Source organism: Pseudomonas sp. MWU12-2037 (assembly GCF_023242345.1).
GTDB lineage: Bacteria > Pseudomonadota > Gammaproteobacteria > Pseudomonadales > Pseudomonadaceae > Aquipseudomonas > Aquipseudomonas gingeri_D.
Window position 1 is genome coordinate 170,444 of sequence record NZ_JALLIZ010000010.1, and the last position, 57,671, is coordinate 228,114.

At 63.0% G+C, this 57,671-nt stretch carries 41 protein-coding genes (2 of these 41 running past the window's edge); 26 read left to right on the forward strand and 15 right to left on the reverse strand.

What is annotated here, in order from left to right; genetic code table 11:
- Positions 1–494, forward strand: partial view of a class II aldolase/adducin family protein gene (locus M5B42_RS19810; RefSeq protein ID WP_248746785.1) — the 3' portion only. The gene continues 289 nt to the left of window position 1, outside the view; 494 of the gene's 783 nt are visible here — the last part of the coding sequence; its start codon lies beyond the left edge, outside the window; the stop codon is at positions 492–494.
- A gap of 161 nt (positions 495–655) precedes the next feature.
- The gene (locus M5B42_RS19815) at positions 656–1,567 is read left to right on the forward strand and encodes an SDR family oxidoreductase (RefSeq protein WP_100941749.1); all 912 of its coding nucleotides are present in this window, start codon (positions 656–658) and stop codon (positions 1,565–1,567) included.
- Positions 1,568–1,727: 160 nt separating this feature from the next.
- On the opposite strand, the gene M5B42_RS19820 is transcribed toward M5B42_RS19815, so the two are convergent.
- Complete coding sequence (locus M5B42_RS19820; RefSeq protein ID WP_152740033.1) at positions 1,728–2,513, reverse strand: N-acetylmuramoyl-L-alanine amidase; 786 nt, start codon at positions 2,511–2,513, stop codon at positions 1,728–1,730.
- A gap of 539 nt (positions 2,514–3,052) precedes the next feature.
- Between M5B42_RS19820 and M5B42_RS19825 the strand changes: the two genes are divergently transcribed.
- Both M5B42_RS19825 and M5B42_RS19830 read left to right on the forward strand, forming a co-directional pair.
- Entirely contained in the window at positions 3,053–4,846 is a 1,794-nt protein-coding gene (locus M5B42_RS19825) for a DUF1302 domain-containing protein (protein ID WP_152740032.1), read from the forward strand.
- 24 nt (positions 4,847–4,870) lie between these two features.
- Positions 4,871–6,238, forward strand: coding sequence for a DUF1329 domain-containing protein (locus M5B42_RS19830; RefSeq protein WP_103496571.1), 1,368 nt, complete (start codon positions 4,871–4,873; stop codon positions 6,236–6,238).
- Between the two features lie 85 nt (positions 6,239–6,323).
- Here the strand turns inward: M5B42_RS19830 and M5B42_RS19835 are convergent, their stop codons facing one another.
- Positions 6,324–8,114 (reverse strand): glycoside hydrolase family 3 N-terminal domain-containing protein, encoded by a 1,791-nt coding sequence (locus M5B42_RS19835; RefSeq protein ID WP_349292782.1) that lies wholly within the window; start codon positions 8,112–8,114, stop codon positions 6,324–6,326.
- Positions 8,115–8,341: 227 nt separating this feature from the next.
- Here M5B42_RS19835 and M5B42_RS19840 point away from each other — a divergent pair, with 227 nt between their 5' ends.
- Positions 8,342–10,891 carry a LuxR C-terminal-related transcriptional regulator gene (locus M5B42_RS19840; RefSeq protein WP_248746786.1) on the forward strand — a complete coding sequence of 850 codons (2,550 nt, stop codon included), beginning with the start codon at positions 8,342–8,344 and terminating at the stop codon, positions 10,889–10,891.
- Between the two features lie 10 nt (positions 10,892–10,901).
- Here M5B42_RS19840 and M5B42_RS19845 read toward each other — a convergent pair whose 3' ends face one another.
- Positions 10,902–11,696 carry an IclR family transcriptional regulator gene (locus tag M5B42_RS19845; protein WP_248746787.1) on the reverse strand — a complete coding sequence of 265 codons (795 nt, stop codon included), beginning with the start codon at positions 11,694–11,696 and terminating at the stop codon, positions 10,902–10,904.
- 185 nt (positions 11,697–11,881) lie between these two features.
- Between M5B42_RS19845 and hmgA the strand changes: the two genes are divergently transcribed.
- From hmgA to maiA, 3 genes are read left to right on the forward strand one after another with little or no spacing between them, the layout of a single operon-like run.
- Positions 11,882–13,180: a homogentisate 1,2-dioxygenase gene (hmgA, locus tag M5B42_RS19850; protein ID WP_152740030.1), complete on the forward strand. Its 1,299-nt coding sequence runs from the start codon at positions 11,882–11,884 to the stop codon at positions 13,178–13,180.
- A 3-nt stretch (positions 13,181–13,183) separates the two neighbouring features.
- Positions 13,184–14,488, forward strand: coding sequence for a fumarylacetoacetase (fahA, locus tag M5B42_RS19855; RefSeq protein WP_248746788.1), 1,305 nt, complete (start codon positions 13,184–13,186; stop codon positions 14,486–14,488).
- 12 nt (positions 14,489–14,500) lie between these two features.
- Positions 14,501–15,139: a maleylacetoacetate isomerase gene (gene maiA, locus M5B42_RS19860; RefSeq protein WP_248746789.1), complete on the forward strand. Its 639-nt coding sequence runs from the start codon at positions 14,501–14,503 to the stop codon at positions 15,137–15,139.
- Positions 15,140–15,149: 10 nt separating this feature from the next.
- Here maiA and M5B42_RS19865 read toward each other — a convergent pair whose 3' ends face one another.
- Positions 15,150–15,953 (reverse strand): transglutaminase family protein, encoded by an 804-nt coding sequence (locus tag M5B42_RS19865; protein ID WP_103496577.1) that lies wholly within the window; start codon positions 15,951–15,953, stop codon positions 15,150–15,152.
- Positions 15,954–16,131: 178 nt separating this feature from the next.
- Between M5B42_RS19865 and M5B42_RS19870 the strand changes: the two genes are divergently transcribed.
- Positions 16,132–17,151: a Glu/Leu/Phe/Val dehydrogenase dimerization domain-containing protein gene (locus tag M5B42_RS19870; protein ID WP_103496578.1), complete on the forward strand. Its 1,020-nt coding sequence runs from the start codon at positions 16,132–16,134 to the stop codon at positions 17,149–17,151.
- 30 nt (positions 17,152–17,181) lie between these two features.
- Here M5B42_RS19870 and M5B42_RS19875 read toward each other — a convergent pair whose 3' ends face one another.
- Positions 17,182–17,448, reverse strand: a complete 267-nt coding sequence (locus M5B42_RS19875; RefSeq protein ID WP_152740026.1) for a YebG family protein — start codon at positions 17,446–17,448, stop codon at positions 17,182–17,184.
- A 386-nt stretch (positions 17,449–17,834) separates the two neighbouring features.
- Here M5B42_RS19875 and M5B42_RS19880 point away from each other — a divergent pair, with 386 nt between their 5' ends.
- Positions 17,835–18,335, forward strand: coding sequence for a phosphate-starvation-inducible PsiE family protein (locus M5B42_RS19880; RefSeq protein WP_178129886.1), 501 nt, complete (start codon positions 17,835–17,837; stop codon positions 18,333–18,335).
- Between the two features lie 64 nt (positions 18,336–18,399).
- Here the strand turns inward: M5B42_RS19880 and M5B42_RS19885 are convergent, their stop codons facing one another.
- Positions 18,400–18,741 carry a YXWGXW repeat-containing protein gene (locus M5B42_RS19885; protein WP_103496585.1) on the reverse strand — a complete coding sequence of 114 codons (342 nt, stop codon included), beginning with the start codon at positions 18,739–18,741 and terminating at the stop codon, positions 18,400–18,402.
- 264 nt (positions 18,742–19,005) lie between these two features.
- Here M5B42_RS19885 and M5B42_RS19890 point away from each other — a divergent pair, with 264 nt between their 5' ends.
- Together M5B42_RS19890 and M5B42_RS19895 are read left to right on the forward strand one after the other, a co-directional pair.
- The gene (locus M5B42_RS19890) at positions 19,006–20,544 is read left to right on the forward strand and encodes a DUF1800 domain-containing protein (protein WP_103496586.1); all 1,539 of its coding nucleotides are present in this window, start codon (positions 19,006–19,008) and stop codon (positions 20,542–20,544) included.
- Between the two features lie 28 nt (positions 20,545–20,572).
- Entirely contained in the window at positions 20,573–21,772 is a 1,200-nt protein-coding gene (locus tag M5B42_RS19895; RefSeq protein ID WP_103496587.1) for a DUF1501 domain-containing protein, read from the forward strand.
- A gap of 7 nt (positions 21,773–21,779) precedes the next feature.
- Here the strand turns inward: M5B42_RS19895 and M5B42_RS19900 are convergent, their stop codons facing one another.
- Complete coding sequence (locus M5B42_RS19900; RefSeq protein ID WP_248746790.1) at positions 21,780–22,145, reverse strand: DUF3509 domain-containing protein; 366 nt, start codon at positions 22,143–22,145, stop codon at positions 21,780–21,782.
- A 158-nt stretch (positions 22,146–22,303) separates the two neighbouring features.
- Positions 22,304–23,692 carry a PLP-dependent aminotransferase family protein gene (locus M5B42_RS19905; protein WP_248746791.1) on the reverse strand — a complete coding sequence of 463 codons (1,389 nt, stop codon included), beginning with the start codon at positions 23,690–23,692 and terminating at the stop codon, positions 22,304–22,306.
- Positions 23,693–23,838: 146 nt separating this feature from the next.
- Here M5B42_RS19905 and M5B42_RS19910 point away from each other — a divergent pair, with 146 nt between their 5' ends.
- Together M5B42_RS19910 and M5B42_RS19915 are read left to right on the forward strand one after the other, a co-directional pair.
- The gene (locus M5B42_RS19910; RefSeq protein WP_248746792.1) at positions 23,839–25,038 is read left to right on the forward strand and encodes a benzoate/H(+) symporter BenE family transporter; all 1,200 of its coding nucleotides are present in this window, start codon (positions 23,839–23,841) and stop codon (positions 25,036–25,038) included.
- Between the two features lie 299 nt (positions 25,039–25,337).
- A complete protein-coding gene (locus M5B42_RS19915) occupies positions 25,338–25,751 on the forward strand; it encodes an HPF/RaiA family ribosome-associated protein (RefSeq protein WP_103496590.1) in 414 nt (137 codons plus the stop codon).
- A gap of 63 nt (positions 25,752–25,814) precedes the next feature.
- On the opposite strand, the gene M5B42_RS19920 is transcribed toward M5B42_RS19915, so the two are convergent.
- Positions 25,815–26,732 carry an EamA family transporter gene (locus M5B42_RS19920; protein ID WP_248746793.1) on the reverse strand — a complete coding sequence of 306 codons (918 nt, stop codon included), beginning with the start codon at positions 26,730–26,732 and terminating at the stop codon, positions 25,815–25,817.
- An 80-nt stretch (positions 26,733–26,812) separates the two neighbouring features.
- Entirely contained in the window at positions 26,813–27,505 is a 693-nt protein-coding gene (locus M5B42_RS19925; protein ID WP_248746794.1) for a hypothetical protein, read from the reverse strand.
- A 357-nt stretch (positions 27,506–27,862) separates the two neighbouring features.
- On the opposite strand from M5B42_RS19925, the gene M5B42_RS19930 reads away from it, so the two are divergent.
- The 5 genes from M5B42_RS19930 to dacB all read left to right on the forward strand — a co-directional run bounded on the left by M5B42_RS19930 (position 27,863) and on the right by dacB (position 34,762).
- Positions 27,863–28,465 (forward strand): RNA polymerase sigma factor, encoded by a 603-nt coding sequence (locus M5B42_RS19930; RefSeq protein WP_248746795.1) that lies wholly within the window; start codon positions 27,863–27,865, stop codon positions 28,463–28,465.
- Positions 28,462–29,451 carry a FecR family protein gene (locus M5B42_RS19935; protein ID WP_248746796.1) on the forward strand — a complete coding sequence of 330 codons (990 nt, stop codon included), beginning with the start codon at positions 28,462–28,464 and terminating at the stop codon, positions 29,449–29,451. Before M5B42_RS19930 ends, M5B42_RS19935 begins: the two co-directional genes overlap by 4 nt.
- A 114-nt stretch (positions 29,452–29,565) precedes the next feature.
- Positions 29,566–32,016 carry a TonB-dependent receptor gene (locus tag M5B42_RS19940; RefSeq protein ID WP_248746797.1) on the forward strand — a complete coding sequence of 817 codons (2,451 nt, stop codon included), beginning with the start codon at positions 29,566–29,568 and terminating at the stop codon, positions 32,014–32,016.
- Entirely contained in the window at positions 32,016–33,068 is a 1,053-nt protein-coding gene (locus M5B42_RS19945; RefSeq protein WP_248746798.1) for a hypothetical protein, read from the forward strand. Before M5B42_RS19940 ends, M5B42_RS19945 begins: the two co-directional genes overlap by 1 nt.
- Positions 33,069–33,238: 170 nt before the next feature.
- Positions 33,239–34,762 (forward strand): D-alanyl-D-alanine carboxypeptidase/D-alanyl-D-alanine-endopeptidase, encoded by a 1,524-nt coding sequence (gene dacB / locus M5B42_RS19950; RefSeq protein WP_248746799.1) that lies wholly within the window; start codon positions 33,239–33,241, stop codon positions 34,760–34,762.
- A gap of 138 nt (positions 34,763–34,900) precedes the next feature.
- On the opposite strand, the gene M5B42_RS19955 is transcribed toward dacB, so the two are convergent.
- Positions 34,901–35,776 carry an AraC family transcriptional regulator gene (locus tag M5B42_RS19955; RefSeq protein WP_103496594.1) on the reverse strand — a complete coding sequence of 292 codons (876 nt, stop codon included), beginning with the start codon at positions 35,774–35,776 and terminating at the stop codon, positions 34,901–34,903.
- 138 nt (positions 35,777–35,914) lie between these two features.
- On the opposite strand from M5B42_RS19955, the gene M5B42_RS19960 reads away from it, so the two are divergent.
- The 3 genes from M5B42_RS19960 to M5B42_RS19970 all read left to right on the forward strand — a co-directional run bounded on the left by M5B42_RS19960 (position 35,915) and on the right by M5B42_RS19970 (position 49,437).
- Positions 35,915–36,817: a DMT family transporter gene (locus M5B42_RS19960; protein ID WP_248746800.1), complete on the forward strand. Its 903-nt coding sequence runs from the start codon at positions 35,915–35,917 to the stop codon at positions 36,815–36,817.
- Positions 36,818–36,901: 84 nt separating this feature from the next.
- Positions 36,902–43,042, forward strand: a complete 6,141-nt coding sequence (locus M5B42_RS19965) for an NEL-type E3 ubiquitin ligase domain-containing protein (RefSeq protein WP_248746801.1) — start codon at positions 36,902–36,904, stop codon at positions 43,040–43,042.
- Between the two features lie 59 nt (positions 43,043–43,101).
- Positions 43,102–49,437 carry a leucine-rich repeat domain-containing protein gene (locus M5B42_RS19970; protein ID WP_248746802.1) on the forward strand — a complete coding sequence of 2,112 codons (6,336 nt, stop codon included), beginning with the start codon at positions 43,102–43,104 and terminating at the stop codon, positions 49,435–49,437.
- A gap of 17 nt (positions 49,438–49,454) precedes the next feature.
- Here the strand turns inward: M5B42_RS19970 and M5B42_RS19975 are convergent, their stop codons facing one another.
- Both M5B42_RS19975 and M5B42_RS19980 read right to left on the reverse strand, forming a co-directional pair.
- Positions 49,455–50,429, reverse strand: a complete 975-nt coding sequence (locus M5B42_RS19975; protein WP_248746803.1) for a D-glycerate dehydrogenase — start codon at positions 50,427–50,429, stop codon at positions 49,455–49,457.
- 183 nt (positions 50,430–50,612) lie between these two features.
- The gene (locus M5B42_RS19980; RefSeq protein WP_152740008.1) at positions 50,613–51,569 is read right to left on the reverse strand and encodes a LysR family transcriptional regulator; all 957 of its coding nucleotides are present in this window, start codon (positions 51,567–51,569) and stop codon (positions 50,613–50,615) included.
- 328 nt (positions 51,570–51,897) lie between these two features.
- Here M5B42_RS19980 and M5B42_RS19985 point away from each other — a divergent pair, with 328 nt between their 5' ends.
- Genes M5B42_RS19985 through M5B42_RS20000 form a run of 4 tightly spaced genes read left to right on the forward strand, consistent with a single transcriptional unit; the run spans position 51,898 to position 56,655 of the window.
- Entirely contained in the window at positions 51,898–53,409 is a 1,512-nt protein-coding gene (locus M5B42_RS19985) for an efflux transporter outer membrane subunit (RefSeq protein WP_103498500.1), read from the forward strand.
- 10 nt (positions 53,410–53,419) lie between these two features.
- Positions 53,420–55,594 carry an FUSC family protein gene (locus M5B42_RS19990; protein WP_248746804.1) on the forward strand — a complete coding sequence of 725 codons (2,175 nt, stop codon included), beginning with the start codon at positions 53,420–53,422 and terminating at the stop codon, positions 55,592–55,594.
- Positions 55,584–55,784, forward strand: a complete 201-nt coding sequence (locus tag M5B42_RS19995; RefSeq protein WP_040064387.1) for a DUF1656 domain-containing protein — start codon at positions 55,584–55,586, stop codon at positions 55,782–55,784. Before M5B42_RS19990 ends, M5B42_RS19995 begins: the two co-directional genes overlap by 11 nt.
- 10 nt (positions 55,785–55,794) lie before the next feature.
- Entirely contained in the window at positions 55,795–56,655 is an 861-nt protein-coding gene (locus M5B42_RS20000; protein ID WP_248746805.1) for an HlyD family secretion protein, read from the forward strand.
- Positions 56,656–56,710: 55 nt separating this feature from the next.
- Here M5B42_RS20000 and M5B42_RS20005 read toward each other — a convergent pair whose 3' ends face one another.
- Together M5B42_RS20005 and M5B42_RS20010 are read right to left on the reverse strand one after the other, a co-directional pair.
- Positions 56,711–57,403 (reverse strand): RES family NAD+ phosphorylase, encoded by a 693-nt coding sequence (locus tag M5B42_RS20005; protein ID WP_248746806.1) that lies wholly within the window; start codon positions 57,401–57,403, stop codon positions 56,711–56,713.
- Positions 57,397–57,671, reverse strand: the 3' portion of a protein-coding gene (locus tag M5B42_RS20010; protein ID WP_152740003.1) for an antitoxin Xre-like helix-turn-helix domain-containing protein. The gene runs 130 nt beyond the window's last position; only the last 275 of its 405 coding nucleotides appear in the window; its start codon lies beyond the right edge, outside the window — the gene reads right to left on this strand; its stop codon occupies positions 57,397–57,399. The genes M5B42_RS20005 and M5B42_RS20010 overlap by 7 nt, the downstream gene beginning before the upstream one ends.

Below are 57,671 nucleotides of genomic sequence, written 5' to 3' on the forward strand. Positions count from 1 at the left end.
CCATCCACAGCGCTATCCATGAGGTGCGGCACGATGTGACCTGTGTGCTGCACACCCACACCGCCGCCGGTGTCGCGGTTTCGGCACAGCAGCAGGGCGTGTTGCCCATCAGCCAGCAATCGCTGTTCGTGCTGGCGAGCCTGGCCTATCACGCCTACGAAGGGGTGGCCCTCAACCATCAGGAGAAGGCTCGGTTGCAGGCCGACCTCGGCGAAAACAACTTTCTGATGCTGCACAACCACGGCCTGCTCACCTGTGGCTCGACCATCGCCGACACCTTCCTGATGATGTTCACCTTCCAGCGCGCCTGCGATATCCAGGTGTTGGCGCAAAATGGCGCGGCGCCGCTGATCGTCATCGAGCCGCAGATACTCGCCGGAGCCAGGGCCATGGTCGCCGCGGTCACCCGTAGCGCCCAGGGCATGGGCGGGGCGCTGGCCTGGCCGGCGCTGCTGCGCAAGCTGGACAAAGAGGACTCCGGGTTCCGGCTCTGAGGCCGCTGCTCGGCGTGCGTCAACAGGGACAGTCGCGGCCAGGGCCGGACTATCCCTCTGCCTTATCGCGTACCATTCAGCCCTGGCCGACTTTATTGTGACCAAAGGCCGGGTGTCAGACACTCGGCGTCTATTTCCATCGGCCCTGGCTGGAGTCCTGTATGAGTGAGTCTGTGCGCTTCGAAGATAAAGTGGTGATCGTCACTGGCGCCGGCGGCGGCCTGGGACGTGCCCATGCACTGCTGTTCGCCCGCCATGGGGCCAAAGTGGTGGTCAACGACCTCGGCGGCTCGGCCCACGGCGAAGGCGCCAATGCCTCGGCGGCGGACAAGGTGGTGGCGGAGATTCGCGAGGCCGGCGGTACCGCAGTGGCCAACCATGACTCGGTCACCGATGGCGACAAGATCGTGCAGAACGCCCTGGATGCCTTTGGTCGTATCGATGTGGTGGTGAACAACGCCGGCATCCTGCGGGACAAGACCTTCCTGAAAATGGAGGATGCCGACTGGGACCTGGTTTACCGGGTGCATGTCGAAGGTGCCTACAAAGTTACCCACGCTGCCTGGCCGCATATGCGTGAGCAAAACTATGGCCGGGTGATCTTCACCGCATCGACTTCCGGTATCTACGGCAATTTCGGCCAGTCCAACTATGGCATGGCCAAGCTTGGCCTGTATGGCCTGACCCGGACCCTGGCCATCGAGGGGCGCAAGAACAATATCCTGGTCAACGCCATTGCCCCGACGGGTGGCACGCGCATGACCGAAGGCCTTATTCCGCCGCAGGTCTTCGAGCTGCTCAAGCCGGAGCTGATCAGTCCGCTGGTGGTATTCCTCGGCAGTGAGCAGTGCGATGAAACATCCGGCCTGTTCGAAGTCGGTGGCGGCTGGATCGGCAAGACCCGCTGGGAGCGCAGCCTGGGTGCCGGCTTCGATCCGCACAATGGTTTTTCCGTGGAAGACGTGGCGGCCAGCTGGAAGCAGATCTGCGATTTCGACGGTGCCGTGCACCCGAAGGACACGCCTGAAGCCCTGCGGGAAATGATGGCGAATCTGCAGAAATACATGGCCTGAAAACAGGGCTGCCTGACACAACGCAGCACCTGTAGGAGCTGGCTTGCCGGCGATAGCGGCCGCGAGGGCGATACAAGGCTCAAAGTCCTCATCGCCGGCAAGCCGGCTCCTACAGGGGGGGTAATAACCGGACAGGGCCAAGCCCTGCACCGGTTTTGCCTCAGTTGGCCTGTATTGCCCCCGGGAAGTACTTCTCCACCAGTGCCGCGAGGATGGCCGCGGTCTCGGCATCCAGCACCCCATCGTAATTCTCCGCTCGGAAATGCAACTGGAAGGCCCTGACCAGTTGGTTGAATCCCGTTTTCGTGTCGGCTCCCGTCACGTCATACCCGTACTTCTTGAACCTCTCCAAGGTTGTTTTCTGAGGGGGCAGGCCCGCGCGCAGATAGTGCTGCAGGTAGCGGTCGCGGGTGCTTTCGTCAAACCAGGCGCCGATGCCCGACAGGTACAGATCGTGCCAGGGAAAGGCGGCTCCCGGATCACTCTTGCGGCTCCAGGCGATATCCGAATGTCCGACCACCTGGGTGGGCGTGATCTCGGGATAACGGGCGAGGATATTCAGCGACAACCGCTTGAGCGCCTCGATCTGCCGGGGCTCATAGGGCGGAAAATGAAACTGCCCCCCGCTGTCTGAAGCCAGGTTGACGATCTCGATGCCGATCGAAGTGTCGTTGAGCTGCGTTCTGCCGGCCCAGGCACTGGCGCCCGCATGCCAGGCGCGCTTGTCTTCGTCGACCAGATTGAAGATTTCCTGCTCCTTGAAACCGGCCTGGAGATAGCTCGGGTCGGTGACATCGGGCACCAGGTAATGGCTGCTGACCTGGGGGCCGGTGAGGGCCTTGACCGAGGCGGCGAAGTCGATGGCGGTGTAATGCAGCACCAGAAATCGAACCCTGTCGTTGAAACCCCGGGTGCTGCGATAGGTGTTGTAATTGATCGATTTCATAAGCGACTCCTTCCCTATCCCGTGATGTTGTTGAGTGGAACAGGGTGAGTCGTGGTGTTGAGCCGGGATAGCGGCCGGGGTCTTTCCAGGTTGTAAGAAGGGTCCCTGGTTGCTTGTGAAGTTTCAGCGGTCCTGAAAACGTGTCGTGACCTTGAATGACGCGGGCATAAAAAAAGCCACCGCAAACGCAGTGGCCAAGGGAAGACGTTCGATCAAGGAGTAAATCAACGTCAGTAAAGAGTAGATGACGATCATAATAAGGCGTTCGGTTTCGTTGAAACAGCCTGCTTTGCGACAATCACTGTTACCGTTGGAGTAACAGTCGTCTGCGCAAGTCACTACACCCGGAGCCGTTCCGGCGGCCCTCCATCCATATGCGCTATGACGCGTTATCCACAGGTTCGATGGCGCGCTGCAAAGCGCGTCGCAGGCACTTGTTCATCCTTTCGAGGTACAGCACGAATACCTCCTTGGTGCGCTTATCGCTCCCGTTGGTGGTGAGTAGGGTGAAGCCTTCTGTCACACACCGGGGAAGACGCATGACAAAAACAACAATGCGCGCCATCTTCACGCCGCAGGCTCTGGCCATCGCGGTTGCCATGGGCGTCAGTGCGCAGGCGCAGGCGGTTTCGTTCAATATCGGGGAAATCGAAGGCAAATTCGACTCATCCCTGTCGGCCGGCGTGAGCTGGGGCCTGCGCGATGCCGACAAGAGCCTGGTGGGGGTGCCCAACGGCGGTACCGGCCAGGCCTCCACCGGTGATGACGGACGCTTGAACTACAAGAAGGGCGAAGCCTTCTCGAAGATCATCAAGGGCATTCATGACCTGGAATTGAAGTACGGTGACACCGGCGTCTTCGTCCGGGGCAAGTACTGGTACGATTTCGCGACCGCCGACGAAAGCCAGGACTTCAAGGACATCAGCGATCACCATCGCGATGAGGCGGCTCGTTCTTCGGGCGCGCAGATCCTCGACGCCTTCATCTATCACAATTACTCCATCGCCGACCTGCCGGGCACTGTGCGCCTGGGCAAGCAGGTGGTCAGTTGGGGTGAAAGTACCTTTATCGGTAACTCGATCAACAGCATCAACCCCATCGACGTCTCGGCCTTCCGCCGGCCGGGTGCCGAGATCAAGGAAGGCCTGATCCCGGTCAATATGTTCTTCGCTTCCCAGAGCCTGACCGACCAACTGACGGTCGAAGGGTTCTACCAGTTGAACTGGGAAAACACCGTCGTCGACAACTGCGGCACCTTCTTCGGCAACGATGTGGTGCAACACGGTTGCAACAACAACTACACCGTCGGCAGCCCGGCGATCGCGCCGTTGCAACCGGTTGCCGCCTTGTTCGGTCAGGGTTTCCAGGTGACTTCGGAGGGGGTCGTTGTACAGCGCGCCGATGACCGCGACGCCCGTGACGGCGGTCAATGGGGTATGGCCCTGCGCTGGTTGGGTAGCGATACCGAGTACGGCTTGTATTTCATGAATTATCACAGCCGTACGCCGACGGTGGGCACCATCACCGCCAATCAAAGCGCGATTAACAGCCTCCCGGGTATTATTGCCACGGGTAATGCGCTGTCCCCTGGGAACGGGATAAATCTGGCCAGCAGCATGCTGCTCGGTCGCGGCCAGTACTACCTGGAGTATCCGGAAGACATCCGTCTCTATGGTGCGAGCTTCTCTACTACCCTGCCCACCGGCACCGCCTGGAGTGGCGAGATCAGCTACCGGCCCAATGCGCCGGTGCAGCTCAACACCACCGACCTGACCCTGGCCCTGGTCAATCCGCTCAGTAATGGTACCTCTTCGCCGATCCAGACTTCGGCCGGCGCCGACAACTCAGGCTATCGCCGCAAGGAAATCACCCAGATACAAAGCACCCTGACGCAGTTCTTCGACCAGGTCTTGGGCGCCGAGCGCCTGACATTGGTAGGCGAGGCGGGGATGACCTACGTTGGCGGCCTGGAGACCAAGGACAAGGTCCGTTACGGACGTGACTCGGTCTACGGTGCCTACGGCTTCCAGGGTGATACCAGCGGTTTCGTCACCGCCACCTCCTGGGGCTACCGTGCCCGGGCGATCCTCGACTACAGCAACGTGTTCGCCGGGATCAACCTCAAACCGAACCTGTCCTGGTCCCATGACGTCAAGGGTTACGGCCCCAACGGCATCTTCAACCAGGGCGCCAAGGCGGTCAGCATCGGTGTGGACGCCGACTACCGCAACACCTACACCGCGAGCCTCAGCTTCACCGACTTTTTCGGTGGCAACTACAACACCCTGATTGACCGTGACTTCGTGGCGCTCAGCGTCGGCGCGAACTTCTGATCCAGGCTTGAGAAGGACAACTTTATGCGCAAGATGATTTTGCAATGTGGCGCCCTGGCCCTGAGCCTGCTGGCTGCCAACGTCATGGCGGCGGTTTCCCCGGAGGAAGCGGCCAAGCTCGGCACCAGCCTGACCGCCATCGGCGCGGAAAAGGCCGGTAATGCCGACGGCTCGATCCCGGCCTACACCGGCGGTATCCCGAAAAACGCCGGTGCGGTGGACAGTAAAGGTTTCCTGGCCGATCCATTCGCCAATGAAAAACCCTTGTTCATCATCACCGCGGCCACCGCCGAGCAGTACAAGGCCAAGCTTTCCGAAGGCCAGCTCGCTATGTTCAAGCGCTATCCGCAGACCTACAAGATCCCGGTCTATCCGACCCACCGCACGGTGGTCCTGCCGGACGCGGTTCTCGAGGCGGCCAAGCGCAGCGCCTTGAACGTCACGACGATCAATGACGGCAACGGCCTGGCGAACTTCACCGGCAACCGCTACTACGCCTTCCCGATTCCGAAGACCGGCGTGGAAGTGCTGTGGAACCACATCACCCGCTACCACGGTGGCAACCTGCGTCGCACCATCACCCAGGCCACGCCGCAGACCGACGGTTCCTTCACCCCGATCACCTTCGAGGAAGAAGCCGCCGTGCCGTCGGAGATCCCTGACCTGGGGCCGGACAAGGGCGCCAACGTGCTGACCTTCTTCAAGCAGGAAGTCACCGCGCCGGCGCGCCTGGCAGGCAACGTGCTGCTGGTGCACGAAACCCTCGACCAGGTGAAGGAACCGCGTCTGGCCTGGATCTACAACGCCGGCCAGCGCCGTGTACGTCGCGCCCCGCAAGTCGCCTATGACGGTCCGGGTACCGCCGCCGACGGCCTGCGTACTTCGGACAACTTCGACATGTTCTCCGGCGCGCCGGACCGTTACGATTGGAAACTGATCGGCAAGAAGGAGATGTACATCCCCTACAACAGCTACAAGCTCGACTCGCCGACCCTCAAGTACACCGACATCATCAAGGCCGGTCATATCAACCAGGACCTGACCCGCTACGAGCTGCACCGGGTCTGGGAAATCGAGGGCACGGTCAAGCCGAGCGAGCGGCATATCTATGCCAAGCGCCATATGTACCTCGACGAAGACAGCTGGCAGGTCGCGCTGGTGGATCACTACGACGGTCGCGGCCAACTGTGGCGGGTGGCCGAAGGTCATGCGCAGTTCTACTACGACCACCAGGTGCCGGCTTATACCGTTGAAACCCTGTATGACCTGATTGCCGGGCGTTACATCGCCCTGGGCATGAAGAACGAAGAGAAGCACAGCTTCCAGTTCGGCTTTGTCGGCAAGGCGGCGGATTACACGCCGGCGGCGTTGCGGGCGAGCGGGGTTCGCTAAGCCTCACAGGCGCAAAGTACCCGGGGGTCATCGCCGCAGTGCGTTGACCCCTTTTTTTGTTTGGACCTGCTGTCAGAGCGTGGCGTTACCAGCTCAGCCCGAACCCTTTGGGCTGGGCGACCACGCCGGTATGGGTTTGGCTATCGTAGCGCTTCCAGGTATTGACCGGCAGCTTGCCTGCGGGGCGGCGATTGCCGATCAGGACCTCTGCCAGTGACGTCATCGAACGTCCTCGCCAGACGCCGTTTTCATAGCCGTAAAAGGAATAGCTCGCCACGGCGGCGTCGACGAACTCGGCATAGTTGACCACATCGTAAGGCGCCCGCAATGACAGATGAACGCGGGTCTTGCCCTGGCTGGCGGCGTAACGCAGGTAGCTCAGGTAAACGTCATCCTTGTCGGTCACTGGCTTCTTGTTGGCCACACCATTGCTTTCCACTTGCGTGTAACGGGTCGACAGGGTACCCAGGAGGAACACATCGCACTGGTCGATGTTCTGCCTGATCTCGGCCTCGACCAGTGCGCTCTCCTTGGCAGCCACGACGTGTGAGTAACCCTTTTCCGTCATGACCGCTGCAATGCCTTTGGCTTGCTCGCTCCAAGGCGTCAGGATGAAATAGCGTCGAGTCTTGTCCTTCAGTGGCAGGGTTGCCTGTTGATTGACCAGTAGGGTGATGGAGCCGTCAGCGATGGTTTTTTCCGCGGGCTGCGCGGCGGTGTGCGGCTGGACCCTCTTGCGTGGCCGATGACAGATCAGGGCATAACGTTGCTTCAGACGCAAAATACGCTCGACGGAGGCATCGATTTCGGCCTCGCAAAGCTCACCGCTTCTTACCTTGCCGGCAATGGCCCGGATCAGTGGTGCCAGACGATAGGCCTGGTCGGGTGCGGAAATACTGACAGGCATCAGCGCGATATCGACCCCAGCCTTGAATACGCCTGCCAGTGCCTCTTCCCGACTGAAGTGCTCGACAATGGCGCCCATATCCAGTGCGTCGGTGATAGTGACGCCGCGGAACTCCAACTCGCCGCGCAGCAGGTTATGCTGGATCTGTCTGGACAGGGTGGCCGGTACGATGATCTCCTCACCTTTGCGGGTACGGATCAGGCTGCTGTCGAGCGCGGGGTACTGGATATGCGCGGTCATCACCATATCGGGCGCGGCCTGCGAATCAATCGCCTGTTTGTAAGGCGCCAGGTCAATTGCGAAGGCCTGCTCACGGGGGCGATCAACGCGAGGCAGGGACGTGTGCGAGTCCACGCTGGTGCTGCCGTGTCCCGGAAAGTGCTTGTAGGTGGTGATCAGGCCCTCTTGACGCATGCCCGCGACCATTCGTTGCGCCAGATCCGCGACGGTGGCGGCATCGTCACTGAAGGCGCGCACGTTGATCACCGGGTTGGCTGGATGGGCGTTGACGTCGACCACCGGGGCAAAGTTGGTGTTGATGTGCAGTGATTTCATGTCCTGCGCCATCTGCTTGCCTTGTTCGTAGGCCAACTGTCGGTCTGCGCCTCCCTCAATGGCGGCGCTGAGAGCCATATTTCCGGAAAACGAAGCATATTCGCCGCGTGGCAGACGGAAAACGTTGCCGCCTTCATTGTCCGTGGCGATGAAAAGCCTCAGCCCCGTGGATGTTTCCAGCGAGGCATACCATGACGTCAGGCGTGCGATCTGATCCCTGTCCTTGAGGTTGTTGGCAAACAGAATCACCCCGCCAATATGATGGTCCATTATCAGAGTCTTGATCGTGTCATCGGGCTGGGTCATGTCCAGGGTGGCTTTGCCCGCCGGGTCCCAATAGCGGAAATCCAACATGATTTTCTGGCCGATTTTCTCCTCGATTGTCATGCTTTCGAGTGTTTGCCTGATACCCATCTCTATGTTCCTTCATGTCTGAATCCATTGAGATCAAGCTAATACCCCACGGACTTTTACCGAAGTCCTCCTGTTCGTATTTTTGTGTAAGGTCGATCCGGGGTGGTCAGCAAGGCGACCGGCCCGCAGGTTCTTTTATGGGCTCCAATCACTGCCCTGAATACTCATTCGACAAAGCCATCCATGGGGGATAGGGTGGCCGGATAAAATCAAGAAAGGCCGCCGCAATGACCGCCATGACCCCGCGTCTGGACCGTCCCGGGTTCCTGCCTCGTTTATCTTCCCGCCATTTGCCACGTTCGCGGCTAAGCACCCCCTTGATCGAGTCCCAGGCACGGGTCCGCCTGCTCTGCGCGCCCGCCGGCAGCGGCAAGAGCGCCTTGCTCGCCGAATGCCTGCTGCAAGCCCCGCCCAGTTGTGGCGTGTGCTGGCTACCCTTGTCCGGTGCGAATCTCACCCCCGACGCCTTCTGCGCGGCCCTGGCCCAGGCACTTGGGCTGGACGAGTGCCTGGACGAATCGAGTCTGTTGGCGCGACTGGCGCGCTGGACCACCCCTACCTGGGTTTTTCTCGACGACTATTGCCGTTTGCCCAACCCGGCGCTGGATCAACTGCTCGATCGCTTGCTGGCGCTCAGCAGTCCGGTCCTCAACTGGTGGCTGGGCGTGCGGCGGCGGCCCCACTGCAACTGGCCACGGCTGTTGCTCGAAGGTGAACTCTACGAAGTCGAGGGTCCGAGCCTGGCGTTCGAGCGCGGTGAAATCGAGCAGTTGGTCAGCCACCCGTCGATTACCCTGACCCCGCAATGCCTCGACCGGATGGAGCAGTACACCGCCGGTTGGTGCGCCGGGGTGCGGGTCGCGATGCTGGAAGCGCCAGCCTGGATCGCCAATGTCCCCGACGCCGGATCGCGACGTTCGGCGACCTTGCTCGATTACCTGCAACATGAACTGTTCGATGCCCTGGCTCCGGAGCTTGCCGAAGCCTGGCATGTGCTGGTGCATCTGCCGCGCTTCAATGCCGACCTTTGCGAACACCTGTTCGGTGCGGGGGAGGGCGCCCAGTGGATGCGTACCCTGCAGGAACTGGGGTGTTTTATCGAACCCTGGGAAGACTCCTCGGAGTGGCTGCGGGTGTTCGCGCCGCTGGCCCTGCTGCTGCGCGACGAACCCTGGCCGGCCGGGCGTTCCTGGCATCGCCGCGCCTGCCAGTGGTTCAGTGCCCGCGGCGACTGGCAGGCGGCGGTGGAACAGGCCCTGGCCGCCGAAGAGTTCGAGGTGGCGGCCAGCCTGTTGCACAACTTCACCTTCGATTACCTGTTCCAGGAGCAGAACGTGGCGCTGTTGTTGCGCCTGCACGAGCAGCAGCCGGATGACCTGATGTTCGGTACGCCGCATCTGGTGGGCTTGATCACCACGGCGTTGTTGTTCGCCGGACGCTTCGACGAGGCGGCCCACAGCATCGAACAGATGGCCCGATTCTCCCCGCAATCGTCGGCGGCGGCACAGCGGCAACTGGTGGCGCGCTGGCAGGCCCAGCAGGGCTGGTTGCTGCATTTGCAGGGGCAGGCACAACGGGCACGTGGACATTTTCTCGAAGCCTTGCAGGACCTGCCGCCGGTCGCCTGGCCGGCGCGGTTGTTCTGCCTGTCGGGGCTGACCCAGCAAGCGCTGCTTGATGGTGAGTTGGAACAGGCTCATGCCTTGAGCCGCGAAGCCCTGTGCCTGGCACGGGCGCAAGGCTCGCTGTTGTTCGAGGCGCTGCTGGAACTGGACCATGCGCAGTTGCTGGAGCAGCGCGGTGCCCTGCATCGCAGCGAGAGCCTGCTGGACAATATGCATGCCCTGTTGTCGGCCAAGCGTTACCTGGCGGGGCCGTTGCTGGGGCGGATCGCCTTGCGCCAGGGACGGATCGCCCTGCGCCAGGGCCGTGATCAACAAGCCGCCGAGCATTTCCAGGCAGGCCTGGATGAATGCCTGCGCAGCCAGGATAAACAGGCCTTGTACGGTTTTCTCGGGCTGGCCTTGCTGGATGCCAACCACGGCAACTACGCCCAGGCGTTTGTGCGCCTGCGCGATGCCGAACGCTTGATGCAGCAACGGCATATTCCGGATGTGGTGTATCGCGCGGTGCTGCTGATGGTCAGCTGCCATTTCTGGTTGCAGCAGGGGCGGCCGGAGTTGGCGGAAGAGGCGCTGACCCGGGTACTGCGTCACTACAGCGGCGCGGACGGGGTGCAGGCGCCACCGGCGACGCTGGAGTTGATCCCGCGTCTTGAATACCTGTTGGTGTTGGCGCAGGTCTATCTGCACAAGGCCCAGGCGCCGTTGGAGGCGTTGGCGCTATTGCTTGAACAGGCCCAGCGACGGGGCATGCAGGGCATGGAAACCGAACTGCGCCTGGCGCTGGCGGAAGTGGCTTTTCTGCAAGGGCGAGCGGCGCTGGCCAAGAGTCACCTGGAGGAGGGGCTGGCGCTGGTCAGCCGCTGTAATCTGCAACAGGCCTTGCGCGAGTTGCGCTTGCGCCAGCCGGGCATGCTGGCGAGCCTGGGGTTTGAAGAGGCGCTGATCGCCACGGGTGACAATCCCTTGAGCCAGCGTGAGCTGGAGGTGCTCAAGCTGATTGCCCTGGGCAGCTCCAATCTGCAGATCGCCGATCAGCTGTTTATTTCACTGCACACGGTGAAAACCCATGCGCGGCGGATTCACAGCAAGCTGGGGGTGGAGCGTCGGACCCAGGCGGTGGCCAAGGCCAAGGCCCTGGGCTTGATGGGGTAGCACTGGGTACTCAGGTCTTCTGATAACCCATCCGCCAACTGACCGCCTCGCTCGCCGCCAGCAACCGCTTGGCCGCCGGGCCGTCTTCATCGGCGTGGAACAGTGACGTCGGCCCCACCACCGTCAGCACCGCCACCACCTGGCCTAGCGCATTGAACACCGGCGCCGACAAGGCATCGACTCCCGGCATCAGCAAACCATGGACGAAATGCAGCCCGCGCCGGCGGATCTGTTCACAGGTCGCGGTATATACGCTGACATCGGCCATCGGGTGAGGGTGGCCGGCCTTGAGTTCCGCTTCCCGCAACTCGACCGTTTCCCGATCCGGCAGGAACGCGTTGAACACCAGCCCCGTGGACGAACTGAGCAGCGGCAGCACCGAACCCAACTGCGTCACCACCGTCACCGCGCGCACGGCCGGTTCGATATGCACCACGGTCGCCCCGTGATTGCCCCAGACCGCGAGGAAGCAGCTTTCATTCAGGTCGTCGCGCAGCTCCGCCAGCGGCATGGCCGCCACATGCAGCACCTCCATGCTGTTCAGCGCCGCCAGGCCAACCCGCAACGCCTCGCGACCCAGGCCATAGTGGTTGGTTGCCCGGTTCTGTTCGGCGAAGCCGCTGGCGATCAAGGCCTGCAGATAACGGTGGACCTTGCTCGCCGGCATCTGCACATGCTCGGCCAGGCGTGAGAGCGAGGTGCTGGGTGACAGTTCGGCCAGTGCCTTGAGGATATCGGTACCGACCTCCGCCGAGCGGACTTTCTGTTTACCGTTGCTGTCGCTGGTAGGACGCGGCTTTTCCATGGAGGCGATGTAATCCCGGGACGAATGGGCGTCTTTATAGCTTGACGGGCACTGTCAATCAAATTACGTTCTGCATAATCAAGTTACGTTATGCATAATTTCGTTTCCATAAAAATAAACCGACCCGTGCCGCGCTCCTTTTGAATCCGGAGGCAGCCCCAGGTCCACTCCCTCCAGGAGGCTCCATGAACCCCGATTCCACGGTGCTGGCCTATCAGTCCGGCTTCGGTAACGAATTCAGCAGCGAGGCCTTGCCCGGCGCGCTGCCGGTCGGCCAGAACTCCCCACAGAAAGCGCCCTACGGTCTGTATACCGAACTGTTCTCCGGCACGGCCTTCACCATGGCCCGTAGCGAAGCGCGGCGTACCTGGATGTATCGCATCCAGCCGTCGGCCCGGCACCCGGCGTTCGTCAAGCTGGAGCGGCAACTGGCCGGTGGCCCGCTGGGTTCGGTCACCCCCAACCGCCTGCGCTGGAACCCGCTGGAGATCCCGGGCGAGCCCACGGATTTCCTCGACGGCCTGGTGAGCATGGCGGCCAACTCGGCGGCGGAGAAACCGGCCGGTATCAGCATCTACAGCTACCGCGCCAACCGCTCCATGGAGCGGGTGTTCTTCAACGCCGACGGCGAATGGCTGCTGGTTCCAGAACAGGGGCGGCTGCGGCTCGTCACCGAACTCGGTGTGCTGGAAATTGAACCGCTGGAAATCGCCGTCCTGCCCCGTGGCCTGAAATTCCGCGTCGAACTGCTCGACCCGCAAGCCCGTGGTTACCTCGCCGAAAACCATGGCGCGCCGCTACGCCTGCCGGACCTCGGGCCGATCGGCAGCAACGGCCTGGCCAACCCGCGGGACTTCCTCACGCCGGTCGCCCATTACGAAGACCTGCGGCAACCGACCACCCTGGTGCAGAAGTTCCTCGGTGAGCTCTGGGGCTGCGAGCTCGATCATTCGCCCCTCAACGTGGTCGCCTGGCACGGCAACAACGTGCCGTACAAATACGACCTGCGCCGGTTCAACACCATTGGCACGGTCAGCTTCGATCACCCGGACCCGTCGATCTTCACCGTGCTGACTTCGCCCACCAGCGTGCCGGGCATGGCCAACCTCGACTTCGTGATCTTCCCGCCGCGCTGGATGGTGGCCGAGAACACCTTCCGTCCGCCGTGGTTCCATCGCAACCTGATGAACGAATTCATGGGCCTGATCCAGGGCGCCTACGACGCCAAGGCCGAAGGCTTCCTGCCCGGCGGCGCGTCGCTGCACAGCTGCATGAGCGCCCACGGCCCGGACGGTGAAACCTGCACCCGGGCGATTGCCGCCGAGCTGGCGCCGAGCAAGATCGACAACACCATGGCCTTCATGTTCGAGACCAGCCAGGTATTGCGTGCGAGCCGCTTCGCCCTCGATTGCCCGCAGCTGCAAAGCAACTACGATACTTGCTGGGCCACCGTGCCCGTCACTTTCAACCCGAATCGGAGATAACCCATGAGTCAGCCAACCATCCTTCGCAGCTGGGTTGCCTCTGCCAACGGCCATACCGATTTCCCGTTGCAGAACCTGCCGCTGGGGGTGTTCAGTTACCAGGGTTCTACCCCGCGCAGTGGCGTGGCGATCGGCGAGCAGATCTTCGATCTGGAAGCGGCCCTGGAGCTCGGCTTGTTTGACGGTCTGGCCAAGGCAGCTGTCGAAGCGACCCGTGGCGGTCAGTTGAATGCCTTTTTCGAACTCGGCACCGCGGCTCGTGTGGCCTTGCGTGCCCGCCTGCTGGAACTGCTCGGCGAAGGCAGCAGCCTGCGTGGCAAGATCGAAGCCCAGGGCGCGAAGCTGCTGCACCTGGCTGCCGATTGCCAGTTGCACCTGCCGGCCAGGATCGGCGACTACACCGATTTTTATGTGGGCATCGAGCATGCGCAGAATGTCGGCAAGCTGTTCCGCCCCGACAACCCGCTGCTGCCCAACTACAAGTACGTGCCCATCGGTTACCACGGCCGCGCTTCGACCGTGCGACCGTCCGGCGCCGAGGTCCGCCGGCCCAAGGGCCAGACCTTGCCCGCTGGGCAGACTGAGCCGACTTTCGGTCCCTGCGCACGACTGGACTATGAACTGGAGCTGGGCATCTGGATCGGCCAGGGCAATGCCATGGGGGAGTCGATTGCCATTGGTGATGCCGCCGAGCATATCGCCGGTTTCTGCCTGCTCAATGACTGGTCGGCACGGGATATCCAGGCCTGGGAATACCAGCCGCTGGGGCCGTTCCTGTCCAAGAGCTTTATCACCAGCGTCTCGCCCTGGGTGGTGACGGCCGAGGCATTGGCGCCGTTCCGCCAGGCCCAGCCGGCGCGTCCGCAAGGCGATCCGCAGCCGTTGCCGTACCTGTTCGATGCCCGCGATCAGCAGGGCGGCGCCTTTGATATCGAACTGGAAGTGTTGCTGCTGACCGAGGCGATGCGCGAGCAGAACCTGCCGGCCCAGCGCCTGACTCTGAGCAACACCCGGCACATGTACTGGACCGTGGCGCAACTGGTGGCGCACCACAGCGTCAACGGCTGCCAGCTGCAGGCCGGCGACCTGTTCGGCTCGGGCACCTTGTCCGGTCCTGAAGCGGGGCAGTTCGGCAGCCTGCTGGAGATCACCGAAGGGGGTAAAAAAGCGGTGGAGCTACCATCGGGCGAAGTGCGCAAGTTCCTTGAGGACGGCGACGAAATCATCCTGCGGGCGCGGTGCAACCGTGAAGGTTTTGCTTCCATCGGCTTCGGCGAATGCCGCGGCAAGATTGTCTCGGCGCGTTGAGAGGAGAGGACCATGGAGCTTTACACGTATTACCGTTCCACCTCGTCCTACCGCGTGCGGATCGCCCTGGCCCTCAAGGGCCTGGATTACCACGCGCTGCCGATCAACCTGATCGCCCCGGGCGGTGGTGAGCAGCGCCAGGCGGCGTACCTGGCGGTCAACCCCCAGGGCCGGGTGCCGGCCTTGCGCACCGATGCCGGGGATGTGCTGACGCAGTCGCCAGCGATCATCGAGTTTCTCGAGGAGCGTTATCCACAGCCGCCGCTGCTGGCCTCGGACCTGCTGACCCGTGCCCGCGCGCGGGCGGTGGCGGCGGTGATCGGTTGCGATATTCATCCGTTGCACAACTCCGGCACCACCAACCTGCTGCGCCAGTGGGGGCATGACGATGCCCAGGTGCAGGAGTGGATCGGTCATTGGGTCAGCCAGGGGCTGACGGCGGTGGAGCAGTTGATTGGCGACGTGGGTTATTGCTTTGGCAAGGAGCCGGGGCTGGCGGATGTGTACCTGATTCCGCAGCTGTATGCGGCGCAGCGTTTCAAGGTATCGCTGGAGGCTTATCCGCGTATTCGCCGGGTGGCGGCGCTGGCGGAACAGCATCCGGCGTTTATCCAGGCACATCCGGCGAATCAGCCGGATACTCCGTTGTAAGGCATGCCGCCTAATGCACCACCGCATTCGGCGGCAATTGCCCCAGTCGTTCCGTCAGCCGTAGCCGTTGGAGCGGGTCTTCGCTGAGCAGCAGCGCCCGTTCCAGATCATGGCGTTCGGCCCGTGGGCAATCGAGGCGCTGGTACAGGCTGGCGCGGGCCAGGTAGTCGCCAGCATTGGCCTGGCCCAGTTCCAGGACCCGCTCGGCATCCACCAGGGCCCCGAGGAAGTCGTCGTTGGCCTGGTGCAATTGCCGCAGATTGCGCGACAGGCGCTGGAGCATCTGCACCGGCGTGGCGTTATGCATGTGCTCGGCCTTCAGCACCGTGCTCGGGCCGTACTGGCGGACCAGCAGTTCGCGGCAGTCGTTGGGGTAAAGGCGCCGGCCGCCACACGGGTCGAGCAAATGGTCGGCCCCCGGCACCCGCAGCAGGAAATGCCCGGGAAAATTCACCCCCACCAGCGGGATCTCCAACTGCCGGGCCAGTTCCAGGGCGATCAACGCCAGCGCCAGCGGTTGCCCGCGCCTGCGCTGCAGGACCTTGTCGAGCAGTGCCGCGTGAGGTCGCAGCGGGGTGAACTCGTCCTGCTGGAACCCCAGTTCGTTCAGCCGCCGCAACAGCGGCTGGCCCAACTCGCTGACCGGCAGCATCGGCAGGCCGGCGCTGACCCGTTGTTGCAAGTCGCGGAAATCGCGCAATACGGATTCAGGCAGGACCTGCGGGTCATGTTCGGCTGCTATCCACACGGCTGCTTCAAACACGGCGGGCGGTGTACGTTGCAGGCAGGCGAAAAAGGCTTGGCGGGGGTTCATCGAGATCTCCGGCAGAGTCTCTGTTTTAGCCCCGTGATGGGCTTTCGTCCAGTCCGCTTGCAGCGCTCGAGGGTTATGTCGCAAAAACTGCAAACGCCTGGGTCTTATTCCTGCTTGCTTCTGCAAGCTTTCCCACGAAGCCTATACTCGCTACAGGCAGTATCCAGGGGGCCTCTCGATGTTCGCTCTCATGCAAAGCACTCGTCTTGAGTCGCTGCACCTCAGTGTCGATCCGGTAACCGGGTTGAAGGCGGTGATTGCCATCCATAACCGTCGCCTCGGGCCGGCGCTGGGTGGCTGTCGTTACCTGGCCTATCCCGACGATGAAAGTGCCATGGTCGATGCCATTCGCCTGGCCCAGGGCATGAGCTACAAGGCCGCGCTCGCCGGGTTGCCGGTGGGCGGTGGGAAAGCGGTGATCATTCGTCCGCCTCATGTGGAAAGCCGCGCCGCCTTGTTCGAAGCCTTCGGCCGTTGTATCGAGCAGCTCAACGGGCGCTATATCACCGCCATCGACAGTGGGACCTCCACCGCCGACATGGACTGCATTGCCCAATACACCCAGCACGTCACCAGCACCACCAGCGCTGGCGACCCGTCGCCGCACGCGGCCATGGGCGTGTTTGCCGGGATTCGCACCACCGCCATGGCGCGGCTGGGCAGCGACAACCTGGAAGGTTTGCGAGTGGCGGTGCAAGGGTTGGGTAACGTCGGTTATGCCCTGGCCGAGCAGTTGCACGCGGCGGGTGCGGAGTTGCTGGTCAGCGATACCGACCCGGGCAAGGTACAACTGGCCATGGAGCAACTGGGGGCCCATCCGATTGCCTGTGAAGCCTTGCTCAGTACCCCATGCGATATCCTCGCCCCTTGCAGCGTGGGCAATGTGCTCACCAGCCAGAGCGTGGCGCAGCTGCGTTGCGCGGCGGTGGCGGGTTCGGCCAGCACCCAGCTGACCCATATCAGCGTTGCCGATCAGTTGGAAAAACGCGGGATTCTTTATGCGCCCGACTACGTGATCAGCGCTGGCGGATTGATCTATGTCACCCTCAGGCACCGGGGCGAGGAACTGTCGACCATCACCGCCCACTTGTCCCGTATCGGCACGCGCCTGACCGAAGTCTTCGCCCATGCCCAGGCAGAAAAGCGCTCGCCGGCGCGGGTGGCCGACGAACTGGCGGAGCGCCTGCTTTACCGTTGAACGAACCGGTTCCTGCCGTCTGGCGTTGTCTTATTCGACAGGGGCAGGGGGTGAGAGCAATTCGCTCAGCGCATCCGGCTGGCTCTTGAACGCCCGGGCGAACACATCGCGGTTTTTCGCCATGTAGATGCCGGCTTCTTCCACCTGCTGCTCGCTCAGCGAGGGCACGGCTTTTTGCAGGACTTCGGCCAGCAGCTCGGCCAATTCGAGCATTTTGTCATGACGGTCAGCTTCGGCTTTATCCATGAACAAACGCTCCAGATCTCGGCTGCTGCGGTATACCACTTCGACGGCCATTCACCACCTCACATGCCTTCACGATAGTTGTGTTTTGCAATTACTGTATTTATATACAGCTAAAAGCATAAGCGAATCCCCAGGGTTTGGGTAGTGGCTTTTTAATGTAGACCGGTTTCACGGTTTGTCAGATGCACAACCGCGTCTGCATCGGGGGCTTTGGGTGACCTTTGGGGCCTCTTCGCGGGCAAGCCCTGCTCCTACAGGAGCAGGGCTTGTCGGGACGCCGCATCGCCGCGAAGGCGTCGGTGGGCGCATCGCCGCAACGTGCCCCGTCAGGCATTATCATCATCTCATCGCTTTCCCTGGCCTTTTTTCTGCATGCAGGGAAAACAGTCATCTTCCACCCGCATTCTCCGATCAAGCCGAACCAAGGAATCTGTACCGTGAAAATCAATTGGGCCGAGAACCTGCGACAAAACGTGCATCAGGTGGCCGAATCCCTGGGCAACCTGTTCGTCGAGTCGTTTCATTACCTGGCGCTGTTCGCCATTGGCGGGGTGACTGCCTGGGCGGCGGTGATGGAGTTCCTGACGATGATCGAAGAGGGTCATCTGAAGATCGACGACATCCTGCTGCTGTTCATCTACCTCGAACTGGGGGCGATGGTGGGGATCTACTTCAAGACCAACCATATGCCGGTGCGCTTCCTGATCTACGTGGCGATCACCGCGCTGACCCGGCTGCTGATCTCCAACGTGTCGCACCACAATCCACCGGACATGGGCGTGGTTTACCTTTCCGGTGCGATCCTGTTGCTGGCGCTGGCGATCCTGGTGGTGCGCTATGCCTCGTCGCAGTTTCCGTCGGTGAAGATCGAGCATCCGCAACGCAAGACCGGAGAAGGTTCCAGTGAGCATCCGGAAGTGGAGAAGGGCGAGATTTGAAACACGCCGTCAGGCGACGACGCCTGTAAGCGCGAGGGTGCTCGCGCTTACAGAAGGCCTTTGATCAGTTGATCCAGGCCCCGGCACGCAAATGCCAGCCATCGTTATGCCGTTCCCAGTGCGGGTGTACATAGCGATAACCCTGGCGCACCGGTTCCCAATGACCGTGCATCGCTACATAGCGTCGCCCGTCCCAATGCCAGTAACCCCGTGCCCAGATAAATCCAGGGCGATAGGCCGGCTCCACTTCGATCACTTCCTGCGGTGGTGGCTGCGGAGCTACCACTTCCACGTATTGCGGCGCGGGCCGTTCGACCACCACCTGGCGATCGTGAACCACGCGTTCCTGTACGCAACCGGAAGCCGCCACGACTACCGCTGCAAGTGCTGCGTAACGTAAAAACATGTTGCCTCCTCGGGATGGTCCGCCCACGGCACGCGCCTGGCGAACGGATCGTTGCCGTGTTTTCTCACCGGCTACGCTTGTTGTAACAGTATGTATCTGTCCGGATCCTGAACCCGACACAGTCTTTTTGCGGCAAAAGCCGCTTGTCACAGACCTCTGGCAGGATAGAACTGAATGCGCATTTGTCAGCATTGGTACAGCCAGTTCGACAGACACTGGGGATGAAAGGATTACTGCCGTTCTCACCTTTGGAAGCCTCTTGATATGCCAGTACCGGGTGCTGTTCTACGTTGTCTGGGGTTGTCGGTGTGTCTGGCGGCGGGCCTTCCCGTCGTCGCCGTGGCGGCACCTGTCGTGCCGTTGAGTCCCGCCGATTCGGCCTGGCTGCGGCGCGATGGTTACGACCTGGACGCGGCGAACGTCGCGCGCTTTCGGGCCATGGGCCGTAGCGGCTTGCTCGAGGCGCAACTGAGCGACCGTATTCGTGACCCGTTGCCGCCGGGTATCGACGCACAATTGCGGGCCTTCCCGATCCTTGCGCAACCGCTGCAGGCCACCTTGCTCGCCTTCAAGCAGGGCCAGGAGCAACTGCAGTCGATGCCGGACGGCGATGCCAAGGCCGATGCCAAGAAGACCCAGCAGCAACAGCTCAATGACGCCGCCGACCAGGCCCGGCAAATCACCCTGCTGCGGGCGGTCTATGGCAGCAACCAGCTCAAGGAGCAGATGGTCGGCTTCTGGCTCAATCACTTCAGCGTATTTGCCGGCAAGGGCGCGGTACGCCTGATGGCGGCGGACTACGAAGAACAGGTCATCCGCCCACATGCCCTGGGCAAGTTCAGGGATCTGGTCCTGGCGACCCTGAAGAGCCCGGCCATGCTGGAGTTTCTCGACAATGCCCAGAACGCCAACGGCAAGGTCAACGAAAACTACGCCCGCGAACTGATGGAGTTGCACACCCTGGGGGTCGGTTCCGGCTACACCCAGCAGGATGTCCAGCAACTGGCGCTGATCCTTACCGGTGCCGGGGTGCGGCCGCTGGATGGCCGGGTGCAGAAGTTCGGGCCCCGGGTGGCGCCGTTGGTGGTGAATGACGGGATGTTCCAGTTCAATCCCAAGCGCCATGACTTCTCCGACAAGGTGCTGCTGGGCGAATCGATCCAGGGCAGCGGTTTCGATGAAATCACCCAGGCGGTGAACCTGATCACCCGGCAGAAAGCCTGTGCGCAATTCATCTCGCGCAAACTGGCGCAATACTTTGTCGCCGACCAGCCGCCGCAGTCCCTGGTGGACCGCATGAGCGTGACCTTCCAGCGCAGTGATGGCGATATCGCCCAGGTGTTGCGCACGCTCTTCGAGTCGCCGGAACTGCTGCAAAGCGCCGGGAAAAAATTCAAGGACCCGACCCAGTTCGTGGTCTCGGCGGTACGCCTGGCTTACGACGGCAAGCCCATCGCCAATCCACGGCCGATGCTCAACTGGCTCAATCAGTTGGGGGAACCGGTGTTCGGCCGGCAGACCCCGGACGGCTGGCCGTTGGACGCCGCTGGTTGGGCCAGCTCGGGGCAGATGTCGAAGCGTTTCGAAATCGCCCGGTCCATCGGCTCGGGCTACAACAAGTTGTTTACCCCTGAAGGCAGTGACAAGGCTCAGGGCGGTTTCCCCATGATCACCACGCCGTTGTATTACGAGGCCATCGGCCCGCATCTGTCGGCCGCCACCACAGCCGCGCTGAATCAGGCCACCTCGCCGCAGGAATGGAACACCTTCCTGTTGTCTTCACCGGACTTCAACAACCGTTAACGTCGTGCTCTTCAAGGAAGGTGCAGTGATGAATCGTCGAGACTTTCTGGTCGCATCAGCGGTCGCCGCCGCGACCCTGCCGACCTTGTCGTTCTCCGGCAAGTTGTTCGCCGCTCCCGCGTCGGCACCGCGTTTTCTGATGGTGTTCCTGCGTGGCGGCTACGACTGCAACAACCTGCTGGTGCCCTATGCCAGCGATTTCTACTACGAGTCGCGGCCGACCCTGGCGATTGCCCGGCCCGACCCGCACAACCCCAACAGCGCCATTGCTCTCGACGGCCATTGGGGGCTAAACCCGGTGTTGCACGATTCGCTCTATCCGCTCTGGCAACGCAAGCAGCTCGCCTTCGTGCCCTTTGCCGGCACCGACGACCTGTCGCGCAGCCATTTCGAAACCCAGGACAATATCGAGGCCGGGCTGGCCGGCGACCAGCATGGGCACTATGGCTCGGGCTTTCTCGCCCGTTTGGCCGGGGCCATGCCCGGCAGTGCGCCGATTGCCTTTACCGACGCCTTGCCCCTGAGTTTCCAGGGCGGTCGGGATATTCCCAATCTGTCGTTGCGTGGGGTTTCAAAACCGGTGTTCGACGAGCGCCAGTCCTCGATCCTCGCCTCGATGTACAAAGGTACGACGCTGGCCGCACCGGTAACCGACGGCCTGCAACTGCGCCAGCAAGTGTCGAAGGACCTGCAGGATGAAATGACCAAGGCCGGGCGTGGTGCGCAGACGGCGCAGAACTTCGCCGCGGAAACCCGGCGTATCGCCACCCTGATGCGCGATCAGTATCGGCTGGGTTTCGTCGATGTCGGCGGCTGGGATACCCACGTCAACCAGGGCGGCGCCCAGGGTCAGCTGTCCAACAACCTGGCGAACCTGGGGCAGGGCCTCGCGGCCTTTGCCGACGCCATGGGCGATCAGTGGAAGGACACCACCGTGGTGGTGGTCTCGGAGTTTGGCCGCACCTTTCGCGAGAACGGCAATCGCGGCACCGATCATGGCCATGGCACGGTCTACTGGGTGCTGGGCGGCAGCGTGCACGGTGGGCGCATCGTCGGCGAGCAAGTGGCAGTGGCGCCGGGCAGCCTGTTGCAGAACCGCGACTATCCGGTGCTGAACAACTACCGCGATTTGCTGGGCGGCCTGTTGGGCCGCACCTGGGGTTTGTCCACTGCGCAACTTCAGAGCGTTTTTCCCGGCGCACGCCCCAATGGGTTGCAGTTGGTGTAGCGGCTGCTTAACGAATCGGCAGCGTCACTACCCGTCCGGTCGGTGTGACCGGGCGCCCGACACGATGGCCGGCACCGCTCCAGACCGGTGCCGGGAGCGTTCCCAGCTTGAGGCTGTCGCTGTCGGTCATGGCTGTGAGGATATCCATCGCGCTGTGCCCCTGCTCGATGGCGATGCCGAACTGAACGCTCTGGATCAGGCGTTTCAGTCGTCTGGGATCATTGCGTTGCTCGGCGCTGATCATCCGTTTGGCCACCACGCCATCGGCGTTGGACAGGGTCAGCATGACGTCGCCGTCCAGTCCCTGGAGGCTGAGGTTGACGCGGTATTCGGGCTGGAAAGCCTCGTTGATCAACTGAAAGGGGTTATCCATGTGTGTCACCACTCTGATCGAAACCTGCATTCATTGACTGCGCGCCGGGCGGGTTGGTTCGTGGGTTCCGGACCGGCGGCAGATCGGTGCCCTGACCTCATGTCGGGGCACAACTACACCATTTGAATTTGCAAGGCTTGTGCCGGGTAAACGACCGTTCAGTAGAAACGTCGCGGGTCGGCGTCGATCAGGCTGGCCAGCTTGGTCAGGGCGAAGCGCAGTTCGTCGCGGCTGGTGGGTGACATCAGCACGATCCGCACGCTGCGGGTATGCCCAAGGCGCTCGGCCTGGAACTGTGTGCCGCTGAGCACCAGCACGCCGTTGGCCCGTGCCAGCAGGGTGAATTCATCACCGCTCCAGGGCTCGGGCAAGGTCAGCCACAGATGATAACTGTGGGGCTGGGTGGTGATCTGCAAGCCGTGGAAGACTTCGGCGGCGATGGCCTGGCGCGCGGCCGCCTCGGCGCGCTGGACCGCGACCAACCGAGTGTCCAGCCCTTCGCTGAGCATCATGCTGGCCAGTTGCGCGGTCAGCGGCGAGGGCATCCAGATACTGCTGCGGACCATCGACGTCAGGCGCGACAGCAGTTTCGGCGGGCTGTACAGGTAGCCGATGCGCAGGGCCGGCATCACCGATTTCGACAGGCTGGTGAGGTACACCGAACGCTCCGGGGCGTAGCTGGACAGCGGTCTGATCGACGGATCGTTGGCGAGGAAACCGTAGATATCGTCGTCGATAATGATGAAATCGAACTCTTCGGCAATCGCCGCGATCTGCGCCCGGCGCGCCGCCGACATGATCGCCGTGGTCGGGTTCTGGCAGGTGGCGACACAGATCAGCAGCGCCGGTTTTTCCCGTAGGCAACGCTCGCGCAGGGCCTCGGGAATGATCCCTTCCGCGTCCATTTCCACACCGCCTAGCCGGCGCTCCAGGCCATGGGCCAGGGAGATGATGCCGGGGTAGCAGAGCGCTTCGCAGAGCACCAGGTCGCCGCTGTTGCTCAGGGCACTCATGGCGACCATCAGCCCATGTTGCGCACCGGCGGTGATCACCACCTGTTGCCATTGCGCATCGGGCACCGACTGGCGCAACCACTGCGCGCCGGCCTCGCGGTGGGCCGGGTGGCCGCCGTCGGGGGCGTAGTCCAGGGCGCGGGCGAAATCGGCGTCGTTGGCCATGTTCACCAGGGCATCGCGCAGCTCGTGTTCGAGAGGCTCGCCGTGGGGCTTGATGATCGACAGGTCGAGCAGGTCGGTCGGCCCCGGCGCCAGCAATGCCGGCACCTGTTGGCGGGTCGGCGTCGGTGCGCCCTGTTCCAGCACATAGGTACCGCGTCCGACTTCGCCCTGCACCAGCTTGCGCCGCTGGGCCTCGCTGTAGGCACGGCTGATGGTGCCGGGCGTGACCTCCAGCGCCTGGGCCAGTTCACGCAGGGTCGGCAGGCGGCTGCCGACCTTCAGCGCACCGCTGGCGATATCCCGCGCCAGCGCGTCGGCGATGGAGAGATACACCGGTTGGTTGAAGTCGCTGAGCCGAGGAACCCACATGCTTGATGGCTACCGATCCTGAAAAGTGCGGGCAAGCTTATCACAGGGTGTATGAATTCAAATTGATTCTATTGAATCGAATCAATTTATGCGGTTATATGCGCATTAATCGACTCAATGACTTCCACCTCCAGGTACCGACGCTTATGAGCAGCCTCAGACAGGACTTTTCGTTATCCGCGGTGATCGCCGGTTTTATCGCCGTGGTCATTTCCTACGCCGGCCCGTTGATCATCGTGTTCCAGGCGGCGTCCCAGGCCCATCTGTCCGTCGACCAGGTGTCGTCGTGGATCTGGGCGATTTCCATCGGCAGTGGCGTCACCGGCCTGCTGTTGAGCTGGCGCCTGCGGATCCCGGTGATCACCGCCTGGTCGACCCCCGGTGCGGCGCTGCTGGTATCGATGCTGCCGACGGTGTCATTCGCCGAAGCGATCGGCGCCTATGTGGTGGCGTCGGTCATCATCCTCGTGGTCGGGCTGTCGGGGGCCTTCGACAAGTTGATGAGCCGCCTGCCCAAGGCGATTGCCGCGGCGATGCTGGCGGGGATCCTGTTTCGCTTCGGTGCCGAGCTATTCACCTCGATCCGCCTGCAACCGGCGCTGGTGTTGTCGATGATCGCCGTCTACCTGGTGTGCAAGCGCTTTTCGCCGCGCTACGCGATTCTCTCGGTGTTGATCGTCGGCTGTGGTTTCGCCGCGCTGATGGGCGAGTTGAACCAGGGGGCGATCACCGTGGCGGTGGCCCATCCGATCTTCACCGCGCCCGAGTGGAGCTGGCACGCGATCATCAATATCGGCCTGCCGCTGGCCCTGGTGACCCTGACCGGCCAGCACGTGCCGGGCATGGCCGTGTTGCGCACCGCCGGTTATACCCAGCCGGCCCGGCCGATGATTTCGCTGACGGCCATTGGCGCGGTGTTGCTGGCGCCGTTTGGTGCCCATGGCCTCAATCTGGCGGCGATCACGGCGGCCATCTGCACCGGTCGCGAGGCCCACGAAAACCGCGACAAGCGTTATATCGCCGGCATCGCCTGCGGGGTTTTCTACATCCTGATGGGCACCTTCGGCGCGACCCTGGCCTCGGTATTCGGCGCCTTGCCCAAGGAGCTGATCGCGTCCCTGGCCGGGCTGGCGTTGTTCGGCGCGATCAGCGCCGGGCTCACGGGGGCCATGGCCGAGGAGAAACAGCGGGAAGCGGCGCTGATCACCTTTCTGGTAACCGCATCGGGCATGAGCTACCTGGGTCTGGCGGCGGCGTTCTGGGGATTGATCTTCGGCCTGGTGGCGCATTTCGTGCTGAGCTACACCCGTGAACGCAAGGTGGTGCCAGGGTTGCGCGAGGCTTGATGTGTTCGAGTGCCGGACAAGGATGTCCGCTGCTTCAAGGCGTTTTGGCCGAGCTTGTAGTGGGGCTTTTTCAGGAAGGTTGTTGCAGGAAATGACAGGAAAGCGACTCGACCCAACTCCCGACATTAACAGCGCTTTACCGGCTTGTCCGGCTATTTCGTCGGATAATTATTTATCTTTTCAAAGGGGTTGAATTGTTTTTCCAACTGCCCAACTCTGTCATCAAGAGGTCATGTTCAGCACGCCTTCAGGCGCTGCCGACGAGTCTCTTACTAGCTAGCTGAAATAAGGGAATAACTATGCAAATCCAAGTCAATAGTGATAACCATATTCAAAGCAGCATTCGACTGGAGGAGTGGGTCCGGACGAGCGTAGAGACCGCGCTCGAACGTTATGAAGAAGACCTGACACGGGTCGAAGTTCACCTGGCGGACGAGAACGGCGACAAGCCGGGTCCCCACGATATGCGCTGCCAGATGGAAGCGCGGCCAAAAGGCCATCAACCGATTTCGGTCACCCATAAAGCCGATACGCTGGAACAGGCGATCGATGGCGCGGCCACCAAACTGGAACATGCACTGGAGCATCTGTTCGGCAAACTGCAAGCCAAACGCGCGACCGCCATCAAGGGCGAGCGCCGCGACCTGGGAGACGCACTGCTGGAAGAGGAGTTCGAAGAGAAAGAACGTGTGCGGCTGGCCGCTAACGGCTGATCTTCAACACTGACCATAACGGGCCTGCATTTGCAGGCCCGTTTTCGTTCTGGGCTACAACGCTCAGCCCAGCGGCTCGTCGACCTGACGTTCGGCCCTGGCCTGCAGCCAGCTGGCAATCAGCGCGGCATTGATAAACAGCGCAATGCCCAGCAGGATCACCACGATCGAGGCCAGCTTATAGGGCCCGATGCTTTCGTCGAACATCAGCCACGAAGTGGTGACACCGGAAATCGGCACCATCAGCGACAACGGCGCGACCATGGACGATGGGTATTTCTTCATCAGGTTGTTCCACACCCGGTAGCCGAACAGCGTGGTGACATAGGCCTGGAACAGCACCGAAAAGATCGCCGCAGGTGTCAGGTTCGTGCCCAGTTGATAAAACGGTGCACTGCCCTTGGCCAGCCAGGTCATGAGAAACAGCGGCGGTGCCGCGAACAGGCTGGACCAGACGATAAAGGCGACCATATCGCCGGGGCGGGTCTGCTTGACGATCAGGTTGCAGGCGCTCCAGCTCAGGGCTGCCAGCAGCACCAGCACGGTGCCGGTGAGCACCGCCTGGCCTTCGGTGAAGTGAATGATCGACAGCAAACCGAGGCTGGCGAGGATCACCCCGGCGATCTGCGGCCCGGCGATTTTTTCCTTGAGCAGCCAGGCGCTGAGGAAGATCGTGAAGAAGGCGCTGAATTGCAGGATCAGCGAGGCCAGGCCCGGGGTCAGTCCCAGGTGCATGGCGTAGTTCACCACCCACCAGAGCCCGACGCCGAACAGCAGGCCGTAACCGGCGATGGCGGCGAGACTGACGCCCGCCGGTCGTTTCATGAAGAACACCAGGGGCAGGGCGCAGCAGGTAAAGCGCAGGGCGGTGAGCAGAAACGGGTCCAGTTGCTCAAGGCCCAGTTCGATCACCGAGAAGTTGCTGCCCCAGATAATCGTGACCAATAGCCCGAGGGCCAGGTCCAGCGGTTGAAATTTCATGGGGATTCGAGGTCCTGTTGATGGCGGCGGGGAGGGCGTCCTTGCCGCCGCAATGGCGACGACAAGGACGTGGACGAGGTTCAGGCGGCGATCTCCGGATCGACGCCGTCATAGACGAAGGCATCGAATTTTTCCGGACGCCATACGTCATCCCGGGTGTAGTAGTTCAGGACCACGGTGATCTTCTTTTCCGTCACCGTCGGTTCGCAGTCATGGAGGATTTCCCGGCCCTTCATGACCAGCACCGAACCGGCCTTGGCGTAAATATGCCGGTGTTCGATCCAGGGTTCCGGCTTGCTCGGATGGGCCCGGGGAATCTGCATGCGCAGCGGGGCTTCGCGGTTGCTGGTGAGGAACAACAGCACGGTGATCGCGTTGGTGTCGTAGTGCTCGCCCAAGGTCCCGCCGCCTTCGGGGTAGACCTTGATATTGATGTCCGAGCGGCTGTGGGGCGAGACAATCGCAGCCTGGCTGGTGACCAGGCTGACCAGCGGCAGCAACGAGTGATAGATCGCCGTCAGTTCCGACAAGTGATCGCGCACATCCTGGCCCTGGAAGATGTAGTGCAGGTATTGCCCGCCGGCATCGGACACCTCGCGGGTGCCCAGTCCCTGGTGGTTGACCAGCTTGACCCGACCTTGTTCGATGGTGCGCTCGACCCGTTCTTTCAAGGTGTCGCACAACGCGGGGGGGACGATGTCGTCAAGGACCGTGACGTAGTCGTAATGATATTCGGCAATATGTTTGTTGAGATTGAACGGCGTGTTGTTCATGGAAGCTCCCTGCTCGGTTAGCGGACGGCATTCCCCTCGACTGCCTGGCTGAAGAGGCCGTGTGTTGGACGATCAAGTAAGACCGGCCCGGGGACTCCTCCACGTATGAGAACCCGAGACGGGTCGGCGGCCCGTGCTGGGACGGCAACCGTCGACCGCCCGAAATTAGCCCAGCATTCGGCCCATCCTCCAGTTTTTTTCAGCATGACTATCCGTTCGGATAGCCACCGGTAAATGTCCTTGTGCCACCACGGCTCGTCGGATGTTTTTGCGTATGAGAATTTTTATCATTAATATTGGCGTCCTTTCCGCTGGCCTACTGCTGCTCGGCGGCTGACTGTTGCTGGGAGTGTCGTGATGAACCTGGCCCTGCGCCCCCCCGAGAACCCGGATGCCGAGGCGACCGAGTTGCGCACCGGTCGCGCGCACTTCCTGCAAGTGTTCCTGTCCCAGCGTTCGCAGATGGAGGCGCTGGTCAGTCGCCGGGTCGGTTGTCGGGCGACGGCGGCGGATCTGGTCCAGGACCTGTTCCTGCGTTTCTGGCGTCGGCCCCTGGTGCAGGTGGAGGAGTTGAGCACCTACCTGCTGCGCTGCGCCGGCAACATTGCCATCGACCATTTGCGTAGCGAGGGTGTTCGCGTGCGGGTCAATGAAGGCTGGCTGCCCGAGCAGCAGGATAACCAGGGCTGCGAGCCCGAGGCGGCCCTGGAGGCCGGTAACGATCTGCGTCATGTCGAGGCGGCGCTGCGCAGCCTGCCGGAGCGCACCCGGCAGATTTTCCTGCTCAACCGGATCCATGGTCGCAAGTACACCGAGATCGCCAAGGTCATGGGCCTCTCGCAAAGTGCCGTGGAAAAACACATGATGCGTGCCCTTGAGGCTTGCAAGGCCAGTCTGCGAGAGCCTTCGGCCGGGCATCGAGTACCATCCGCCACACGTCTGCCAGGGAAAGCATCGTGATCCATTCTTCCAGCATTGCCGTGACACCCGACCAGGAACAGGCCGCCCTGGCCTGGCTCAGCCTGTTGCACAATCAACCGAGCCGGGGTGACCAGGCGCGCTTCAGTCTCTGGCTGCAAGCCGATCCGGCCCATGTCGAGGCCTATGCCCAGGCCCAGGTGCTCTGGGAACTGAGCGAAGTGCCGGCGAGTACCTTGGCCAAAGAAGAGGCCGTGGCCTTGCAAGGTCTGCTCGCGGCCATGGACCGGCCCAAGCCGGCAACGCGCTGGCGCTGGTCGGCGGGCCTGGCCATGGCCGCCTGCCTGCTGCTGACAGTGTCCATGGGCCTGGGTTTCGAGCCCGGTCGTTGGCTCGACGACCTCGGCGCCGACTATGTGTCGGTGCCGGGGCAGGTGCGTACGGTGACCCTGGCCGATCATTCCGAAGTCACCCTGGACACCGACAGTGCGATCTCCGTGGATTTCAGCGCGGGCGAACGGCATGTCCGGCTGCGTCGCGGCTCGGCGTTTTTCCAGGTGACCCATACCGGCGAGCCCTTTGTGGTGGATGCGCAGGGCGGCGAGGCGCGGGTGCTCGGCACGCAGTTCGAAGTGCGTCTGCAACCGGGCGGTGCGCGGGTGACGGTGTTGTCCGGACGGGTCGGGGTTCGCGCGAGTGCGGGCGCGCCGCAACAGATTCTCGGCGCCAACCAGCAGGTGGCCTATGTCGATGGTTCGGCGCAGCTACTGCATCCGGTGGACAGCGACCCGTTGCTGGCTTGGCGCCAGGGTTGGCTGAACTATTCGAAAGCCAGCGTCGCCGAGGTGGTCCAGGACCTGGGCCGGTATTACCCGGGACGGATCCTGGTATTCAACGACAGCCTGGCGGCACGGCGGATCAGCGGCAGTTTTCCGAACAAGGATCCGCGGGCGGTGCTCGATTCGTTGCAAGGCGTGCTGGGCTTTGAACAGCACAGTCTGCTGGGTCGGGTCATCGTCTTGCGCTGACCCGGGAAAATATTTTCAAAATAAAGGTGAGGTAAACGCGAAGCCCATCCGTGTAGTGGTTGAAAGTGCGATTCATTCGCATTAATGATTTCTCTACGTATGGGTCAGGCACACATGAAGTCCAGGGCAAAATCGGTGGCAGGCAGTTCGGTCAAGCGGTGGTTCGGCGCGTCGGCGCTGGCGGTATCGGGGTTGGCCTTGCTGCCCTTGGGCGTGGCCCTGGCAGCCGAGTCCGCGGCGCAGCACAGCGCGCAGTTCACCTTCTCCATTGCCGCCAAACCGCTGCCCCAGGCCCTGAACGACTTCAGTCGGGTGACCGGCCTGAGCGTGGTCTACACCGACGAAGCCGCCTACGGTCACCAGGCCCCGGCGATCAACGGGCAGATGAGCGCCGAGCAGGCCATGCAACAGCTGCTGAGCAACTCCGGTTTCACCTTCCGCCGCACCGACGACCACACCCTGGCCCTCGAACCCTTGCCGACCCAGGGCGCCCTGAACCTCGGCGCCACCACCATCAACGGCACCCCGCAGGCGTCCACCACCAGCTACCAGCCGCCACAGGTCACCTCGGTGGCCCGTTCCAGCGCCTCGCTGCAGGAAATCCCGCAGACCATCAACGTGGTCTCGGCCCAGGTCCTGCGTGACCAGACCCCGCGCAACCTTGATGACGCGCTGAACAACATCAGCGGCATTACCCAGGCCAACACCCTCGGTAGCACCCAGGACGCGGTGATGATTCGTGGCTTCGGCGACAACCGTAACGGTTCGATCATGCAGGACGGCATGCCGCTGGTGCAGGGCCGCGCGCTGAACGCCACCACCGATCGGGTCGAAGTGCTCAAGGGCCCGGCCTCCCTGCTCTACGGCATCCAGGACCCGGGCGGTGTGGTCAACCTGGTCAGCAAGAAACCCCAGTTGGAGCAGTACAACGCCGTGACCCTGCGCGGCTCGACCTACGGTGCCGGCAAGAACGGCAGTGGCGGCAGCCTCGACAGCACCGGTGCCCTCGGCGATTCCGGGCTGGCCTATCGCATGGTCCTCGACCGTGAAGACGAAGATTACTGGCGCGACTTCGGTGCCCACCGCGAAACCCTGATCGCCCCGTCCCTGGCCTGGTTCGGCGAGACCACCAAGCTGCTGCTGTCCTACGAACACCGCGAGTTCCTGACCCCGTTCGACCGCGGCACGGCCATCGATCCACGGACCAACCACCCGCTGGCGATTCCCAAGGATCGTCGGCTGGACGAGCCGTTCAACAACATGGAAGGCCGTTCCGACCTGGTCCATTTCGAAGCCGACCACGACCTGAACGACAGCTGGAAAGCGCACCTCGGCTACAGCTGGAACCGCGAAACCTACGATGCCAGCCAGGTCCGGGTGGTTTCGGTCAACCCGGCCAACGGCACCCTGGTGCGCAGCATGGACGGGACAAAAGGCGCTCTGACCACCGACCGCTTCACCACCGCCAGCCTCGAAGGCAAGGTCGATGTGGCCGGCATGCAGCATGACCTGGTGTTCGGCATGGACGACGAGTACCGCAAGATCTACCGCTCCGACCTGATCCGCCAGAGCCCGCTGAACACCTTCAGCTACCTGGACCCGATCTACGGACGCGAAGTCCCGGGCTCCACCGTCAGCCCCAAGGACAGCGACCAGACCGACCTGTTGCGCAGCGACTCGCTGTTCGCCCAGGACTCGATCCACCTCAACGACCAGTGGATCCTGGTCGCCGGCGGTCGCTACCAGATGTATGACCAGTTCGCGGGCAAGGGCCGGCCGTTCCAGGTCAACACCAACGGCAATGGCGAGAAGTTCGTGCCGCGCGCCGGCCTGGTGTATCGCTACACTGACGAGCTGTCGTTCTATGGCAGCTACACCGAATCCTTCAAGCCCAACTCCACCATCGCCCCGTTGGCGGTGACCAGCAATACCCGCCTGGTGCTGGACGGCTCCCTTGAACCGGAACAATCCAAGGCCTGGGAAATCGGCACCAAGCTGGATATTCCAGGGCGCATCACCGCCACGGCGGCGATCTACGATATCCACAAGCGCAACGTGCTGGTGTCCGTCGCCGACGGCCTGACCACCCAGTACAGCATTGCCGGCCAGGTGCGTTCGCGCGGCTTGGAACTGGATGCCAGCGGTCAGTTGAGCGATCGCTGGAGCCTGATCGGCAGCTACGCCTACACCGATGCCCAGGTCACCAAGGACGCCAATTACCAGGGCAACCGCCTGCAGAACGTGGCGAAGAATGCCGGGTCGCTGTCGGCGGTCTACGACTTCGGTTCGATCATGGGCGGTGGCGACAAACTGCGGGCCGGCGCCGGCGCGCGTTATGTCGGTCATCGCACCGGGGATGCGGCCAACACCTTCGATCTGCCGGGCTACACCGTGGCCGATGCCTTCGCCACCTACGACACCAAGCTCGAAGGGCAGAAGGTCAAGTTCCAGCTCAACGTGAAGAACCTGTTCAACAAGGTCTACTACACCTCGGCGGTCAGCCAGCTGTTCGTCTCCATGGGGGATGCGCGCCAGGTGTCTGTCTCCAGCACCCTGGAGTTTTGATGAAACGAATCAGTGCAGTCCTGCTGGCCCTGAGCCTGAGTGCCACCGCCCTGGCGGCGGCACCCGGGGACGGGCGCCTGTACCAGCGTGAACATCAAGTCACCTTGCCCGGCTCCGGCGATAGCTGGGGCTTCGCCGCCCTTGACCCGACCCGGCCCTATCTGTTTCTGGCCCGGCGGGAAAACGGCCTGAGCGTGTTCGACGTGGCCAGACAGCGCCTGGTGAAAACCCTCGAGCATTCGGCAGGGGCCAACGCCGTGGTGTTCGTGCCCGAACGCAATCGCGTGTTCGTGCTCAACACCGACGGCAGCCTCGGCGTGGTGGAGCTGTCGAGCCTCAAGCTGCTCAAGCGTATTCCCGTGGCCCAGAGCAACCTCAACAGCGCGGTGTACGAGCCACATACCGGCCAGGTGATTGTCGTCAGCGGCCGGCGAGCGGATCGTTCGACGCTGTTTGTCTTCGACCCGCAACAGGAAAAGATCACCGCCGCCCATGAACTGGACGTGAAGAAGATCGACCCGTTGCTGGTCAAGGGCGATGGCAGTTTCTTCCTGCCGATGCGCGACGAAGGCAAGGTGGCGCGGTTTTCCGCCAGCACCTTCGAAGTGCTCGACAGCTGGAGCTTCGAGGGTTGCCCCAAACCCAGCGCCCTGGCCGAGGACAAGCCCGGACAGCGCCTGTTCGTCGCCTGTCGTGGCGAGCAGCCCCGGCTGATCGTGGCCGACCTGGAGAGCGGCGCGGTCAAGGCCAGCCTGCCGATCACCCGGGACGTCAACGCCCTGGCCTGGGATGCCCGGCAACATCGGCTGATCATCCCCAGCGGGGTGGACGCCAACCTGACGCTGGTGGAACAGACGGACCTCGATCACTACCGTACGCTGGGTAGCGTCAGCACCTTGCCGATGGCCTACAACATGGCGTTCGACCCGCTGAGCGGCAAGGTCTACCTGCCCGCCATGGACTTCACCCTGCCGGCGACCGCCAAGGGCGAAGCCAAGGCCGATCCACTGTTTCACGCCAACAGCTTTTCCGTCACCACCCTGGCGCCCTGAACCACAAACCCTGTCCCCGGAAAACGAATCGCCACGCATGGATTCCGGGGACGGTGTTCCCGCATAATTCCCCCGTTGACTCGCTAAGTACCTTGTTCTTACGTGCCTCCTGAGTGATGAGTCGCGGGTAGCGGCTATTGTGTGTTTATTGGTTGAGTTCGAGGCGGAAGATGAATTCGGTACAGGGTTTCATGGGCAAGGGCGTCGCGTTGGCGTTATGCGTACTGTTGGCGGCCTGTTCGAGCAAGGCGCCGAAGGCTCCCGAGCCGGCCCGGACGGTGGTCCTGCAAGCAGCGCAGTTACCATTGCCGTTGCCACGCTCGGCCTTTTGCGCCGGGCTCGACAGCGTATTGCGCGCGCCGGCGTTGCAAGGCGCGACGACTTCGCTGGTGGTGCGCGAGGCGAACAGCGGCAAACTGGTGTGTGAATACAACCCGCAATTCCGCCTGATTCCGGCTTCCAGCCTGAAGCTGGTGACCACGGCGGCGGCGATGGAAATCCTCGGTGCCGATTATCGGTTTTCCACCACCCTGTTGAGCAGCGGTGTGCAGCAAGGCAACGTGCTGAACGGCGACCTGTACCTGCGCGGCACGGGTGACCCGAGCATGCGCCAGGAAGACTACCAGGCCCTGGCAGCCGGGCTGGCGCGTAAAGGCATCACGCGGGTACGCGGACGGCTGATCCTCGATGACACCGCCTTCGACCACGAACGGTTGGGGGTCGATTGGTCCGCCGATGATGAGCAACAGTATTTTGCGGCGCAGATTTCCGCGCTGAGCGTGTCGCCGAACGCGGACCTCGATGTCGGCTCGATCCTGGTCAATGTGCGCGCCGGTAGCTCGCCACGCCAGCCGGTGCGGGTCAGCTTCACTCCGGCCAACCACTACATGAACGTGCTCAACCGGGCCACGACCGGCCGTGGCGGTCCGCTGGTGGTCAGTCGTGGCCATGGCGGCAACCTGCTGCGCATTGACGGCGCGCTGCCCAAGGGCGCGGAGCGTATCGCCCAGGTCAGCGTCTGGGAGCCGACCGGGCTGGTGGCCGATCTGTTCCGCAGCGCCCTGCTCCAGCAGGGGATCGCGGTGGAAGGCGGCAGCTTGCTGGGTGTCGCCACGCCGGCCGCGGCGCAGCCGCTGGTCGAGCACCAGTCGCCGGTCCTCGCGGAGCTGATGCCGCCGCTGCTCAAGTTGTCGAACAACAATATGGCGGAGATCCTGCTCAAGTCCATGGGCCGCAAGACCGCCCATGAGGGCACGGCGGCGGCGGGTGTGGCGGCGGTCAACGGATTCCTGCAGGGGCACGGGGTAGCTTCGGCGCAGTTGCTGCAGTTCGATGGTTCCGGTTTGTCACGGCGTAACCAGGTGTCGGCGCAGACCCTCAGCGATTTGCTGCTGGTGGCGCGCAGTCGCCCCTGGTTCCAGGCCTGGTATGCGGCGTTGCCGGTTGCCGGTAATTCCGAGCGGATGATCGGCGGCACCCTGCGCAAACGCCTGCATGGTACGGCGGCGGCGAACAACCTGCATGCCAAGACCGGCAGCATGGGCGGTGTGTCGTCGCTGGCCGGTTATGTCACCAGCCGTGATGGGCGGCTGCTGGTGTTCGCCATGCTGAGCAACAACTATCTGGTAGGTGGACGGCAGGTCAAGGCGGTGGAGGACCAGGTGGTGACGGCGTTGGCCAACAAGGCTGAGTGAAGAAACGGGATCTTGAAAACGCCGCATAACCTGTAGGAGCAGGGCTTGCCCGCGAAGCTTTTGGCGATCTCAGGGGCCTCTTCGCGGGCAAGCCCTGCTCCTACCGGAATGGGGTTGCCACAGGGGCGGTGTTCGGCTTTAGTGCGCGAAGGCTTGCCGGTACTCGCCGGGCGTTGCGCCCAGCACCTGGCGAAACCGATTGGCGAAATGACTGGCACTGGCAAACCCGCACGCCAGGGCAATCTCCCCGAGCGGCTGCCCGCTACCGCGCAACAGCAGCCGCGCCCGCTCCAGGCGCCGCGCCAGTACATATTGATGGGGCGGCAAGCCGAAGCTGGTACGAAACATCCGCGCAAAGTGGTATTCCGACAGCGCGCACAACCCGGCCAACTCACCCAGGCTCAACGGCTGGTCCAAGCGGCTGTCGATGCACTCCACCAACAGCCGTCGCTGATGCGCCGCCAAACCGCCTTTCAATCGCAAGCCCTGGCGCATCCCCACCTGATTGAGCAACGTATGGCCGAGCAACTCATGGGCCAGGCTGCTGCTGAGCAGGCGCTCTCCCGGTTCATCCCAGTCCAGGCTGATCAGTTGGCGAAAGCGCAGGGCCTGCTGCGGGTCATCCAGAAAAGTATGTTCCTGCAACTGCAGCTCACGGGGCTCACGGTCCAACAGCGTCACACAACCGAGCGCAAACTGTTCCGGGCTGAAATACAGGTGAGCCAGGCGAATACTGCCGTTGATCACCCAACCGGACTGATGTTCGGCGGGCAGGATACACAGCTTGTCCGGGCCGCCCTTGGTGTCCGGGCGGTCACGGCGAAAGGTCCCGGTACCGCCGGCAATGTAGCAGGACAGGGTGTGATGACCGGGCGCCTCGTAGTCCTGGGCGTCGTGGTGGTTGCTCCACAACGCCGCGGCCAAACCGTCACCGAGCTCCGCGCTGTGCTCCAGGCGCGAATGGGGCGAGCGGTTCAGGGCTTGAAAGACTTGTAGGGTATCCAGTGCGGGCATGGTCTGTTCTCCAACGCCTTGCATCCTACTCCGTCGCGTAATGCCCTGGCAGTCGCGGGCCGATAAAAGCGCAAGTTTTTGCAAGCGCGGGAGCGGCTTGTCCGCAGACACTGAAGCCTGTCTTCTGGAGTCTGCCGCATGAACCTGTTTCTCTACCTGCTGACCGTATTGATCTGGGGCACCACCTGGATCGCCCTGAAACTGCAACTGGGGGTGGTGGCGATTCCGGTTTCCATCGTCTATCGCTTCGGCCTGGCGGCGCTGGTGCTGTTCGTCCTGCTGCTGCTCAGTCGCCGCCTGCAACCGATGAACCGCCGCGGTCACCTGATCTGCCTGGCCCAGGGACTGTGCCTGTTCTGCCTGAACTTCATGTGTTTCCTCACCGCCAGCCAGTGGGTGCCCAGCGGCCTGGTGGCGGTGGTGTTTTCCACCGCGACCTTGTGGAATGCCCTCAATGCCCGGGTGTTCTTCAAGCAGAAGATTGCCCGCAATGTGCTGATGGGCGGCGCTCTTGGCCTGCTCGGACTCGGTTTGCTGTTCTGGCCGGAACTCTCCGGGCACACTGCCGGCCCGCACACCCTGCTGGGCCTGGGGTTGGCCTTGCTCGGCACGCTGTTTTTCTCGGCCGGCAACCTGTTGTCCAGCCTGCAGCAGAAGGCCGGGCTCAAGCCGCTGACCACCAACGCCTGGGGCATGCTCTACGGCGCGACGATGCTGGCGGTCTACTGCCTGGTCCAGGGCATCCCGTTCGCGATGGAATGGAACACCCGCTATATCGGCTCCTTGCTGTACCTGGTGATTCCGGGCTCGGTGATCGGCTTCACCGCCTACCTGACCCTGGTCGGGCGCATGGGCCCGGAGCGCGCGGCCTACTGCACGGTGCTGTTTCCGCTGGTGGCGCTGAATGTCTCGGCCTATGCCGAGGGGTATCACTGGAGCGCGCCGGCCCTGCTCGGGCTGGTGGCGGTGATGGCGGGCAACGTGCTGGTGTTCCGCAAGCCAAGGGCCGTGCCGCAGCCGACGTCGGCCAGGATGGCCTGACGGACAGCAGATTTATGTAGATCAGCCGCCGCTCCATGGCCCGATAACCTGACGCTTTCCACGGCGTATCAGGAAGGACAGGCCATGAACCGATCAGTTGAACCAGGCACCGCTGTCGACCCGGGGGATGAGCCTCCGCCTCCCGCCGAGGTCGACGATCCCTTGTTGGCGGGGTTCATGCAGCGCGACGGCGACCTGCTGCACAGCGAGGAAAGCTGGGCGCGACAGCAGGTCGTCGAGCAACTGGCGATTTCGTTCAAGGCGGCCATGGGGCCGCTGCATGAAGCCGAACAGCGCACCTGGCTGGGCAGCTATCGCCGGTTGATGGAGGCCCGGGCGACCCTCGACGAGGAGAGCCACAAGGTGGTCGACACCTTCGAAAAGGCCGGTCTGGCCAAGCTGCGCGAACGCCTGCAGGAAGCCTCGGGCCTGGACCTCGACCCGCAGACCACCTATCTGCACACCGTGATCGATTCGGCGGCGGCTGTCCGGCAGCCCGTGGGTGAAGGCCCGCCGGTGCAGGTGGAGTCGTTCGAGCGGCGCATCGGCACGGTCACGGTCTCGACCATGACCTTGTGGCAGGCCGCGTGCCTGAATTTCGCCTTCTCCGATTCCAGCTACGCCAACCTCAAGCGGCGCTGGATTTCCCATGACAAAAAGGTCGATATCTCCGATCGACGCTGGCTGCTGGCGACGGAGGTGTTTGTCCGGATTGTCCGCGAGCTCAATCTGGGCGCCGTGCTCAAGCCCCATGTGGCGCGGGCCATGGCCGTGGAAGGGCGGTTGTATCAGTCGATACTGGCGTTTGCTCATGCGCAGATTCACTTCGGTGTGTATGAAGCGGCCCGGCAGCCGGCCCTCACCGGCCTGAGCTATGGCGCCTTCGTCGCCTTGCGGGACGAACTGGCGACGGCGCGTCCCCGACTCAAGGGCGCCTATGTCGCGCTGCGCCTGACCGGCGGCCTGCAGGCGCGCCTGGACCGGGTGCTGGAGTCCGTCGAAAGCGCGTTGCTGCATCTGTTCGAGGTCGAGCACGAGCCCCTGGAACTGATCTATCTGCCCCTGCAAGTCTTCGAGGTGTCGGGCCAGTCGGGTCTTTACAGCTATTGCGTCGACCGTCCCGGGGGAGCCTTGCGTTACCACGATTCAAGAGCGGCGTTCGAGCAGGACTTCAAGGCGCAACTGGAAAAAGACAGCAGCGGGCAATTGGGCTGGTTGATCTCGTCGCTGGCGTTCAAGCAGCAGCATCAGTTCTGGCAATGGCTCAAGGATCACCCCAAGCCCAGGCGCCTCACCTGGATGTCGACCTTCGAGGACCTCTACAAGTGGATCTGGTCGGGGGGCGGGGTTGAGGACCTGGCTTTCGTGTATGGCGATACGCTTGCCGATTTCAGCCCCGGCCAGGCCTTGGCCGAGTTCTATGCCTGGCGTTTTCGCTTGAATACCGAAGCGATCGCGGTCTCCAAGACCGAACACGATCTGCAAGCCGTCAAGGAGGGCTTCCTTGAAGTTATGCACCTGCTGCTCAATGTCCTGATGCTGCCGGTGCCGGGCGGTTTCGGGATCCTGGGGCGGATACTCGCGGTGACCATGTTCGCCCAGTTGGGCGTGGAATTGGCCGATGGCATCCTGGCGACTTTCCAGGGGCGCCCCAAGGCGCTGGGGCAAGCGCTGGCCAGCGTCGGCATGGCGATCCTGACCGGGGCGGCGCTCGGTTATGCCGGACAGGTCCTGGAGCGGCGGCTGCAGGCGTTGTCCCTGGAGGTCGGGCGTTGGCGCAAGGTGACGGCGGCCCAGGGACCGCCCCGGCTGTGGAAGGTCGACCTGAGCGGCTATGGGGTTTCCGTGCGAGGGCTGCGGGAACGCTTTGTCGCCGATGAGCGCGGGCTTTTCGAGGAGGGCGGGGTACTGTTCGGCGAGGTGCGCGAGCCCGGCGGATCGATTCAGGTCAGGCTGGAATACGATGCGGTGCTCAAGCGTTATGTGGCGGTCGCGCCCGATCCGTCGGGATTTCGTCCGGCCATGCGCTATGACCGGCAAGAACGATGCTGGAAGCCGGACCTGGATGACAGCCATACCCTGAGCGATGCCCGTTGGCTGGAACGGATGATGGTCCAGGGGAATGCCGAACAGGCCGAGACGCTGTTGACCATCAGCGGTGTTCGCCGTGAGGCGCTGGAAGAGGTCTGGGCGGGCGGGTTGCCGCCGGCATCGCTGGTCGAGGCCGAGCGCCGCCGACAGATCGACGCGGGCCTCGATGCGTTGATCGGCAGCCGTGATGCGCGGCTGAGCTTGCCGGCGGATGCCGAGCGTGTGCTGTTCTGCCTGCTGCCACGCTTGTCCGATTGGCCCGAAACCACCGGGTTGTTTATCCACGGGCCCGGGGGCGAGTTGCTGGCGGTCCATGGCCGCCAGGAGCGGCCAACCGACTTCGAGCACCGGGTGGCGATTCGGCGCCTGGAAGAGGGCGGGTATGTCGAGCAGCCGGCCGATCCACTGCTGCTTCCCGACGGTCTCGCCCATGAAGAGGGGGTACAGGCACTGATCCTCGGCCTGTTGCCCGACGGTTGCCCGCTCAAGGGCGACTTCCAGCCCTTTGTCCGTCGCCAGTGGAACAAGGCGATACGCCAGCAGGTCAACGCCCTGGCCCGGCTTGAACGCCAGGCGTTGTTCGAGATGCTTGTCGCCCACGACGGCATGGACCGCTCCGCCTCGCGGGCACCCGCCCGCCATTACCTGTCGCTGGTCGCGCCGTCCCTGCCGTCGCTGGTGCTCAAGCTCCACGCCTTGTACCCCGCGCTGTCGCTGGCGCGCATCGCCGAATATCTACGGCGTATGCCCTTGGAGCCGCTTCAGCGCCAACGGCTGCTGGAGCACGGCGAATTGTCCGGCGCCCATGCCCGGGCGTTGGCCGATGCGCAAGCCATGACCCGCCTGGGCCGGGCGCTGGACGGGATCCATCAGGCCCGGTCATTTAACCGCGACACCGATCAGTGGTTGCAACTGGCCGGTGAGTTGCTGGTCCGCGAACAATTGGGAACGGCCCTGTGCCCACGGGTCAGCACGAGCCCGACTCACGACAGCTTCTACCTCGCCCTGGCGGCGCTGTTCAAACCCCATGAGCTGAGCCAGTTGGGTGTCACTTCGGCGACCGATGTGAAGGCCCTGCGAACCCTGCTCGCCAATGTCCTGGAGCGCCGGCGGGCGGCTGACGGGCGTATCTTGCTGCCGATCGAGCATTGCCGGGAGGCGGTCGTCCTGCCGTCAACCCTGAGCCCCGATGCAGCCGGTCTCTACCGACAGGGCGGTAACACCTACCTGTCCCTTGAGGGCGGTCTTTACCGTATTGAACATACCGGCTTGTCTGAGGATTGGCGGATCAACCCCGCCGCTCTGCCGGGGGCCTGTACACCGCGCCTGGAACATAACGGCGCCAGTGCCTGGTGGCACGAGTTCGAAGACCCGCTGGGGTGGGATGGCCTGACCGCCTTTCGGCGCCTGGGCGGGCAGGCGGCGTCGTTTTCCGAGACGGTTGCCCGACAGATACTGGCGGTGAGCGATGCATCCGACAGCCAGTTGCGGCAGACGATTTTCTGCAATCAACGACCTCCGGCCTTTCTGCTGTCGGTCATGCAGCGTTTCAGGGATCACCTGGATATCGAGCAGCATATCGCCTCGTTGACCTGGCGCTCGGCGGAACTGCCGGCGCTGTTCAAAACGGCGCTCAATGGTCTCAGCGCCGCGGATGATCTGTGGCTGGCCCTCGATCCGGGCCTGTCGGGAAACCAGTTGGTCGGCTACTTGCTGCGTCGCCTGGCGAGTGATCCGCGACGGGTCAGGCAGGCGCTGGCCGAGGGGTTGTCGCGTCAGCGCAGCCGGACCGCGGAGCCTTTGACGAGTCAGTTGGCACAGGCCTTTCCCGACCTGCCTGTCGGGGTGGCCGAGGAGATGCTGGAACACAGCGAATCCTGGCAACGCAAGCTGCTCACCGACTCGCAACGCCTACCGTTGGCGTTGGCCGAAGAGGCTCGCTGGTGGTGCGAGGAAGCCATTCTCGGCCAGGCCCTTATGGGCTTGAGCCCCGACGCGCTGAGCAACGCCCGTAGCGACCAGGTCTTGTTGACGGTGCTCAAGGCACTGCCGGGTTGGCCGGATAATGCCCGGATCGAAATCCGCGAGACGGGCGTCGACGGTCCGCTGCTTGAGAGCAGCGGCAGCGCCGATATCGACAAGCGGCGAGTGGTGGTCAAGCGGCCCGACGGTTATGAGTCGTTTATCGTCGAGGGCGAGCAGGTTTCCCGGCGCGCAACGGCACAAAGCGACCTGCTCCTGGCCTTGTCCCGAGTGGTCCAGGACCTGCCCGAGCGCTTGCCCTGGGGGGGCGTGCAAGGACCGGAGGCATTGTTGAAAACCCTGATCAGCCAGCAGGCGACCCGCCAGCGCGCCGAACTGCGCCAACGGCTCGGCTTGCGTCCCGCTCCGCCCTGGGCCTCACTGCCGCGCCGTCTGGTGCGCCAGCGAAGCGGTCAGATTGGCATCGCGATGAGCGGGCGCGGCAGGAACCTGCCGGGGGTGGCGTTGTTTGGCCGGTTGAAAAAACTCTATCGCGGCGCCACCCACCAGGAGTTGTTCGACTTGCTGCGCGAGTCGGGCAGCACAAGCGTGGAGCAACGGGCGATGGTCGAGGCGTTGGAACGCGACTACGACACCTTGAAGCGCGAGTTGGTGACCTGGGTCGATGCCCCGCAAGGCGCGAACGGAACGGCACGGGACGTGAACATCAGGATGCGCATCGCCATGGCGTCGAGGATCCGGCGTTGCTGGCGCTGGGAAAGTCGCAATCTCCTGGGGGGCCTGTTGCTGCTCGAAGGTTTTATGGTCGAGCAGATGCCGAAACTCAACGTGTCGTTCAGGCACGTGACCCAACTGCTGATACGCGACATGAACCTGGATATCAGCTATGTGAATGCGTTCCTGTGCGCGTTTCCTGCCTTGAAGCACCTGCGCCTGTATAGCACCGGCCTGAAGCGTCTGCCCCATGAGATTGGCGAGATGAAGGCGCTGGAGGAACTCGATCTGGAGGAAAACCTGATTGTCCTGAACGAGTCGGCGGCCTTGCAACTGGCAGGGCTGCACCGTTTGAAGTTTCTGAATCTGCGCGGCAATCCACTGCGGTTGTTACCCGATTTTTCTACCCTGTCCGGCTTGCAGTCACTGAACCTGAGCCGGACCGGCCTGGATTCATGGCCTTCGGGTACGGTTTTTCTCAAGCACCTGGCCTACTTGAATCTGGCCCATAACCGGATTCGCCAAGTACCCAATGCCTTGCTCTCGGCTTCGCCACTGCTCAAGCGTGGCGTGCATCTGGAGGGCAATCCGCTGGAGCAGGATGCGCTGGCCAAGCTATCGGTCGAGGCCCAGAAACAAAAAAGCGAGGGCATTACGTTCGGGCTGCCCGTTGACGAGCTTTCAGGGCCTGTCGGTATCGAAGCCTGGGGCTCGGCCGTGGAGCGCAGCGAGGCGCAGAACCTGATCTGGCAACGGGTCCGGGACGATCCGGACGCCGACGCCTTCTTCGACTTCCTGGAGCAATTGAGTGCCTTGGCGACCTTCTATGACCCGCTGTTTTCCGCCGCGCGCAGAAACCTGACTCGGCGTGTCTGGCGGGTGCTCGAAGCCGCGGCTGAAAGTGCGGACTTTTGCGAACAACTGTTTGTCCGGCAACTGGTGCTGGTGGCCGAGGGGGCGGGCAGGCTGCAGGTGTTCAATGAACTGGAGTTCGCGGTGCTCTGTCGCCAGGCCTTGAGCGAGGTCGACCAAGCCACGGCCCAGGCCCGGCTGCTGCGCTTGCTCAAAGGCAAGTTCCGCTTGCAGGTGCTACGGGACAAGGCCGCCGACCCCGGTGTCTACCGGGCTTATTGGGAGTTGCTGGACAAACGGCTGGAATTACCCGACCTGTTCAACGGTCGCTTCTACACGGAGCAGGTGGTGTTGAGCGACGCTCAGCTCGAGGCCATGGTCGACCATATCCTGCGTCTGGAAACGGCGTCGACGGCGCCGCTGGGCCTGCATCGTTACCTGAGGTCGGATATTGCCTGGCGCAGGTTTCTGGAGCGGGCCTACGAGCAGGATTTCCAGTCGTTGTCCGAGCAGGAGCGTAACGCCCGGATCGACACGCTCACGATCAGCGCATTGATGGGGACTGCCGCTGTCGTATTTAGTTAGAACCGTTGCCCGGGGAGGGAGGACTAGGCTGGGCTTTTCCAGCAATGAAAAGAGCAACCATGGACGCTTCCCACCCCCTTCCCGACCCTGCCGTCGAGCTTGAGACCCAATCGCTTATCGAGGAGCAGCAACGTTTTGTGCACTCACGCAAGAGTTGGCGATTCGCGGACATCGGCAATCATCTGCAGTCCGTTTCCGCCGCGGCGATGGGGCCGCTGAACGAGGTCGAGCGGCTGACCTATGCCAGCGCGTTTCGCTACCTCGGCAAAATGACCGAGGCCGTCGAAGCCGAGAATCGCAAGCTCGGCAGCGCCTTCGAGCAGGACGGGCTCAAGCACCTTCGCGACGCCTTGCGCGAAAGCACCGGGCGCGACCTGGACCCCCGCAAGACCTACATCCATACCCTGCACATGGAGTTCAAGGAGAGCGGTTGGGTACCCGGCCAACGCAACAAGCGGGCCTACGACTCCAACGCACCGTTGGCCCATGTCTACAGTTTGTCGCTCTGGCAGGCGGCCTGCTTCAACTTCGGTTTCGGCGATCTGTTCAGCTCCAACCAGGTGCGTGCCAGCTGGATCAACGAGCGGCCCGGCCCCGGCTATCGATGGGGCTTTCCGCCCCATGAAATCAACCAGGTCAGCATGATGCCGATTCACGACTTCGTGAAAATCGCCCGCGACCTGGATTTCGGGCGCGATCTCAAGGCGCGCGTGGACAAGGCGCTGGGCGAGGGGGGCGTGCTGGGCCAGCATCTGGAGCAGATGGCCTGGGCCGAGATCCTGTTCCATCCCTACGAGGCCTATCGCAATGGCGCCGCCACCGGGGTCACCAACGCGCCCTTCACTGTCCTGCGCCATGCTTTATGGAGCGCCCCGGACAGCGTGACGGTGAATGCCGTATCGATCCGGCTCCCGGACAACGAAGTCGTGGCCATTCTGAAAAAGGTCAACCTCTCCTATCAACTGGGCAAGGCGCTTTTCGGCGAGAGCGACGTGATCTCCAGTTTTCTCGAACTGCCGTTGTTCACCTTCGAAATCGAGCGCTTCGACGGTGTTTTCAGTTACTACCCGAACCGCCTGGGCGGGGCGTTGCGTTATCACTGCGACAGGTCAACGTTCGAGACCGAGTTCAAGCAGCAGCTCAAGGACGACAATGGGCAAAAGCGCCTCAACTGGTTCCTGGCGCCGTTGAGTATCAAGCAGCAGGCCGTGGTGCGCGATATCGTCACCGAGCATCCACGCCCGGAAGGGCTGAACGCCGTGACCGGCGGGCTCTACGATGCCTTCCATTGGGCTTTTCCGGCGCCGCTGCTCGAAACACTCCAGTGGAAGTACCTGGAGCTGACGACCACGCCCGCGCAGGCATTGAGAGACTACTACCGACAACGTGACCAGCAGAACCTCAACGAACTGGCGGTCGAACGCTCGGTTCAGGATTGGCGCGCATTTATCGAAGGTGCCAGTGCGGTCCTCGATGAAGTGCTCGGCCTGTTGCTGTTGCCGGTGCCGGGCGGGCTGCGCGGCATGGGGCGGGTGGTGCAGATCGCCCTGTTCGGGAGCCTGGGCTACAACTTTATCCAGGGCCTGACGGAAGCGGCGAAAGGGCGTCCGGAGCAACTGGCCCAGTCGGTCATCGATATCGGCAATCTGTTGATCAGCGCGGGCCTTCATCGCAACGCGGTGAAGTGGTCGATGCGCCGTCACCGCGAACTGCAGCGTTGCCTGGGTGCCGTGCACCGGGTCCAGGTGGCGGGCAAGCATACCCTCTGGGCTTCCCGGCTGGACCGTTATGTCAGCGTGAAAATCGGTCTGCTGCATGGCGAAGCGGTGCGGGCCTCCGGGGTGATCGAACGGGAAGGCAAGCCATACGGCGAATTTCTGGTGGAGGGCGAACGGCGGGCATTCGAGCTGGCCCACGATCCCGTCTCCGGGCAATACACCCTGATGCATCCGGACCCCAACGTATTCCGCCCGGCGGTGAACTTCGACCAGGACCTGCAGCGTTGGCAACTGGCACTGGACAACCCCGAGCCGCCGACCCTGAGCCAACTGGGCGAGCGACTGCTGCCCGGCGGGCCCTTGACCGGCCAGGAGCTGACCCGCTTGAGCCGGATCAGCGGGAGCCGCTCGCACACCCTGCAGCGGGTCTGGGCGGGCGAGCCGGCGCCGGCCGCGCTGGTCGACACCATCAAGCGGCATAACACCGACCGCGCCCTGCAGGCCTTGAGCGCGCCATTGGTGTCGCGGCTGCCGTTGCCCGAGGAGGCGGATCGGGCACTGTTCTCGGCGCTGACGCAATTGCCGGACTGGCCGGACGAGCTGGCCCTGAGTATTCATGACCAGGAAGGCGCTCTGCTGGAGGCCTACGGGAAAAAAGACACCCTGGCCGAACATGACCTGCATGTTTCGATACGCCGTCTGGCGGATGGCGGGTATGTGGATCACGCTGCGCCGGAGGCCATCGCCGATCACGATCTGGGGCCGGTGGGGTTGATTCTTGGGCTGTTGCCGAGCGATGCGGCGATAAGCCGGCCCGTTGCGCCCAACCAGGCGTTTTCGAGCAGGGCCGTTATCCTCCGGCGGCGGGTGGTTGATCTTGTCATTCGTGAAAGAGTCCACTTGTTCGAAGCCCTGAGCCGTTATCCGGGGCGGCTGAAGTCCGAGCGGTCGGAATTGGCGCCGGGTCTGCGCAGGTTTCTTCCGGTGGCGAGCACGCCGCGACCGGCCTTGCTCGAACAGACCCTGACCCTGCATCCGGACCTGTCCCCCGCGCGGGTTGCCGAGTGGTGGCGCAGCCAGCCATTGTCGAGCGCCGAACGGGCCGGGTTCATGACCTCGGGCCTGTTGCCCGAAGGCCCTCGCCATGGGCTCGCGCAAGCAGCCAGAAGCCTGAGCCTGGAGCAGGCGCTCGATGGCATCTATCACCGCCGGGCCTGGAATGCGTCGACAGATGCCTGGGCCCGTGAAGGCATGGCGGCGCTGCTCGGGCAAAAACTCGGGATGACCCTGGAGATTACCGAGGTCCGGCCGGGGCAACCCGTGGCGCCGGTGGCCGCCGACCCGGCGGGCAGGCAGGTGCTGCTGCGCCATCACGGGCAGGGACGTTATGCGGTATTCGATACGCTCAGCCAGGATGAGCGCACGGTCCCGGCGGGCGATGACAACTTCTACAAGGTGTTCAACCGCGCGTTGAACCGTGATGATCAGATCCGCCTGGGGATCAACGATGCGACAGCGGACAATGCCGGGCGATTGCGCCGCGACGCGGGGGACGCCCTGACGGACCGGCGCACCGAGGACGGTGATATACGGCCCTGGAACGATTCGGCGCTCGCCTACCGGCAACCCGTCGACCTGCCTGCCGAGCTGGAACCCGATTCGCTGGGGCTGTATCGCTGGCAGGACAAGACCTGGCTGCCCCTGGATGACGGGCTGTTCGAGGTCGACCGGCATCCGGTTTTCGACGACTGGGGCATCGAGCATCCGCGCTTGCCCGGAGCTTACCGGCTTGAGCTGGAGCACAACGGCGCCGGTGCCTGGTGGCATGAGCAGGAGCAGCCGCTGGAATGGGAAGGGCTGAAGCTGTTTCGGCGGCTGGGTGAGCGGGCGGCGGCGCAATCCGATGAGCTGGCGCGACAACTGATGGCGATCTGTGATGTCAGCGAGAACCAGTTGCGCAAGGTGCATGTGACCCGTTCGCGGGCGCCGGGCCTGCTGATGGATACGCTGCAGCGGGTGGACAGTCATGTGCGGGTCGGCGACAGCCTCGATCGGCTGGGTAGCACCGGCCAGCTCGACAAGGTGCTGAGCCGGGCGCTCGAACAGTTGAACGATCAGGAACGCCTCGCACTCTTCGGTGACAGCGAACGGGATGAAGCGAGCCGTGTGCAGGCGCTGGGTGAAAAAAACCGCGAGGACACCCGGGCACTCAAGAGCCTGCTGGGCAATGCGCTTGAGCGGGCCCGGGCGCCTGACAGCGATCCGTCGACCGCGCTGATTCGTCGGCTTTTCCCCAGCCTGCCGGAGCCGCTGGCCCGGGAGATCGTCGAGCAGGCCGATGACCCGCAGATCCGCGAGATGGAAACCGGCAAGCTGCCCCTGGCGCTGGGGCAAGAGGCGCGCTGGTGGATTCAGGATGTCCGGCTCGCTCGGGCGCTGGAAGGGTTTCAGGTCGACAGCCTGATCAATGGCGACAACGACCGGCTGGCCTTGCATCTGCTCGAACATCTGCCGGGATGGCCGGCCGACCTGCGTATCGAGATCCGCGAGACCTCGGCCTCGGGGACGCTGCTCGACAGCCTGGGCAGTGCCGATGCGTCCCAGCGGGCAGTGATCGTCAAGTCCGCCGAAGGCTACGCGCCTGCCGCCGGTCAGGGTCGTGGCCTGCATCCGGTGAGTCGCAACCTGATTCCCTCGATAGTGGCCGCGTTGCCGGAGCCCGCGCGCAGGGCGCTGGTCCCCAGCGGGTTTGCCAGCCAGTTGCGGCGAGACCTGGCCGGTGCGGCGGTCGCTGACCGTGGGCGGGCGAAGCGCTTGTTGGGCATGCGCCCCGAGATCCCCGGTTTCGTGCCGCCCCGGCGTCTGGCCGATGGCCGGATCGGCTATGAGTTGAGCGGTGGTGAAGGGCGGCACAATCGGCAATTGAAACGTTTCAGAGGCCTGTATTCGGGCTATTCCTATGCCGAAGCGTCTCGGCAGTTGGCGCTGCTGGGCGAGGATTTCGCCAGTCGTGACGGGGTGATCCGTCAACGGGTTCGGGAGCTGGACGCACTCCGAGGCGATCTCAAGCGCTGGCGCCAGACGAGGTATAACGCTGAATCACGGGCGCATTTGTATCAGTTTGCCAAACGCATCAAGCAGTGTTGGCGCCGGGAAACCTTGCGCGCCCCCGCACAAAACAGTGGGGAAGCCGGTTACTTGCTGAGCCTGGACCGTCTGGAGGTCAGTCGCTTTCCGTTATTTCCCCGAGTGGCCGACTTTTCCCACGTCACGCGCTTGTCGATGCGCAGTATGCAGATCGAGGCGCCAGTGTTTCTCGAACAGTTCCTGCGCCAGTTCGTGTCGTTGCAAGAGCTGGATTTATCCTACAATCGTCTGTCCGATTTTCCTGCATTGGAAGGCTCGATGCGCGAGCTGCGCCGGCTCAAGCTGGCGCATAACCGCATTGTCTTTCCCCGGGGCGGTCATCGGCGCCTGGCTGGCATGAGCGAACTGGTTCATCTGGACCTGAGTGATAATCCGCTGGGGCATCCACCCGATCTCGACGAGCTGCATTTGTTGAGAAAGCTGGATCTGCACAATACCCGGATAGAAACCTTGCCTGAGGGAATCGAGCAACTGCGCCAACTGGTCTTTGCCGACTTGAGCGATAACCGCATTCGGGATATTTCGGGACGGGTCCTCACCGGGTTCGCGGCCGCCAGGGCAGAGGATGCTGAACCGGTAGCGGTGGCGCTGACCAACAACCCGCTTTCAGGCAATACGCGGTGCCGCCTTCAATATTTCAAACTGAGTCATCCCACTAGCCGTTTCGGTTTTGATGTGCCTGAACTGGGGGGGCTCGATCTGTGGCTGGGGGGGCATTCGGCGGGCCTCGACGAGGCGCTTACGCAGGCCTGGCGGAGCTTGTCCGACGCCTCGGGGGATGAGTTCCTGGGGTTTTTCAGCGAGTTGGCCAAGCTTCCCGAGTTGTATCTGGAGAGCAAGGATGCGATTCGCGACGACCTGGTCAGGCATATGGAGTACCTCTTCTCTTTGGGGGCACAGGATCGGGAGTTGCGTAACCGGCTATTCGATATCGTCCACTACGGTCGGCTGGGGGACTCGTCGGCCTTTGAGATTTTCCGGCAACTGGAGCTGGAGGCGTTTTATGCGTTCGCCCGTCGCCAGACCGAGGCGAGTGAGACGGAGCTGATGACCTTTGTGCTGGCCCGGGGAGAGTTCCGCTTTTTCACCTTGCACAATGAGGTGCACAGACAGAACGTCCAGAATCCGGAGGGGCGCTTTCGGGCCTACGTCTGCCAGCTCGGCGAGCTTCACCTGCCTCCGCTGTTTCTTGACGACATACCGCCGACGGTGCTTGAGCCAGGGGCGGCCGAGTCCATGCACGGGCTTGTCCTGCACGTCGAAACGACGCAAGGGCTGGACAATATCTTGATGGGCAACCGCCATTGGCAGACGTTTCTGAAGAACAGCCATATCAGCGAGCACGACCAGCTATTTGGCGAATTTTTCGACTATGAACCTTTAGAGGGCGAGACAACGCAGGACTACAAGAACCGTGGCGAAGCCTTGCAGCGTGAGTACCTGAGGCGGCGTGACGATTGGCTGAAGACCCTCACGCGCCGGGCACTGCCCAGGCTTTTCCGGGTAGACATCGAGGCCCGGCAGGATTAGCCGGGCCGGGTGCCTGCTCAGCCTTTCCAGACCTGGGGATTGACCAGGTCGCGCGGGCGCTCGCCCAGCAAGGCGCTGCGCAGGTTGGCCAGCGCCCGGTTGGCCATGGCCTCGCGGGTTTCGTGGGTGGCGGAGCCGATATGCGGCAGGGTCACGGCGTTCTTCAGTTGGAACAACGGCGACTCGGCCAGGGGTTCCTTCTCGTAGACGTCCAGGCCGGCACCGCGAAGGGTGCCGTTTTGCAGGGCCTGGATCAGTGCCGGCTCGTCCACCACCGGGCCCCGGGAGATGTTCACCAGAATCGCGTCCGACTTCATCAGGCCCAGTTCGCGATGGCTGATCAGGTGACGGGTCTTGTCGCTCAGGGGCACCACCAGCACCACGAAGTCGGACTCGGCCAGCAGCGCGTCGAGGCTGCGGAACTGGGCGCCGAGTTGCTGTTCGAGTTCCGGCTTGCGGCTGTTGCCGCTGTAGAGGATCGGCATATTGAAACCGAGGTGACCACGGCGGGCCACGGCGGCGCCGATATTGCCCATGCCGACGATGCCCAGGGTCTTGCCGTGCACATCACCGCCGAACAGGGCCGGGCCGACACTGGCTTGCCATTGCCCGGCCTTGGTCCAGGCGTCCAGCTCGGCGACCCGGCGGGCGCTGCTCATCAGCAGGGCGAAGCCCAGGTCGGCGGTGCTTTCGGTGAGCACGTCGGGGGTGTTGGTGAGCATGATCCCGCGTTCGTTGAAGTAGGCCAGGTCATAGTTGTCGTAGCCGACCGAGACGCTGGAGACCACTTCGAGCTTGGCGGCGTTTTCCAACTGGGCGCACCCGAGCTTGCGGCCGACGCCGATCAGGCCGTGGGCATGGGGCAGGGCTTCGTCGAACTGAGCGTTGAGATCACCGAGCTTGGGATCCGGGACAATCACTTCGAAGTCTTGGCGCAGGTGCTCGACCATGGCGGGGGTGACGCGGCTGAAGGCGAGTACGGTCTTTTTCATCGCAGGGCTCATCGAACGGCGGGAATGCCAAGCACGCTATCATTTTTCGTCGGATTTGTGCGGTGGATTCTGACTTTGTAGGAGCGAGCTTGCTCGCGATGGTGGTCCAGACACCGCGGGGTATCAGATGCCCCGCGTTATCGTTGACGCCCATCGCGAGCAAGCTCGCTCCTACAACAACATTCAGTTGGCGATACGCACGTTTTTCAACTCATACGCCGCCAACTCGGCCTGATGGCCCGCGAGGATTTCCGGCAATGTACTGCGCAAGTGCTCGACCCAGGTCTTGATCTTGGCATCCAGGTACTGGCGCGACGGATAGATCGCATACACATTCAGCTCCTGGGACCGATAGCTGGGCATCATCCGCACCAGGCTTCCATTGCGCAGCCCCTCGATCGCGGCATACACCGGCAACACCCCAACCCCCATGCCGCTGGTGATCGCCGCCTTCATCGCATCGGCGGAGTTGACCAGAAACGGCGAGGTCGCAATGTTCACCACTTCCTGACCATCCGGACCATCGAAGGCCCAGCGGTCCAGGGCGATCACCGGACTCACCAGGCGCAGACAGGCATGGTTGAGCAGGTCGCTGGGCCGTTGCGCGCAGCCATTGGCTTTCACATAGGCCGGTGAGGCACAGACGATGCTGTAGGTGATCCCCAGGCGCTGCGAGACAAACCCCGAATCCGGCAACTCGCTGGCCAGCACGATGGACACGTCATACCCCTCGTCGAGCAGGTCCGGCACGCGGTTGGCCAGGGTCAGGTCGAAGGTCACGTCCGGATGGGTCTTGCGATAACGGGCAATCGCATCGATCACGAAATGCTGGCCGACCCCGGTCATCGAGTGCACTTTCAACTGCCCGGCCGGGCGCGCATGGGCGTCGCTGGCCTCGGCCTCGGCTTCCTCGACATAGGCCAGGATCTGCGCGCAACGCAGCAGATAACGCTTGCCGGCCTCGGTCAGGGCGATACGCCGGGTGGTACGGTTGAGCAGGCGGGTTTGCAGGTGGGCCTCAAGAGCCGAGACCGCGCGCGAGACGTTGGCCGTCGTGGTGTCCAGTTGCACGGCGGCGGCGGTAAAACTGCCGGCCTCGGCCACGCAACTGAAGGCGCGCATATTTTGCAAAGTGTCCATGGAAGGCTCTCTGGGGTGACGGTAAATTGTGACACGAAGTAACAGGGTGATGGGCATACGACCAAGGGATTATCGCGTTAACGGTAACAAAGCTTCACAGAAAGGCCATCTTATCGTCTGACAGGCCACCCTCTAGAATTGCCCCGACCTGTGTGCACCCTCCAATCTCAAGAACACCTCATAACTGTAGGAGCAGGGCTTGCCCGCGAAGCTTTTGGCGGCCTCAAGTGCCCCTTCGCGGGCAAGCCCTGCTCCTACAGGACTGCGTTGTGACCAATCCCGTGCTCACAGAAAACCGCTTTTCTCCCCACCCCAGGAATTTGCAGCAGTGCCGCGTCGCATCAGCAGAGAGCTGAAGACTCTCAGTGTTTGGGCTTTATCCTTGGCTATCAGCGGTTGCATCGGCACCGGAGGTATTGCTCCACAGGGTCAGGCCCTGGCCGCCAATACCCTGCTGACCGACCAGGCGATCCAGGGCGCCGAGCGCGACGCGCACTGGCCGGCCGCGCAGTGGTGGAAAGCCTATGGCGACCGCCAACTCGACCAGTGGATCGACCGCGCCGTGCAGGGCAGCCCGAGCCTGGCCATGGCCGCCGCCCGCGTGCGCCAGGCCCGGGCCATGGCCGGGTTGGCCGAGTCCGCCGAGTCGCTGCAGATCAAGGGCGACGCCGCGCTCAAACGGCATAACTGGGCCAACGATCAGTTCTACGGCCCTGGTGAGTTGGCGAGCACCACCACCTGGGACAACAATGCCGGGCTGGGCCTGAGCTATTCCCTGGACCTTTGGGGTCGCGAAAGCAACGCCAGCGAACGGGCCGTGGACCTCGCCCATATGAGCGTTGCCGAAGCGCGCCAGGCCCGGCTCGAATTGCAGAACAGCATCGTCCACGCTTATATCCAGCTGTCATTGCACTACGCCGAGCGCGATATCGTCGAAGCCACCCTCAAGCAGCAGATGCAGATTCTCGACCTGGCGCAAAAACGCCTGAACGGCGGCATCGGTACTCATTTCGAAGTCAGCCAGGCCGAGACGCCGCTGCCGGAAACCCATCGCCAGCTCGATGCGCTGGACGAAGAGATCGCCCTGAGCCGCAACCAGCTGGCCGCCCTGGCTGGCGTCGGTCCAGGGGAGGGTGCGCAACTGCAACGCCCGTCGCTGTCCCTGCACACCGCGTTGAAACTGCCCTCGGCACTGCCCGCACAATTGCTCGGCCAGCGCCCGGACGTGGTCGCCAGTCGCTGGCAAGTGGCGGCCCAGGCCCGTGGGATCGATGTCGCCCACGCCGGCTTCTATCCCAACATCGACCTGGTCGGCAACCTCGGCTATATGGCCACCGGCGGCGGCCCGCTGGCGTTTCTCACCGGCAAGAAATTCAACTATGGCGTCGGCCCGGCGGTGTCCCTGCCGATCTTCGACGGCGGCCGCCTGCGCGCCGAACTGGGCGAAGCGGCGGCGGGTTATGACCTTGCCGTGGCGAAATACAACCAGACCCTGGTCAACGCCCTCAAGGGCATTTCCGACCAGTTGATCCGCCGCGAGTCCCTGGACAAGCAGCAGGTGTTCGCCGCCCAGTCCGTGGCCTCGGCGCAGAAAACCTACGACATCGCCATGGTCGCCTACCAACGCGGCCTGACCGACTACCTCAATGTGCTCAACGCCCAGACCCTGCTGTTCCACCAGCAGCAGGTCGAACAGCAGGTCCAGGCGGCGCGCCTGAGTGCCCATGCCGAACTGGTCACCGAACTGGGTGGCGGATTGGGCGCGGGCAACGACGTACCGGCCGAGAACCGCACCGTGGCGAACAAACCTCCGGCCGTGCTGGCCGCCTTCGATCACTGAGAACCGCGTCATGACTCCCTTGCCCGCCCCGGTGCGCTGGCTGTACTCCCTGGAATGGCGTCGCGGCTTCTTTGACTGGGCCCGTAGCGACGGCGTGACCTGGATCTATATCTTCAAGGTCCTGGCCGCCGCCTTCCTCACCCTGTGGCTGGCCATGCGCCTGGAACTGCCGCAGCCGCGCACGGCGATGATCACCGTGTTTATCGTGATGCAGCCGCAGAGCGGCCATGTGTTTGCCAAGAGTTTCTACCGTTTCCTCGGCACCCTGGCCGGGTCGGCGGTGATGGTCGCGCTGATCGCCCTGTTCGCCCAGTACACCGAACTGTTTCTCGGCGCGCTGGCGATCTGGGTCGGGCTTTGCTCGGCCGGCGCGCAACGCAACCGCAACTTCCGCGCCTACGGTTTTGTCCTGGCCGGCTACACCGCCGCGATGGTCGGCCTGCCGGCCCTGGCCCATCCGGAAGGGGCCTTTATGGCGGCGGTATGGCGGGTACTGGAAATCTCCCTGGGGATTGTCTGCTCGACCTTCGTCAGCGCCGCGATCCTGCCGCAGACCTCCAGTGCGGCCATGCGCAATGCGCTCTATCAACGCTTCGGCGTGTTTGCCGGATTTGTCAGCGCCGGCTTGCGCGGTCCCCATGCCAGCGCGGCGTTTGAAAGCGCCAATATCGGTTTTATCGCCCAGGCGGTGGGGCTTGAGGGCCTGCGCAGTGTCACGGTGTTCGAAGACCCGCACATGCGTCGACGCAATGGCCGCCTGAACCGCCTGAACAGCGAATTCATGACCCTGACCACCCGCTTCAACGCCCTGCACCAGTTGCTCGAACGCCTGCGCAGCCGTGATCGGACGCAGGTGCTGGCAGCCATCGAACCGGGTTTTCCGGGACTGGGCGAACTGCTCGACGATTTTGCCGGACGCGCCCTGACCGACGCCGATGCCCAGCGCCTGGCGAGCCGCCTGGCCGACTACAAACTGGGGTTGCCGGAGCAGGTACGCAGCCTGCGGGCGAGTTTCCTGCAAAGCGAACCGAGCGAAGCCGACCTGCTGGATTTCCACACCGCGTATGAACTGCTTTATCGCTTCGTCGAGGAACTGCACAGCTACGCCCTGACCCATGCCTCCCTGGCCGATCACCACCACGAACGCGAACAGTGGGACGAGCCTTATGTGCCGAAAACCAACTGGCTGGCGGCCTCGGCCTCGGGGATTCGCGCTGCCTTCGTGCTGATCGTGCTCGGCAGCTACTGGGTGGCAACCGCCTGGCCGAGCGGGGCGACCATGACCCTGGTCGCCGCGGCCACGGTCGGCCTGGCGGCGGCCACGCCGAACCCCAAGCGCATGGCGTTCCAGATGGCGTGCGGCACCTTGCTTGGGGCGTTGATCGGTTTTGTCGAGATGTTCTTCGTCTTTCCCTATATCGACGGCTTTGCGCTGTTGTGCCTGACGCTCGCGCCGGTGATCGTGCTCGGCGCCTTCCTGGCCTCGCGTCCGGCGTACGCGGGCGTCGGCCTGGGTCTGCTGATCTTTTTCAGCATCGGTTCGGTGCCGGACAACCTGACGATCTACAACCCCTATGCCTTTATCAACGACTACATCGGCATGGTCATTGGCATGCTGGTGTGCGCGGCGGCGGGGGCGATCATCCTGCCGCCCAACAGCCGCTGGCTATGGCGGCGGCTGGAGCAGGACCTGCGCGAACAGGTGGTGTTCGCCATCAGCGGCAAGCTCAAGGGCCTCGGCTCGACCTTTGAAAGCGGCACCCGCGACCTGCTGCACCAGGCCTATGGCCTGGCCGTCCGGCAGCCGAAAGTGCAGAGCCAACTGTTGCGCTGGATGTTCGTGGTGCTGGAAGTCGGCCACGCCATTATCGAGTTGCGCAAGGAACAGGCGATCCTGCCGGTGCACCCGGCCTATGCCGAATCGCAGCCGTGGCGCCAGTCGATCCGGGTCATGGGGCGGGCGCTGATGCGCCTGTTTATCCAGCCCAACGCGAGCAACCTGGAGCGCGCCCTGGTGGCGGTGGACCATGCTATCAGCCGGGTCCAGTCCACCGACGAACCTTTTGCCCGGCACTTCGACACCTCGGCGCTGCGCCGGGTGCAGAGCTACCTGCACTTTATCCGCACCTCGTTGCTGGACCCGCAATCCCCGCTGGCCGACCTGAGACTCTCTCATGCCCCGTGAAATCGCTTTCCACGGCGTCTATATGCCGACCATGACCCTGATGTTCCTGATTGCGGCCGGGCTTGGTTGGGCGCTGGACCGTTTTATCGCCAGCCATGACCTGTACCGTTTTTTCTGGCATCCGGCGCTGTTGCGCCTGAGCCTGTTCTGCTGCTTGTTCGGCGCCTTGGCGCTCACTGTCTACCGTTGAGAACGACCTGATGAAAAAGCTTTTCAGCCTGATCGCCACCTTGCTGGTCCTGGCCCTGGCGATCTGGATCGGCCGGGTCCTGTGGGTCCAGTACATGGAAACCCCCTGGACCCGCGATGGCCGGGTACGCGCCGACATTATCAATGTCGCGGCGGACGTCACCGGTGAAGTGGTGGAGGTGCCGGTGCGGGATAACCAGGTGGTGAAAAAGGGCGACCTGCTGATGCGCATCGACCCTGAGCATTATCGGATTGCGGTCAAGCAGGCGCAGTCGCTGGTGGACTCGCGCAAGGCCACCTGGGAGATGCGCAAGCTCAATGCCCATCGCCGCGCCGACCTGGACAACCTGGTGATCTCCAAGGAAAGCCGCGACGACGCCAGCAACACCGCCGACGCGGCCCTGGCCGACTATCAGCAGGCCCAGGCGCAGCTGGAGGCGGCGCAGTTGAACCTGGCGCGCACTGAAGTGCGGGCGGCGGTGGACGGTTACGTCACCAACCTCAATGTGCACCGTGGCGACTATGCGCGGATCGGCGAGGCGAAGATGGCGGTGGTCGATATGAACTCGTTCTGGGTGTATGGCTTCTTCGAAGAGACCAAGTTGCCGCATCTCCAGGTGGGTGACCCGGCGGATATGCAACTGATGAGCGGCCAGGTGCTCAAGGGGCATGTGGAGAGTATCTCGCGGGGGATCTATGACCGTGACAATCCCGAGAGTCGTGAGCTGATCGCGGATGTGAACCCGACGTTCAACTGGGTGCGCCTGGCCCAGCGGGTGCCGGTGCGGATTCATATCGACGAGGTGCCGGACGGGGTGCTGTTGGCGGCGGGGATTACCTGCACGGTGATTGTCAAGCCGGCGGGGGCCTGACGATCGCCAAGAGCTTAAGGGGCTCCACAAACACCCGCTTCTCGCACCATCACGATCAGGCGCCGGTGATCTGGTTGACGCCGGTGATTTTGCCGTTCCAGATCATTTCGTAATGAGCGGTTTGAATGATCAATAAGACCGGGCGTGGGGTCATCAGCGCCCAGCAGTGGTTGCCCGGATGGCGCACGGATCGGTAGCGCAGGCCGGGGCACCGGTCACTCTTGACCGCCTTCCCCAATGCGTGGGAATGGGTGTAGTCATCCGGATCATAAATGGGGTCTGCCAGAGGGATGGACATGGCATCTTTCATCGCCGCATCAGTGAACTGACAAGAAAGCCCCCGGAAAACAAAACGTTCGTAGTTGAGGCCCTGCACCTTCGACCAGTAATGGTTCTGGTGATGCCGCACCTCGGCCAGTGCCGTTTCCATCGTATCGGCCAGATACAGCACGCCAAAACTGCCATCGCTGAACCGCGACCCCGCCGGATTGACGTGAGTGAAGGGCGCCGTCGCGTAGGCGCATCCGGGAATGCCGAAGGGGATCTCGCCACGTGGGATCAGTTCCAGCCGACCCAGCTCATTCTGCAGCCTTGGATTGGTGAGGGCCTGAATCTGGTAAAGCACCTCGAACTCATCCGCGTCCGCCACGTCATCGAACAAGGCAATCGGTGGGAACTTGGAATTGACCAATCGGTAAGCTTGCAAGCGCTCACCGGGCAACGTCGGCAAATCGCCTGTTTTCACCATTGCGCGCCCCGCAGGGCGTCAATCCGCCGAAACGTTTCGTACAGCGAGATCATGTCGCCCTGGGCCATGATGTCCAGCGGGGCACGTCCGTTGAAAAACTCGTTATCGTTCGCCATCGCCGGAAAACCATAGGCGTTCTCGGGATTATCGAAAATGCCGCGCAAGGCCGCGTGGATGTTCAAAACGAAGCTGATTCGTTGCATCTGGTCGGCATCCAGTCCAACGGACCACTCGGGATCACGCTGTTTGGCACGGGTGTAGGTGCTGC

Bases quoted from the DNA above. Each gene is read 5' to 3' on its own strand.
- M5B42_RS19945 (WP_248746798.1), top strand. From the start codon at position 32,016: ATGAAACGAATCAGTGCAGTCCTGCTGGCCCTGAGCCTGAGTGCCACC.
- M5B42_RS19990 (WP_248746804.1), top strand. From the start codon at position 53,420: ATGACTCCCTTGCCCGCCCCGGTGCGCTGGCTGTACTCCCTGGAATGG.
- M5B42_RS19905 (WP_248746791.1), bottom strand. From the start codon at position 23,692: ATGTGGGTTCCTCGGCTCAGCGACTTCAACCAACCGGTGTATCTCTCC.
- M5B42_RS19975 (WP_248746803.1), bottom strand. From the start codon at position 50,429: ATGAAAAAGACCGTACTCGCCTTCAGCCGCGTCACCCCCGCCATGGTC.
- M5B42_RS19995 (WP_040064387.1), top strand. From the start codon at position 55,584: ATGCCCCGTGAAATCGCTTTCCACGGCGTCTATATGCCGACCATGACC.
- dacB (WP_248746799.1), top strand. From the start codon at position 33,239: ATGAATTCGGTACAGGGTTTCATGGGCAAGGGCGTCGCGTTGGCGTTA.
- hmgA (WP_152740030.1), top strand. From the start codon at position 11,882: ATGAACCCCGATTCCACGGTGCTGGCCTATCAGTCCGGCTTCGGTAAC.
- maiA (WP_248746789.1), top strand. From the start codon at position 14,501: ATGGAGCTTTACACGTATTACCGTTCCACCTCGTCCTACCGCGTGCGG.
- M5B42_RS19930 (WP_248746795.1), top strand. From the start codon at position 27,863: ATGAACCTGGCCCTGCGCCCCCCCGAGAACCCGGATGCCGAGGCGACC.
- M5B42_RS19875 (WP_152740026.1), bottom strand. From the start codon at position 17,448: ATGGCCGTCGAAGTGGTATACCGCAGCAGCCGAGATCTGGAGCGTTTG.
- M5B42_RS19890 (WP_103496586.1), top strand. From the start codon at position 19,006: ATGCCAGTACCGGGTGCTGTTCTACGTTGTCTGGGGTTGTCGGTGTGT.
- M5B42_RS19895 (WP_103496587.1), top strand. From the start codon at position 20,573: ATGAATCGTCGAGACTTTCTGGTCGCATCAGCGGTCGCCGCCGCGACC.
- M5B42_RS19900 (WP_248746790.1), bottom strand. From the start codon at position 22,145: ATGGATAACCCCTTTCAGTTGATCAACGAGGCTTTCCAGCCCGAATAC.
- M5B42_RS19925 (WP_248746794.1), bottom strand. From the start codon at position 27,505: ATGAACAACACGCCGTTCAATCTCAACAAACATATTGCCGAATATCAT.
- M5B42_RS19840 (WP_248746786.1), top strand. From the start codon at position 8,342: ATGACCGCCATGACCCCGCGTCTGGACCGTCCCGGGTTCCTGCCTCGT.
- M5B42_RS19825 (WP_152740032.1), top strand. From the start codon at position 3,053: ATGACAAAAACAACAATGCGCGCCATCTTCACGCCGCAGGCTCTGGCC.
- M5B42_RS19970 (WP_248746802.1), top strand. From the start codon at position 43,102: ATGGACGCTTCCCACCCCCTTCCCGACCCTGCCGTCGAGCTTGAGACC.
- M5B42_RS19835 (WP_349292782.1), bottom strand. From the start codon at position 8,114: ATGGGTATCAGGCAAACACTCGAAAGCATGACAATCGAGGAGAAAATC.
- M5B42_RS20000 (WP_248746805.1), top strand. From the start codon at position 55,795: ATGAAAAAGCTTTTCAGCCTGATCGCCACCTTGCTGGTCCTGGCCCTG.
- M5B42_RS19830 (WP_103496571.1), top strand. From the start codon at position 4,871: ATGCGCAAGATGATTTTGCAATGTGGCGCCCTGGCCCTGAGCCTGCTG.
- M5B42_RS19940 (WP_248746797.1), top strand. From the start codon at position 29,566: ATGAAGTCCAGGGCAAAATCGGTGGCAGGCAGTTCGGTCAAGCGGTGG.
- M5B42_RS19865 (WP_103496577.1), bottom strand. From the start codon at position 15,953: ATGAACCCCCGCCAAGCCTTTTTCGCCTGCCTGCAACGTACACCGCCC.
- M5B42_RS20005 (WP_248746806.1), bottom strand. From the start codon at position 57,403: ATGGTGAAAACAGGCGATTTGCCGACGTTGCCCGGTGAGCGCTTGCAA.
- fahA (WP_248746788.1), top strand. From the start codon at position 13,184: ATGAGTCAGCCAACCATCCTTCGCAGCTGGGTTGCCTCTGCCAACGGC.
- M5B42_RS19960 (WP_248746800.1), top strand. From the start codon at position 35,915: ATGAACCTGTTTCTCTACCTGCTGACCGTATTGATCTGGGGCACCACC.
- M5B42_RS19815 (WP_100941749.1), top strand. From the start codon at position 656: ATGAGTGAGTCTGTGCGCTTCGAAGATAAAGTGGTGATCGTCACTGGC.
- M5B42_RS19980 (WP_152740008.1), bottom strand. From the start codon at position 51,569: ATGGACACTTTGCAAAATATGCGCGCCTTCAGTTGCGTGGCCGAGGCC.
- M5B42_RS19955 (WP_103496594.1), bottom strand. From the start codon at position 35,776: ATGCCCGCACTGGATACCCTACAAGTCTTTCAAGCCCTGAACCGCTCG.
- M5B42_RS19915 (WP_103496590.1), top strand. From the start codon at position 25,338: ATGCAAATCCAAGTCAATAGTGATAACCATATTCAAAGCAGCATTCGA.
- M5B42_RS19870 (WP_103496578.1), top strand. From the start codon at position 16,132: ATGTTCGCTCTCATGCAAAGCACTCGTCTTGAGTCGCTGCACCTCAGT.
- M5B42_RS19845 (WP_248746787.1), bottom strand. From the start codon at position 11,696: ATGGAAAAGCCGCGTCCTACCAGCGACAGCAACGGTAAACAGAAAGTC.
- M5B42_RS19920 (WP_248746793.1), bottom strand. From the start codon at position 26,732: ATGAAATTTCAACCGCTGGACCTGGCCCTCGGGCTATTGGTCACGATT.
- M5B42_RS19820 (WP_152740033.1), bottom strand. From the start codon at position 2,513: ATGAAATCGATCAATTACAACACCTATCGCAGCACCCGGGGTTTCAAC.
- M5B42_RS19965 (WP_248746801.1), top strand. From the start codon at position 36,902: ATGAACCGATCAGTTGAACCAGGCACCGCTGTCGACCCGGGGGATGAG.
- M5B42_RS19910 (WP_248746792.1), top strand. From the start codon at position 23,839: ATGAGCAGCCTCAGACAGGACTTTTCGTTATCCGCGGTGATCGCCGGT.
- M5B42_RS19885 (WP_103496585.1), bottom strand. From the start codon at position 18,741: ATGTTTTTACGTTACGCAGCACTTGCAGCGGTAGTCGTGGCGGCTTCC.